Raw genomic sequence first — 55,600 nt, 5'->3', positions numbered from 1 at the left:
GCTCGGCGCCTGCGGCAACAACGAGCCGGCCGCCACGACGCCGGCGGAATCGACCGCCATGGCTCCGGCCGACGGCGCCGCCATGGCCCCCGCGACCGACCCGATGGTGGGCGGCGCGGCCATGAGCCCGAACGAGACTATCGTCGCCAACGCCTCCAAAGCCTCCAATCTGACCACCCTGGTCGCCGCCGTGAAGGCCGCCGGCCTTGTCGACACCCTGCAGGGCGCGGGTCCGTTCACGGTCTTCGCCCCTGACAATGCCGCATTCGAGAAGATCCCCGAGGCGACGCGCACCAGCCTGATGCAGCCGGCGATGAAGGCTGATCTGACCAAGATCCTGACCTACCACGTGGTCGCCGGTCGTCTGACGGCCGCCGATATCGCAGCCCAGGCCGAGGCCAACGGCGGCACCGCCACGCTGAAGACGGTTCAGGGTGAAGAACTGAAGGTTTCGGCCGGCCCGAACAACACCTGGGTCATCACCGACGCCAAGGGCGGCAAGTCCACGATCACCCAGGCCGACGTGGGCCAATCGAACGGCGTCGTCCACGTCGTCGACACGGTTCTGATGCCGTAAAAAATATTTGGTTTCAGGCGGCGACGCCTGAAACCAAATCTCGGCCCTGGTGTTCTTCAGGAGCGCGAGACGCACAGTACGCCGGGTGAGACATCCCCCCAACGTCCCCGGCAAGAAGAAAGGGCCGCACTTTCCCCCGGGTGCGGCCCTTTCGAATTCTCAGATCAGTCCAAAGACCGAAGCGATTACTCGCCGGCGCGAATCTGCTCACGAGCGATCGAGGCCAGTTCGTCGATCTTGGAGCGAATCTCGCCCTCCGACACCGACAGGCCCGAGGCCTTGAAGTCGCCGGCGACCTTGCGGAACACGTCCTCGTCTCCCGGCTGTTCGAAATCGGCACGCACCACGGCGGCGGCGTACTGGTCCGCGCTTTCGCTCGACAGGCCCATCTTTTCCGCAGCCCAAAGGCCCAGCATCCGGTTGCGCCGGGCGATGGCCTTGAACTCCTGCTCCTGATCGAGGGCGTATTTGGCTTCGAAGGCCTTTTCCCGATCGTCGAAGGTCGTCATTTCGCTCAGCAAAGCTCCGTCCACCCCGCTAACGTCGGGGCAAGCGCCGTCTATAGACCGCCCGCCCGCGAACGCAACATGACTTCCGTCGCATGGACATCCTGTCCCCAATGATTGCAGCGCCGGCCATCCTCATTTGTATCGAGGGCCGCCTTCGGCTAAGGAGATCCCGAACGAGATTGACTGCCCGAACGATTCCGAAACGCGCCGCCAGGACCGGGTCTTCCCCCTCCACATATGGCCGCGCGATTTTTGTTTCTGGAGGGCGCCCGTAAGCCGGGACCGGACCATGAACAGCAAGCGCAAGAAGATCTACGAAGGCAAGGCCAAGATCCTGTATGAAGGACCCGAGCCCGGCACCCTGATCCAGTATTTCAAGGACGACGCCACCGCCTTCAACGCTCAGAAGAAGGCCGTTCTCGAAGGCAAGGGCGTGGTAAACAACCAGATCAGCGAGTTCATCATGTCGCGCCTGAACGGCATCGGCGTGACCAACCATTTCATCAAGCGTCTGAACCTGCGCGAGCAGCTGATCCGCGAAGTCGAGATCATTCCGCTGGAAGTCGTGTGCCGCAACATCGTCGCCGGCTCGATGAGCCAGCGCCTGGGCATCGAGGAAGGCACGCCCCTGCCCCGCTCGATCATCGAGTTCTATTACAAGAAGGATGAGCTCAACGACCCGATGGTCACCGAAGAGCACATCACCGCCTTCAACTGGGCCTCGACCCAGGAGCTGGACGACATGCTGGCGATGACGGTGCGGGTGAACGACTATCTTTCCGGCATGTTCAGCGCCGTCGGCATCACCCTGGTGGACTTCAAGATCGAGTTCGGCCGGGTGTGGGAAAACGACTTCAGCCGCGTCCTGCTGGCCGACGAGATCAGCCCCGACAGCTGCCGCCTGTGGGACGCCTCGACCGGCGAGAAGCTGGACAAGGACCGTTTCCGCCGCGACCTGGGCAATGTCATTGAAAGCTATACCGAAGTCGCGCGTCGCCTGGGCATCATGAAGGGCATGCCGACGGTGATTCAGGGAGGACTGCACTGATGGCCCCAACCGCTTCAAGCAAGGTCAAGGTTCACGTCTTCCTCAAGCCGGGCGTCCTGGATGTGCAGGGCAAGGCCGTCGAAGGCGCATTGCAAGGCCTGGGTTGGTCGGGCGTTTCCAACGCCCGCGTCGGCAAGCTGATCGAGTTCGACCTCGCCGGCGCCGAAGACCCGCAAGGCGAAGCCAAGAAGATGTGCGAGCAGCTGCTCGCCAACACGGTGATCGAAAGCTACCGCATCGAGGCGGCGTAAAGCCTGCTGTCTCCTCTCCCATGTCGCGGGAAGGAGACGGTTGCATCCTTCGGCATCGACGCCAGTTTAGCAGACGGCTTGATTGACGGAGCGCCCATGACCTTCACCCTTACCTCCACCGATATCCAGGACGGCGGCGTGCTGCCGGACGCCCAGGTTCATGCGAAGGGCAACACCTCGCCGCAGCTCTCCTGGTCCGGCGCGCCGGAAGGGACCAAGAGCTATGCGATCACCTGCTATGATCCCGATGCGCCGACCGGCTCGGGTTTCTGGCATTGGACGGTGGCCAATATTCCCGCGGATGTGACCGAGTTACCGGCCGGCGCCGGCTCGCCAGGCGGGCATCTGCCCCACAGCGCCATCCAGGGCCGCACCGATTATGGTCAGCCCGGTTTCGGCGGCGCCGCACCGCCTCCCGGCCATGGTCCGCACCGCTACATCTTCACCGTCTTCGCCGTTGATGTTGAGAGCCTGGACGTCACCGCCGACAACTCCGGCGCCGTGTTCGGCTTCAACCTGCACTTCCACACCTTGGCCAAGGCGTCGATCACGTCGACCTACGAAAACAAAGCGTGATCGGCGCCGGGCGGTGTCGCCCTTGTGGCGTCATGAACGCTGATTAGTTTGCAGCGCAACATGACCGACGCCGCCCTCGACACTTCCCTTCCCGTCCGCTCGCGCGGGGCGGTGGCCCTCGTGCTGATCGCCTTGGCCATGGGCGGGTTCGCGATCGGCGTGACCGAGTTCGCAGCCATGAGCATCTTGCCGGACTTCGCCGCCGGGCTCGGCGTCGATGCGCCGACCGCCGGCCATGTCATCAGCGCCTATGCCGCCGGCGTCGTGGTCGGCGCGCCGATCCTGGCCGTGCTAGGCGCGCGCTACCCCCGCTGGCTGCTGCTGATCGCCTTCATGGCCCTGTTCGCCATCGGCAATGTGGCCAGCGCCCTGGCACCGACCTATCACTGGATGCTGGTCTTTCGCTTCCTCAGCGGCCTGCCGCACGGAGCCTATTTCGGCGTGGCGGCTCTGGTCGCGGCCTCGATCGTGCCGCTGCATTTCCGCACGCGCGCGGTCTCGACCATTTTGATGGGGCTGACGGTCGGGACCGTTCTGGGCGTGCCCGTCGTCAACATCATCAGCCATGCCCACGGCTGGCGCTGGACCTTCGCCATCGTCGGCGTGCTGGCGGTTCTGACCATGGCCCTAGTCGCCCTGTTCGCACCGCGCGATCCGGCCCATCCCGACGCCAGCCCCTGGCGCGAGTTGGGCGCGTTGAAGCGCAGCCAGGTCTGGCTGACGCTGGGCGTGGGCGCCATTGGCTTTGGCGGCATGTTCGCGGTCTACGCCTATCTCGCCTCGACGCTTGAGGCGGTGACGGGCGCCGGCCCCGACGTCCTGCCCTGGGTCTTCGCCGTGTTCGGGGTCGGCATGTTCCTGGGCAATATCCTGGGGGCCTGGGCGGCGGATCACCTGGGGTTCAAGGCGGCGGGCGGCCTGTTGCTCTGGAGCGCAGCGGCGCTGGCGCTTTATCCGCTCGCGGCGCCTCACCTGTGGGCCGTGATGGTCGTGGTCTTCCTGATCGGCGGCGGAGGCGGCCTGGGTTCGATCCTCCAGACGCGGCTGATGGACGTCGCCGGCGACGCCCAGACCCTGGCGGCGGCGCTCAACCATTCGGCGTTCAACACGGCCAACGCCATCGGCCCGCTGCTGGGCGGGATGGCGATCGCGGCGGGCTATGGCTGGGCCTCGACCGGCTGGGTCGGCATGGGCCTGTCCCTGGGCGGCTTTGTCATCTTCCTGATCGCCTGGCTGACCGGTCGGGCGCGCGCGACGGCCTGACAAGGCGAAAGAACCCTGCTAAAGGCCCGCGCCATGAGCGCAGCCGTCATCGTCTTCCCCGGTTCCAACTGTGATCGCGACTGCAAGGTCGCCGTCGAACGCTCCACCGGCGAGCCGGTCTCCATGGTGTGGCACGCCGAGACCGAACTGCCCCAGGGCCTGGACCTGATCGTCATTCCCGGCGGCTTCTCCTACGGCGACTATCTGCGCTGCGGCGCCATGGCGGCCCAGTCGCCGGTGATGCAGGCGGTCAAGAAGGCCGCGGACGACGGCGTCGCCGTGGTCGGCATCTGCAACGGCTTCCAAATCCTGTGCGAGGCCGGAATGCTGCCCGGCGCCCTGCTGCGCAACAAGGGTCTGAAATACGTCTGCAAACCCATCGCATTGACCGTCGCCAACGGCCAGACGCGCTTCACCGCCGGCTATCAGGGCCAGCGCGAAGTGACGATGACCCAGGGCAACGGCGACGGAAACTTCTTCGCCGACGCCGAAACCCTGGCTCGGATCGAGGGCGAAGGTCAGGTCGTCTTCCGCTACGTCGACAACCCCAACGGCTCGGTCAACGATATCGCCGGCATCCAGAACGCGCGCGGCAACGTCCTGGGCATGATGCCCCACCCGGACCGCGCCTTCGAAGCCGAACTGGGCTCGTCCGACGGCGCGACTTTGTTCCAGAGCATCTACGCGGCCGCTTGACGGCAATCGCAAGTTGGTGCGGATTGGGTCGATGCACAATTGTCTCCGATTCATCTTCGCCTTCGCCGCCCTCGCCGCCGGCGCACCCGTTATGGCTCAGGAAAGCGCTCCGCAGAGCGAGGACTGGACGCTAACGTCCGTGCCCGAGCGCAAGGCCGTGCTGGCCACGATCGACTTTACGTCTGGTTTGGCTATCGCCGCGCGCTGCGTCGATGGAGCTTACGACGTCTTGATCTCGGGACTGCCGGAGGCGCCCCGTCGCGATATGTCGCGTGAGTTGGGCATTCAGGCCGGCGACCAGGAAGAGCCCTACATGTCCGTCTGGACGGTGGGGACGCAGCGCAACACCGCATTCAGCCGCATACCCGCAGTCGTGGCGCGCGATCTGGCGAAAGGCGGCAAGCTTCAGGTCATCGTTCCATCCACGTCCGGCGGTCCGCGAACGCGATATGTTATGGATCTGGATCCATCCAGCACCGCGATCGAGCAGACATTGACTGCCTGTGGCCGACCGATGGTCGACCCACGCGAGGCGCGGGCTAAGGAGATTGACGGCAACGGCCAAGATGGGCTGCCTGACACCGTACAATGGCAGACGATGCCGCGTCCGGTTTTCCCAGCATCGGTGAATGGTCGAAGCCCATTGGAGGGCTATGTGGTTTTGTCCTGCGTCCTCACGGACGCCGGTCAGATGACTGAATGCCAGACAGAGAGCGAGCAGCCAGCGGGTTACAACCTGTGGCGGTCAGTTGAACGGTCGCTGCCGCGAGCGCGCCTCAAACTGTCCGAACAGGCCGCAGCGGCCGGTCTCTCGCTTGCCGGCCGAATGGTCCGTTTCTCGGTCACCTTCAAAATGGAGCCCTGACGGCCGTCAGATGTCCTTGATCTGAGCGCGACCGTCCGACAGGTCGGCAGCTTCATCGTCTTCGGCCCGATCGTCGTCGAACAACTTTTCTCCGGCCTCGCGTTGAGCAGCCAGTTCGCGGGCGCCGACGCCCAGGCCCTGTTCGATCGCGAGATTGGCCTCGACCTCTTCGGTCAGGTTCAGGTCTTCGTTGTCTGGGTCGGCCATGCGAGCATCCTTTTGAGGGTTTCCCGCGAACAACCGCCCGTGGGCGCCTTCGGTTCCTAACGGCCGAAGAAGGGGTCCAGGCTGGCGCGGGACAGCGGACGGAAGATCAGGAACTGACCGTCCACCGTCACCGTGACCTCGTGCGCCTGAGGGCGCTGTAGCAAGGCAGGGTCGTCGAGCGACACGGCGCGACCTGAGGCGATATCGCGCGCATCCAGCGCCGGCGTCGTCGGCCGTCCGTTCTCGTTGGCGAGAGCCGACAGGAAGCCCCGCACCTCATTGGCCTGCTGCTGAGGCGTCAGGGCCGCGCGGACCCGAGACCAGGCGGTCTGGATCGAGGCCGGCAGAGGCGCTCCGCTCGTCTGGGCGGACGTCTGGCCCGCTGCCACGACGATCGCGATCAACAGAGCCGGCAGGGAGGCTTTGAGCGTCATGTCGGGCAGGATGAAGCCGCCGGCCGCCAATGCAAGCTTCACTTTTCTGCCGGCCGCGGTGAACCTTCTGGCGTGGCGAGGCGTAAAGGCGGGAACACGCGTCGCACTGGAAATCGAATGTCCTCCATAATCCGTCCCACGCCCCGCCAACGCACCCGTCGTCTGGTCGTCCTGGCCGCCGCCCTGTTCGCCATCATCGTGCCCCTGGTTCAGAACCTGGCGGGCCTGGGCCTGAACCAGGCCGAGTTCGCCGCCGACGGCAACAGCACCCTGCGCGTTGCGGGCTACGCCTTCTCGATCTGGGGCCTGATCTATATCGGCATTCTGGCCTATGCGATCCGTCAGGCCCTGCCGCAGACGGGCGAAAGCCCGCTGCTGGGCCGAATGGGTCTGCCGTCCGCCGTCGCCTTCTTCGGCATCGGTTTCTGGATCATCGTCGCGGCTATGAACCTGAAGGCCGCCAGCGTGGGCGTGATCTTCGCCTCGCTGATCGCGCTGCTGCTGCCGATGCTGGCCGTATCCGGCCACATCCGCGCGCTGCGGATGTTGGATCGCGAGCGCATCCTGCTGGTCTGGCCGCTGGCGGCCTTGGCGGGCTGGCTGACGGTTGCCGCGCCGCTGAACCTGATCACGACGGCGACCGCGTTCAACGCCCTGCCCGCCGCCCTGTCGCCTGACCTGTGGGCCATCGTCGCCATCGTCGCCGTCACGGTCGTCGGCCTGGCGGTGACGGCGGTACTGCGGAGCCTCGCCTATCCGCTGCCGACGGCCTGGGGCCTTCTGGGTGCGTTCGTCGCCGAACAGGCGGACAAGCCGACCGTCGCCTTCACGGCCCTGGCCGGCGCGATCGTCCTGCTGATCGGCGGCCTGCTGCTGACCTTCCGCCTGCGACCGGGCGTCGAACGCGCTCGCTAAGCCTCAGGGTTTGTCGGTGACCGCGTCGTCCTGAGGCGCATGGTCATCGGCGCCCACGTCGAAGGCGCCGGTTTCATCGAAGCCGACGCTGCCGACCCCGACGGCCGAACCGGTCAGCAGCTGACGCCGGCTGGCCAGAGCCGCTTCAGGCGCTGCGGCGTCCATCTCTGCCGTGGTTTCTGGATCATTGGAACGATCCATCTGCTGACCCGAGGCCGGGACGATGCGGTCGGTGTGGGGCTTGCTCACGCCTCGTCCTCCTCTGCATCGTCGGCCTGTTTCTGAGCCCGCTCGGCCAGGGCGGAGGCGCCGGCGTCGTCGGCGGCGATCTCGGGCAGATCGTCGTCTTCGGGCGTGGCGGCGGGGTCGATGGGCGTGTCGGTCATGGCGGCTCCTTTGGCTGTCGACGAAATCAACCACCTGCGATGGACGATGTTCCCCGTTCTTGCGCCGCGCGGGCTGACATTCGGCCCATCTGCGGCTAGAAGCGCCGCCCATGAGCGCTCCGCAAAAGACCCCCCAGAAGTCGATGGCTGAACTGGCCGCCGAATACGGCCTCGCCCCCAATGAATATCAAGTCGTCCTCGACCGACTGGGGCGCGAGCCCAACCATGTCGAGCTGGGCGTCTTCTCGGTCATGTGGTCCGAGCACTGCTCCTACAAGTCGTCCAAGATCCACCTGGGCAAGTTCCCGACGACCGGCGAACGCGTCATCTGCGGGCCGGGCGAGAACGCCGGCGTGATCGACATCGACGACGGCGACGCCTGCATCTTCAAGATGGAAAGCCACAACCACCCGTCCTACATCGAACCCTACCAGGGTGCGGCGACGGGCGTGGGCGGCATCATGCGCGACGTCTTCACCATGGGCGCGCGGCCGGTGGCCCTGCTGAACGCCCTGCGCTTCGGCGATCCGTCGCATGAAAAGACCAAACGCCTGGTCAAGGGTGTCGTCTCGGGCATCGGCGGCTATGGCAACTGCGTCGGCGTGCCCACGGTCGCGGGCGAGACCAACTTCCATAAGGGTTACAACGGCAACATCCTGGTCAACGCCATGTGCGTCGGCCTGGCCCGCGCCGACGAAATATATTATTCGGCCGCGCCGGAGGCGGGCCATGACGTCGTCTATTTCGGGTCCAAGACCGGTCGCGACGGCATCCACGGCGCCACCATGTCCTCGACCGAGTTCGACGACGAGTCGGAGGCCAAACGTCCCACGGTTCAGGTCGGCGACCCCTTCGCCGAAAAACTGCTGATCGAGGCGACGCTGGAGCTGATGGCGTCCGGCGCCGTCGCTGCCATTCAGGACATGGGCGCGGCGGGCCTGACCTCCTCCTCTGTCGAAATGGCGGGCAAGGGCGGCGTCGGCATCGAACTGAACCTCGATAAGGTGCCCCAGCGCGAAACCGGCATGACGGCCTATGAGATGATGCTGTCGGAAAGCCAGGAGCGGATGCTGGCGGTGCTGAAGCCCGGCTATGAAGACGTCGGCTATCGCATCTTCCAGAAGTGGGGCCTGGACTTCGCCATCATCGGCGTGACCACCGACACCGGCCATCTGGTGCTGAAGCATCACGGCGAGACCGTCTGCGACGTGCCGCTGGCGCCCCTGTTCGACGACGCGCCCCTGTACGACCGCCCGTGGGTCCAGCCGGAGCTTCAGCCCAAGCTGAACCACTCGGACATTCCTGCGCCCGAGAACTGGGCCGATGCGGTGATGAAGGTCGTCGCCTGCCCCGACATGGCCTCCAAGCGCTGGATCTGGGAACAGTACGACCGCCACGTCATGGCCGACACGCTTCAAGACTCTTCGACCGGCGCCGACGCCGGCGTGGTGCGCGTGCATGGCACGGACAAGGGTCTGGCCGTCACCTCGGACTGCACCCCCCGCTACGTCCAGAACGACCCCTATGAGGGCGGCAAGCAGGCGGTGGCCGAGGCCTGGCGCAACCTGACCGCCGTCGGCAGCCGTCCGATCGCCATCACCGACAACCTGAACTTTGGCAATCCGCAGCGCCCGGAGATCATGGGCCAGATCGTGCGCGCCATCGACGGCATGGCCGAGGCCTGCCGCGAACTGGTGTTCCCGGTCGTGAGCGGAAACGTGTCGCTCTATAACGAGACCAACGGCGTCGCCATTCCGCCGACCCCGACCGTCGGCGCCGTCGGCCTGCTGCCCAACTACGACGTGGTGACCGGCTTCTCGACCATGGCCGAGGGCGATGCGCTGGTCCTGATCGGCCAGACTCAGGGTGAACTGGGCGCGTCCATCTATCTGCGCGAGGTCCTGGGCCGTGAGGACGGCGCTCCGCCGCCCGTGGACCTAAAGCTCGAAAAGAAGACCGGTGATTTCGTGCGCGACCGGATCGAGGCGGGCGAGCTGACCGTGGTTCACGACCTCTCGGACGGCGGCCTGATCGGCGCCGCCGCCGATCTGGTGCTGGCCTCCGACGTCGGCGTGACCCTGGACGCCTCCAGCGCGGCCCACGCCCACATCTTCCTCTTCGCCGAGGATCAGGCCCGTTACTTGGTCGCCGTCCCCGACGCCGACGCCGACGCCATCATCGCCAAGGCGCGCGAGGCGGGTCTGCACGCTTCGGTCGTCGGCCATGCGGGTGGCGCCGCCTTCGCCTCCAAGGGCGACAAGGGCGAACTGTTCAGCATCCCTATCGCCCACCTGCGCGAATGGCACGAAGGCTGGATGCCGGGTTGGCTGGGCGACGCCGCATGATCCGCGTCCTGACGCCGCTCGCCCTGCTCGGCCTGCTGAGCGCCTGCGATGGCGGCGGCGATCCGGTGCAGCAGGCGCTTCGGGATACCTCGGCCGCCAACCAGGCTGCGGCGGCGCGCACGACGGAACAGATGGAAGCCGCGGTTCATGCCGGTCACGACATGGGCGGCTCTACCCCCGGAGACAAAGCCTTCGCCGCCTCCGAGGCCGAGATGCACCGCAAGATGGCCGCCGCCTCGGGCCAGACGATCGATCAGGCCTATGTCGCCAAGATGATCGCGCACCACGAAGGCGCCGTCGCCATGGCCAAGGTCGCTCTGCGCGACAGCCGCGACCCCGAAATCCGACGCATGGCCCAGAGCGTCGTCGACACGCAGACGCGCGAGATCGCCGAGATGAAGGCCTGGGCGCCGACCGCCCCTCCGGCGAACTGAGATTGGCCAAGGGACCCTATCGCGGCGGCGGAAAGCCAGCGGCGCCCACCCGCACCAAGGCTCCGTCGACTGGGCGCCCGTCGTCCAAGCCTTCGCAGATCACCAGAGACGAGCTGAGGCATTTCGCCTTTCGTGATCGCTCCAAAGAGGCATTTCTGGACGAGCTCGACCCCCTGCTCCGCGCCTGTTTCAAAAGCGGCTTCACCCGGCCTAACGAGGTCGCCGGCCTGCTGAACAAGGCAGGAAAGAGCACCGCCTGCGGCCAGCCGTGGACGCCTCACCTGGTCTGGGGTCTTCAACGCTTCCTTTTCGAAAGGCGCGAAAAGAAGAGAGCGGCTCAAGCCGCGGCCCCCGCAGCGACGATTTCAAAACCCGCCGTGTCCAGCCAGCGCGCGAAAGATCTGGCTGCTGAAGATATGACGCGCTTGCTCGCCGCGATCGGCAGGGCGCGCCCGTCGCGTTGACTTCGCATTGATCCCGCATGAACGCAGGAGCCGGATGGCGCGTTTCAGAAGCGATGCGCCTGGCTGAACCGGCGACTTGAACAGGGAGCGTCTGATGGACGCGACGACCGCCGACACCATTTTCCGCCCTGCCATACCGCCCCGGCGCGCGGGCAAACCGCTGTCGCTGCTGCCCTTCCTGTGGATCAGCTGGCGCGATCCGATCCAGATGTGGTCCGAGCGGCATTTCACCGAGCCGCAACTGCATGGATCTTCGGCCTTTGGCGAAATCCTGGTTGTCAGCCATCCCGAGGGCGTGCGGCATGTCCTGACCGAGAACGCCGCCAACTATGTGAAGGGCGATCTGCAACGGCGTGTGCTGGGGCCGATGCTGGCCGAGGGCCTGCTGCTGACCGAGGGCGAGGTCTGGCGTCGCGCCCGGCGTATCCTCGCGCCCCTGTTCACCCCCGCCAAGATGGCGACGCTGAACGCCCGGATGGCCGAGGTCTGTCACACGCGCGTGGCCGCCTGGTCGCTGTCGGCGCGCGGGCGGGTGCTGGATATCGACAGCGAAATGTCGGGCCTGACCTTCGACATCCTGTCCGCGACCATGTTCTCGGACGAGCTGGGCGGTGAGGCGCGCGGTTTCGAGCGGGCGTTGAACCAGTTCTTGGCCAACGGCGCGCGCATCGATCCGCTGGACGTGCTGGGCGCGCCGGACTGGGCGCCGCGCTTGGGCCGGCTGGCCAGTTTCCGCTCGGCCCGCTTCTTCGAGCAGCGCGTCACGAAGCTGGTCGAGGCCCGACGCGCCCGGATCGAGCGTGGCGTCGAAACGGGCGATGCGCCGCCGGCCGATCTGCTCAGCGCGCTTCTGCTGGCGCGGGATGAGAACGGCGGTCCGGGTCTGACCGACGAAGAGGTCGCGGCCAACATTCTGACCTTCATCCTGGCGGGGCACGAGACGACGGCCCGCGCCCTGGGCTGGACCCTGCATCTGCTGTCGCGCCAGCCGGAGTATTTGGCGCGGCTCCAGGCCGAGGCCGACGCCTTCGACGTCTCCGATCCCAAATGGGCCGAGGCCCTGCCCTGGACCCGGGCCGTGCTGGAGGAGACGATGCGCCTGTTTCCGCCCGCCCCGACCATGGCCCGCAAGGCCCTGGCCGACGACGAGATCGGCGGACAGACGATCAAGGCCGGCGCCACCGTCATCATCTCGCCGTGGATCCTCCAGCGTCACCAGCTGTTGTGGGACGACCCAGACGCCTTCAAGCCCGAGCGGTTCCTGCCTGAGAACCGCAAGGCCATTGATCGCTACGCCTACATCCCATTCAGCGCCGGACCTCGCGTCTGCATCGGTGCCGCCTTCGCTCTGCAGGAGGCGATGATCGCCTTGGCCGCCATCCTGCGCATCGCCGATGTCGAGGCCCTGACCACGGTGGAACCCCGTCCGGTCCACCAGATCACCCTGCGCAGCCGCCAGCCCATGCGATTGCGGCTGAGGGCGAGGCGCAAGGGCTGATCCAGCCCAAACTTGGCCGCAAATCCGGCGCGTCGTGGGCCGTCGAAACCGGATCGCCACGATGAGCACCACGCCCGCTGAACCGTCTATCGCCGGCACGGTGGACAAGGTGGCGAAGGTCACATTGGCCTTCTGGTTGATGAAGATTTGCGCGACGACGGTCGGCGAGACCGGCGGCGATCTGGTGTCGATGACGCTGAAGGTCGGTTATGCCGTCAGTTCGCTGATCCTGCTGGGCTTCTTCGTCATCACCCTGATCGCTCAGTTGCGGTCAAAGCGGTTTAATCCCGCCCTCTATTGGCTGGTGATCCTGTCCACCAGCACGGCGGGAACGACCCTGTCCGACTTCATGGATCGCAGCCTCGGCCTGGGTTACGCCACGGGTGCGACGATCATCGCCGGCGTCCTGATTGCCGTTCTGGCGGCCTGGCGGCTGACCTATGGCTCGTTGAAGGTCGATCATATTCGCGAGCCGGGGGTGGAGACCTTCTACTGGCTGGCCATCCTGGCGTCGAACACGCTGGGTACGGCCCTGGGCGACTTTCTGGCCGACACCTCGGGCCTGGGGTATCTGTGGAGCAACGCCCTGATCTCGGGCGGCATCGTCCTGACGATCCTGGCCTGGAAATTCACCCGCATCTCGCCCACCGTCCTGTTCTGGATCGCCTTCGTCCTGACCCGCCCCTTCGGAGCCACCATGGGTGACCTGCTGACGAAATCGCACGCCAAGGGCGGACTGGACCTGGGCACCATCGGATCGACGGCGGCGTTGCTAGGCCTGCTGGTCGTGCTGCTGATCGCCACCACGGCCAACTATCGCAAATGGTTTACGGGAGCGCGCCCCGCGTGATCCGCCGGCTCTCACCCTTGAAGCTCGTGCTGATCTCGGCCGCCGTCAGTCTCGTCTGCCTGATCGCCTACATCATCGGCGTCGCCCTGAGCGGCAATGTCCACACCGTCATCACCGGAGAGATTTATCGGGCCGGTCAGCCGCGCCCCGGCCTGCTGGACCGGATGGAGCGCCAGTACGGCATCCGCACCGTGCTGAACCTGCGGGGCCACAACCCCGGCTCACCCTGGTATGACGACGAGGTCGCCGAAAGTCGTCGCCTGGGCATCCAGCACATCAACTTTCGCATGTCGGCCAAGGAAGAGCTGACGCCGCAGGAGGTCCGCACCCTGATCGCCATCATGCGCGATGCACCAAAACCCCTTTTGATCCATTGCGCCGGCGGATCGGATCGCACCGGGCTGGCGTCGGCCTTCTACGTCGCGGCGGTATCGAAGGGCGGAGAGTCCGCCGCAGAGGACCAGTTGTCGCTGCGCTTCGGCCATATCGCCCTGCCTAATCTGGACGCCTACGCCATGAACCGCACCTTCGAGAGGATGGAGCCGGAACTGGGCTACCCGAACAGCTAAGGCGCCGTCGCCGTTCCGCCACGAACCGTCTATAGGTCGCGCCGACCTTCCTACTGGAGGCGACCTTGCGCACCGCCATCCTGCTCCCTCCGGGATGCCTGTTTTCCAAAGCCCAACCGAACTCGATGGAGACGGTGGTGCGGACGATGGCGGGTGTCGATCAGGGCGGCGAGACGCGCATCTTCTGTTGTCAGGGCGCGGACGACGGCGTTTCAGCAAGCGTGGACGCCCTGCCGGCGGGGCGTAGCCGCATGCCGACACTTATCGAACGGCTGCGCGCCTTTCGACCTGATGTGATCGAACATCATCAGCAGGTGAAACAGGCGCTGGCCGTGCAGCAGGCCCTGCCCGAGACGCCCCACCTTCTCTATCGCCACAACGCCCTGCGCCCGCCGCGCCACCCCATCGACCGATGGCGTTATCGGGCGCGTTATGAGCGGCTGGACGGCCTGGTCTTCGTCAGCATCGCCGAACGCGACGCCTTCGTGCGCACCTTCCCCGATCTGAATGACCGGGCGTTCGCGGTGCCCAACCCCATCGACGCCGGCGCCTGGCTGGCCTCGCCCGAGGATCGAGAGCCGGTGATCGCCTTCGCCGGGCGCGCCATGCCCGAAAAGGGCGTCGATGTGTTGTGCGCGGCTTTGCCCGGCGTTCTGGACGCCCATCCTGACTGGCGCGCCGTGCTGATGCTGAACGACTGGGACGATCATGCGCGCTGGGCGGCCCGACATGTCGCGCCGCTGGAAAAGTATGGCGACCGGGTCGAGGTGCTGAAGTCCGCGCCTTTGGGCGAGGTGCGGCGGCGGATGCAGACGGTCGCCATCGCCCTGACGCCTTCGGTCTGGGACGAGCCGTTCGGTCTGACGGCGATCGAGGCCCATGCGGCGGGCGCGGCCCTGATCTCGTCCGGGCGCGGCGGCCTGCGTGAAGCCAGCGGGCCGCACGCCCTTTACGTCGATGCAGTGACGCCGAAGACATTGGCGGCGGCGATGGACCGGCTGATCTCGTCACCCGAGGAACGATTGGCGCTCGCGCAATCCGCCCAGGCCCATGTGCTGGCGACCCATACGCCGCAACGTCGTGCAGCCGAGCTGATGGCCGTCCGCCAGACGGTGATCGACCGTCGCCGGGCGCGTTAGACGACCGGGATCGCCTGAGACAACCGTCCGCCGACCCGGATCGGCTCGACCCGCTTGGCCAGACCCGTCCGGTCGTCCGTCTCAACGAAGACCCCGCATACCGTCGCTGGTCCGGAGGCCGGCATGTAGCGACCGCCAGAAATCCGGGTGGTGAAGCGGCGCAGCGGCTCTTCCTTTTCGTTGCCGATCACGCTGTCATAGTCGCAGCAGCCCCCGGCGTCGGTCTGATAGGCCGTGCCGCCGGGCAGGATCTGGCAGTCGGCGGTGGGAACATGGGTGTGGGTGCCGACCACCAGCGACGCGCGCCCGTCGCAGAAATGGCCCATCGCCATCTTCTCGGACGTGACCTCTGCGTGCATGTCCACGATAACGGCGTCCGCCACCGCGCCCAGCGGCGCCGCCGCCAGTTCGCGCTCCACCGCTCCGAACGGATCGTCCATCGGGTCCATATGCACCCGGCCCAGCACGTTCATGACCAGGACCGTCCGGCCCGAATGGGTCTCGAACAGATTGGCCCCGGCGCCTGGCGCATCCATCAGGCGCGGATAGTTGGCCGGCCGGATCAGGCGCGGCTCGCGCACGATATAGGTCAGGGCCTCGCGTTGGTCCCAGCTGTGGTTGCCCAGCGTCAGGCAGTCGGCGCCCGCCATGAACAGTTCGCGCGCCGTGTTCTCGGTAATGCCGAAGCCGCCCGCGGCGTTCTCCGCATTCACGACCACGAAGTCGAGCTTCAGGTCCCGCTTCAGGCCCGGAAGATGATCGCTGATGCCGTCACGGCCGGACTTGCCGATGACGTCGCCGAAAAATGCCAGTCTCATTTGAAAGCCGTATAGCCGGTCTCGGTCAGAACGCCATGCAGTCGAATGTCGTGAGGCTCCAGCGCCAGCCGTTCGACCCTTTGGCCGGCATAGGCGAAACCGATGCGGATGGCGTCGGGTCGGGCGGCGAACGTCCGGTCGTAATAGCCCCCGCCTTGCCCCAGGCGGCCGCCCTGATCGTCAAAGGCCAGCAGCGGCGTCAGGATCAGGTCCGGCATGACGACCTCGGCCAGCGGCAGCGGCGCGGGGCATCCGGCGGCGTCCATCTCCAGCGGCTCGCCGGGCGACCAGGCGCGGAACGCCATCGGCGCGTCGCGCTGGACCACGACCGGCAGGCACAACCGGCGGCCCGCCGCCTCCAGCGCCGCGGCCAGGGCGTCGGTGTCCAACTCCGACCCCATGGCGCGATAGAGCGCGACGATCTGAGCGGCAGGAAGGGCATCGGCATAGTCCGCCGCCCGGCTGGCGGCCAGCGGATCGGTCTCGGCCAGACGCTTGCGCAAGGCGCGGGCAGCCGATCGAAGTTCGTGCTTGTTCTGGATCATCGAACCGCCCCTACGAACGCGTGCTCATGCAAAGAGCCGCCTCGCGGCGAGCGATAGCACACTCACAAAGAGAGGAAGGTGGCGGCGCCGCGCGAACCGTGAAGAACGTTTAAATCCTCTCGACCTGGGTAGCCAGGTGGGCTCCGTATGCCCAAGCCCTCGAGCCCGGACAGGGACAGATCCCTATGAGTGAATTAAGGTCAGAAGGATATGTTGTCTTCGACGTGAGCCGCAGCAAGACCCGCCGTCGATCAAGATAGGCCTTCGCCGGCCCCGACGCCAGCATCCGCAGACGAATAATCGACTAGAGGTTTTGGGCGATCTTTTCGATCCGTGCGGCGACGGCGTTTAACGCCTCGGCGACCCCGTCCGTCGAGGCCGGAGCCGGGGCTGTCGCTGACGAAGGCCCCGCCTTGCCGGCGTTCAGCCGCGCCTCGTGCAGTTCGTCGGCCAGGATCAGCGCGGACATCAGAAACAGCCGCAGATCGCCGACATGGCCCACGTCGCCTGCGACCTGGCGCACCTGATTGTCGAACTGTTTGGCCAGGATGCGGACCCGCTCTTCCTGCCCGTCGGCGCAGCCCACCGCGTAGGGGCGACCGTTGACCTCGACCGTCACCGTCGCCATCAGCCGGCCTCGCTTTCGGCCATTACTTCGCGCACGGCCTGGGCGGCGCGGCCCAGCGCCTCGGACGCCTCGCGCCCGGCGGCCTCCAATTCGGCCACGCGCTGATCTGTGGCGCGCGGGGCGAACAGATCGTCGTCCGCGATCGGGGGCGCCGAGGCGGGCCGCGCCTTCAGCTCCAGAATCTTGCGTTCCAGTTCGGCCAGGGCGCGGTCGATACGCGCCCGTGCGGCCGTGGTGGCGTCTGCCATCGGTCGCTCCTTTAGATTCCGTATAGAAGCCGAGGACGCGCCGGGGTAAAGGGGCGCGCCCCCTTTTTCCGCCTTCCCAACAGAGGTCTCCACAGTGACCGACGCCAAAACCGCACCAAAGGCCACGCCTGAGCAGATGGCGAACGCCATTCGCGTCCTCGCCATGGACGGCGTCGAGAAGGCCAAGTCGGGCCACCCCGGCATGCCCATGGGCATGGCCGACGTCGCCACGGTGCTGTTTTCTCGCTTCCTGAAGTTCGACGCCTCGCGCCCCGACTGGGCCGACCGCGATCGCTTCATCCTGTCGGCCGGCCACGGCTCGATGCTGATCTACGCCCTGCTGCACCTGACCGGCTACAAGGGCGCGACGAAGGAAGAACTGTCCAACTTCCGTCAGTGGGGCTCCAAGACCGCAGGCCACCCCGAATACGGCCATATGCCGGGCGTCGAGGTCACCACCGGACCGCTGGGTCAGGGTCTGGCCACCTCGGTCGGTTTCGCCATGGCCGAGCGCCATCTGGCGGCGAAGTATGGCGATGATCTGGTCGATCACCGCACCTGGGTCATCGCCGGCGACGGCTGCCTGATGGAAGGCGTGTCGCAGGAAGCCATTGCTCTTGCCGGCCGCTACAAGCTGAACAAGCTGCACGTCCTGTGGGACGACAATGAGATCACCATCGACGGCAAGGTCTCTCTGTCGGACACCACCGATCAGAAGGCTCGCTTCAAGGCCGCCGGTTGGGCGGTCAAGGCCATCGACGGCCACGACATGAACGCCATCAAGGGCGCGATGAAGTGGGCCATGCGTCAGGACAAGCCCACCCTGATCGCCTGCAAGACCAAGATCGGCAGGGGCGCCGCCACGATGGAAGGCAGCCACAAGACCCATGGCGCGGCCCTGGGCGCCGCCGAGATCGCCGCCACGCGCCTCGGCCTGGCCTGGGATCACGATCCCTTCGAAATGCCCCGGACCATCGCCGACGCCTGGAAGAAGGTCGGCCGTCGCGGCGCCAAGGACCGCAAGAAGTGGGAGGCGCGCCTCGCCGCCTCGGCCCAGGCCGCCGACTTCACCCGCGCCATGAAGGGCGACCTGCCCGAGGCCGCCTTCGACGCGCTGAACGCCAAGATCGCCGAACTGGTCGAGACACAGCCGGCCCAGGCGACGCGCCAGTCGTCGGGCTCCGCGCTGGACGAACTGTTCGCCGCCATTCCTGAATTGGTCGGCGGCTCGGCCGACCTGACCGGCTCGAACAACACCTTCGTCAAGGGCACGCCGATCCTGGACGCGCCGACCTATGAAGGACGCTACGTCAACTGGGGCATCCGCGAGTTCGGCATGGCCGCGGCCATGAACGGCCTGGCCTTGCACGGCGGGGTCATTCCTTACGGCGGCACCTTCATGGTGTTTTCGGACTATAGCCGCCCGGCCATCCGCCTGGGCGCCCTGATGGGCGTGCGCGCCATCCACGTCCTGACGCACGATTCGATCGGCCTTGGCGAAGACGGCCCGACGCACCAGCCGGTCGAACATCTGGCGGCTCTGCGCGCCATTCCGAACCTGTTGGTCTTCCGCCCCGCCGACACCATCGAGGCGATGGAGTGCTGGCAGATCGCCCTGCAGACCAAGACCGCCCCGTCGGCCCTGGCCCTGTCGCGCCAGAAGACCCCGGCCGTCCGCACCGTCGCCGCGACCGAAAACCTGTCCGCCAAGGGCGCCTATGAGATCAAGGCCGCCAATGGCGAGGCCAAGGCCACCCTGTTCGGCACGGGCACCGAACTGGCCCTGGCGTTGAAGGCCGCCGAGATGCTGGAAGCCGAGGGCGTGGCGACCCGTGTTGTCTCGGTCCCCTCGTTCGAACTGTTCGAAAAGCAGGACGCCGCCTACCAAGCCTCGGTCATCGGCCGCGGCACGGTCCGCGTCGCCGTGGAAGCCGCGATCAAGCAAGGCTGGGAACGTTTCATCGGCGAAGACGGCGCCTTCATCGGCATGACCGGCTTCGGCGCCTCCGCCCCCGCCGAAGTCCTCTACGACAAGTTTGGCATCACCGCCGACGCCGTCGTCGCGGCGGTCAAGGCCCGGCTCTAACCCCTCTCACCTCCCTCTCCCCCTGCGGGAGAGGGAGACCGCGCACGGCGGCGAAGCCGTCGTCCTGGCGCGGTCGGGCGAGGGGTCACACCGATCTCGACGCCTACCATCAACCGACCCCTCATCCGGCCCTCCGGGCCACCTTCTCCCTCAAGGGGAGAAGGGACGTTGGAGCAGACGATGAAACCCGGCGTCCTCGGCCTTCTTCTGACCCTAGCCCTGACGGCGGCGCCCGTCGCCCACGCCCAAACCCCCGCCCCCATCGCCGAAACCCCCATCGTCATCGGCCGGTCCTACGTCCTGCCCTCTGCGATTATGGGCGCGACGCGTGAGATCAACATCTGGCTGCCGCCTGGTTATGCCGACAGCGGCCGGGCCTATCCCGTCCTTTATGTCCTCGACGGCGGCCAGGATCAGGACTTTCACCACATCTCGGGCCTCGCCCAGTTGGGGACCATCGTCGGCACGACGCGCGACGTGATCGTGGTCGGCATCGCCTCGGAGGATCGCCGCAACGAACTGGCCCTGCCCACCACCGATCCTGACCTGATCGCCCGCTGTCCGACCCAGGGCCATTCGAACCGTTTCCGCCGTTTCCTGGCCAAAGAGGTCCAGCCCTTCGTCGAGACCCGCTTCCGCACCAGCGGCGAAACCGCCCTGATGGGCGAGTCCCTCGCCGGCCTGTTCGTGGTCGAAACCTTCCTGAAGGAACCGCAGATGTTCGACGCCTATGTCGCCGTCAGCCCCAGTCTATGGTGGGACGGCGGTGAACTGGCGCGTCAGGCGGGGGCCCGTCTGCGCGACCAGTCGAATGATCCGCGGACCCTGATCCTGACCCTGGGCGACGAGGGCCCCGAAATGCAGGCGCCGATGGACGTCCTGACGGCCAATCTGCGCGACCACGCCCTGCCCGGCCTGAGCTGGAGCTTCACGCCCCGCCCAACCGAGAGCCACGCCACCATCTATCACGGCGCGGCCCTGGACGCCTTTCGCCAGCTCTATGCGGAGCCCGCGAAATGAGCCGCATAGGCGCGATCAGCCTGCTTGTTCACGACTATGACGCGGCCATCGCCTTCTATGTCGGCAAGCTGGGTTTCGACCTCAGCGAGGATACCGACATGGGCGGCGGCAAACGCTGGGTGCGGATCACGCCCAAAGGTGGCGAGACCAGCCTGTTGTTGGCGCGCGCCACGACCGACGCCCAAAAGGCTCAGGTCGGAAACCAGGCCGGTGGCCGGGTCTGGCTGTTTCTGAACACCGACGACCTGATACGCGACCATGCCGCCTGGCTTGCCGCCGGCGTCCACTTCCGCGAAACACCGCGACATGAGACCTATGGCAAGGTGGTGGTCTTCGAAGACCTCTACGGCAACGCCTGGGACCTGATCGAACCCGCTACCGGAGCCTGACGCCCATGAAACTCGGCACCCCGCTTTCCGACACCGCCGTCCGCGTCATGCTGCTGGGCTCGGGCGAACTGGGCAAGGAGGTCGCCATCGAGCTTCAGCGGCTCGGCGTCGAGGTGATCGCCGTGGACCGCTATCCCAACGCCCCGGCCATGCAGGTCGCGCACCGCAGTCACGTCATCCCGATGACCGATCCCCAGGTGCTGAACGGCGTCATCCTGGCCGAGGCCCCGCACTTCATCGTGCCCGAGATCGAGGCCATCGCCACCGAGGTTCTGGCCGATATCGAGGCCGCCGGCATGGCGACGGTCATCCCGACGGCTCGCGCCGTGCAACTGACGATGAACCGCGAGGGCATCCGCAAACTGGCCGCCGAAGAGCTGGGTCTTACCACCAGCCCCTACGCCTTCGCGGGCTCGGCCGAGGAACTGGCCGCCGGCGCAGAGGCCGTCGGCTATCCCAACTTCGTCAAGCCGGTCATGTCGTCATCCGGTAAGGGGCAATCCTTCGTCGAAGGCGCCGATGAAATCGCCGACGCCTGGACCTACGCCCAGGACAGCGGCCGGGTCGCCAGCGCCCGCGTCATCGTCGAGGGACGCATCGACTTCGACTTCGAGATCACCCTGCTAACCGTCCGCTCGCGCGACGCCGACGGCTCGATCCGCACCGATTTCTGCGCGCCCATCGGCCACCGCCAAGTCAAGGGCGACTACGTCGAAAGCTGGCAGCCGCAGCCCATGACGCCCGCTGCGCTGGCCGCCTCCCAGGACATCGCCGCCAAGGTCACCGAGGCGCTGGGCGGTTACGGCGTCTTCGGCGTCGAACTGTTCGTCAAGGGCGACCAGGTCTGGTTCTCCGAGGTTGCGCCCCGTCCGCACGACACCGGCCTGGTCACCCTGGCCAGCCAGACCATGAGTGAGTTTGCGCTGCACGCCCGCGCCATCCTGGGCCTGCCCGTCGACGTGAGCCAACGTGAACCCGCTGCCAGCGCCGTCATCTATGGCGGCATGGACGCGCAAGGGATCGCCTTCGAGGGCGTCTCGGAGGCCCTGTCGGTCCCGACCGCCGATCTGCGTCTGTTCGGAAAGCCCGAAGCCTTCGAGCGCCGCCGCATGGGCGTGGCTGTCGCCCGCGGCGCCGACGTCGAACAGGCCCGCGACCGCGCGCGCGAAGCCGCAGGCTGTGTGAAGGTGGTTCGGGGCTGATTTCCTTTCGTCATCCTCCGACGAGCGCAGCGAGATCGGGGGACCCAGCGGCGCCATAGGCGATGCATCAGCCACGAGACTCTGACGGCAGATGATGCGGCAGGTTCGCGCTCTCGCGCGCCGCTGGGTTCCCCGGTCTGCGCCGCAAGCGGCTTGCCGGAGAATGACGACAGCGGAGCCATTTCTACGACTTTAGTCGATTGGCCTTGTCCCGCATTGTGGTGCAAACCAAGGGCGAGGGTCGCAGTCAGCCGGCCGGGAGGGATCTGTCGTGGGCAAACTCAGCACACCCATAATCTTCGGCGCCATCGCCATCCTGGGGGCGGTGTCCCTCGGCATCATCGCCCTGCATCAGGGCGAAAGCATCAGCGCGGTCTGGATGGTGGTCGCCGCCGTCTGCACCTATGCGATCGCCTATCGGTTCTACAGCCGCTACCTGGCCAACAAGGTCATGCAGTTGAACCCCGCGCGCCTGACCCCGGCGATGCGCCGCAACGATGGGCTGGACTATGTGCCGACGCCCAAGAACGTCCTGTTCGGCCACCACTTCGCCGCCATCGCCGGCGCAGGCCCGCTGGTCGGGCCGGTTCTGGCCGCCCAGATGGGCTATCTGCCGGGCGTCCTGTGGATTCTGGTCGGCGCCGTACTGGCCGGGGCGGTTCAGGACATGATGGTCCTGTTCATGTCCACGCGTCGCGACGGCAAGTCGCTGGGCGACATGATCCGCACCGAAATGGGCAACATCCCCGGCATCATCGCCCAGGTCGGCGTCCTGATGATCATGGTCATCATACTGGCGGTTCTGGCCCTGGTCGTCGTCAAGGCCCTGGCCGAAAGCCCGTGGGGCACCTTCACCGTCGCCGCCACCATCCCCATCGCCATCTTCATGGGCCTGTACACCCGCTTCCTGCGGCCGGGCCGTGTGGGCGAGGTGTCGGTGATCGGCGTCGTCCTGCTGATCCTGGCCATCATCGGCGGCGGCCATATCGCGGCCGATCCGTTCTGGGGCCCGGCCTTCACCCTGACTGGCCCGACCCTGGCGATCCTGATGATGATCTATGGCTTCATCGCCTCGGTCATCCCGGTGTGGCTGCTCCTGGCGCCGCGCGACTATCTGTCGACCTTCCTGAAGATCGGCGCGATCGTGGCCCTGGCCGTCGGCATTCTGATCGTGCGCCCGCATCTGCAGATGCCGGCCATCACCCCCTTCATCGACGGCACCGGCCCGGTCTTCGCCGGCGCCCTGTTCCCCTTCCTGTTCATCACCATCGCCTGCGGCGCGGTGTCGGGCTTCCACGCGCTGATCTCCTCGGGCACCACGCCCAAGCTGCTGGAGAACGAAGCCCAGATCCCGATGATCGGCTATGGCGCCATGCTGTGCGAAAGCTTCGTCGCCGTCATGGCCCTGATCGCCGCCACGGTTCTGGACCCGGCCGTCTATTTCGCCATGAACAGCCCGGTCGCCGTCATCGGCAAGGATGCCGCCTCCGCCGCAGCCGCCGTGGCCCAGTGGGGCTTCCACATCACGCCCGGAGAGCTTGAACAGCTGGCGCGCGATGTGGGCGAACATTCCATCCTGTCGCGCGCAGGCGGCGCCCCAACCCTGGCAGTCGGCATGGCGCACATCCTGTCCGGCGTGATCGGCGGTAAGGCCATGATGGCCTTCTGGTATCACTTCGCCATCCTGTTCGAGGCCCTGTTCATCCTGACCACGGTCGACGCCGGCACGCGCGTCTGCCGCTTCATGATCCAGGACCTACTGGGCGTCGCCGTGCCCAAGATGCGCGAAACGAAGTCGTGGGGCGCCAACGTCGTCGCCACGGCCCTGACGGTCGGTCTGTGGGGCTATTTCCTTTACACTGGCGTGGTCGATCCGCTGGGCGGCATCAACAGCCTGTGGCCCCTGTTCGGCATCGCCAACCAGATGCTGGCCGCCGTCGCCCTGATCCTGGGCACCGTCGTGCTGTTCAAGATGAAGCGCGAGAAGTTCGCCTGGGTCATGGTCGTTCCCGCGACCTGGCTGCTGATCTGCACCCTGACGGCGGGCTTCCAGAAGCTGTTCCACCCGGACGTCCGTATCGGCTTCCTGTCCCACGCCCGCAAATATCAGGAGGCGCTGGGCGCCGGCGAACTGATCGCCCCGGCCAAGAGCATCGGCGACATGCACCGCATCGTCGTCAACGACTACGTCAACTCGACCCTGACGGCGGGCTTCCTGTTCGTGGTCGTCACCATGGTCGTCTATGGCGTCCTGGCGTGCCGCAAGGCCTATGCGAACAACCGCCCGACGGTCCGCGAGTATCCGGAAAGCCACCAACTGACGGCGGCCGACGAGGCGGCGGATGCGGCCCGTGCCTGACGTTCAGGACGACCTGCTGTGCCTGTGTCGCGACACCGCCCTGCGGTGGGGTCGCGGCGTTCGGCGCACGGCCGGCGCCATGATCGGTCAGCCGGATTATCAGGCCTATGTCGATCACGCGGCGACGACCCATCCCGACCAGCCGCCGCTGGACAAGACCGCCTTCTTCCGCCTGCACGAGCAGCGCCGCTTCGGCGGCGCCGGAGGGTTCAAATGCTGCTGATCTAGAGGCCGCTGGCGGGGGTGTGGGCCCTGGCGCGATCCTCGGCCTGAAGGGCGGCGATCGCCGTCTCCAGTGTCGGATCGTCGCCCGCGCGGCGCTGGGCCACGGTGCGGGGTGCGGCGATGTCAGGCGTGACCCCCCGCTTCTCCAGCCGAATCCCGCCCGAAGTCACGAAGTCCGCCCGGCTGAGCGTCAGCCGCCCGCCGTCCGGCAGATTGGTCTCCTGGGCGATCAGGACCGATCCCCCTGTTTTCTCGCCCACCACGATGCCGCGCCGCGCCTCCTGCAAGGCGGCCGGCGTCAGTTCGGCGGCGCTGCGGCTGGCCTGGTCCACCAGAACCGCGACATCATTGGCTAGAGGATCGCGCCGATCGCCGCAGTCGCCCGCCGCCCTCAGAACCACCGGCCGGCCGCTGCGTCCCGTCCGCGTCGCCCAGACCTGATCGCGCGGCAGGAAACAGGTCAGGACCGATTCCGCCTCCATCAGCCGCCCACCGGGATTGCCGCGCAGGTCCAACACCACATCGACGTCCGGCGGCAGACCTTCCAGCTCACTACCCATCCAAGCGCCCAGGCCTTTGTCGAACTGCTCGACACGCAGCACCAGCACCCCCGGTCGCGACTTGTCGGCGGTGAACGGCTCGATGGCCTCCATCACCCGCGGCGTCAGGGTGGTCTCGCGCCGCTGTCCCGCATCGTCGGTCAGGACCAACTGCACCGGAACCCCGTCATAGGTCTCGACATCCGGTCCCCAGGGCTTCCCATCGACCGAGTTCAGGGTCCAGCCCATCTGCACGCCCGCCGCCTCGGCCGGCGAGCCCGGCCGGACACGCTCGACGGTCCAATCGTCCGGCGTCTCGCCCCGCATCAGTGTCAGGCCCATCACGGCGCGCCGGGCGAACTGCGCCTCCTGACGCCGCACCGCCGCCGGCGGACTGGCCGCCGCATGACCGTCGTCCAGCAGATCCAGCATCGCATTGATGACGCGGTACAGCCCCCGCTCGTCGCTCGCCGCCAGGGCCTGGGGCCGGAACGTCGCCCGCGCGGCGTTCCAATCCACGTCGTGCAGGGTCGGATCGTAATAGCCCCGCCGCACCTCGCTCCACACCCGGTCGAACACCCGCTGATTCAGCCGCGCGCGGTCACGCGAGGGCGCTGCGGCGACCACCGGATCGACAACCGGCGAATCTGCCGGTTGGGCCACGGCCGGAACGCTCAGCGGCAGGCCGAGCAACATGAGGCTGAAAAGCCGGGCGGAAACGCTCAGACGCATGAGCGCCATCTGACGTCAGTCGGCCGTCTCGCTCAAGTCACGACTGCGCGCTATTCCGGCACACGCACCCCGTCCCAGGCGAAGACGCCGCCGCTGTCGGCCGGGGTCAGGTTCGACAGCACGGACAGCAGCCGCTCGGCGGAATAGTCCGCCGTGAACAGCTTGCCCTCCGCCACCCCTTTCTGGAACGGCGCGCTGAGGTCCGTCGCCACCGTGCCGGGATGTAGACCGGCGATCACCGCCTGCGGATGGCTGCGCGCCATCTCGACCGACAGATTGCGCAGGATCATATTCAGCGCCGCCTTGGACGCCCGATAGGCGTGCCAGCCGCCCAGCCGATTGTCGGCGATCGACCCCACCCGCGCCGACAGGGCCGCGAACACCGCGCGTCGATCGCGCGGCATCAGCGGCAGCAGATGTTTCGCCGCCAGCGCCGGCCCCATCGCATTGACGCGGTAGTCCCGCAACAGGTGTTCCGCATCCAACTGACGAAACGACCGTTCCGGCTGGAGCCCGTCGTGCAGCACCCCGGTCGCCACGACGATCAGGGTTGGGACTGGCCCCTGACCGATCCTTTCGGCGGCGGACGCCAGGCTGGCCTCATCCTCAAGATCGCCGGCCAAACCTAGGGCGCCCGCAACATCCTCGCCGGACCGCGAAACGGCCCACACCGTCTCGAACGCGCCGTCCGCCACGATCCGCTCGACCATCGCCCGGCCGATGCCGCCCGTCGCCCCGATCACCACCGCCGATCCGTTCATCCCATCTCCCTTCCGCGTTCGTCCCATGATAGGGGCCGCGGCATGAGCATCACCACGGTCGGCCTCGATGCCGACGACACCCTCTGGCACAACGAGACGATCTTCCGCCTGACCCATGCGCGGTTCGTCGATCTTCTGGCCGACCACGGCGACGAGGCGACCATCGAGGCGCGCCTGGCCGAAACCGAGCAACGCAACCTGCGGCTCTATGGCTACGGCATCAAGGGCTTCACCCTGTCGATGATCGAGACGGCGATGGAACTGACGAACGGCGAGGCTCCGCCCCATGTCGTGCGCGAGATCCTGGCCGCCGGTCGCGAGATGCTGGCCCACCCGGTCGAGACCCTGCCCGGCGTAGACGCGGTCGTCGCCGAACTGTCGGAAAAGTACCGGCTGGTCCTGATCACCAAGGGCGACCTGCTGGATCAGGAGCGCAAACTGGCCGCCTCAGGCCTGGGCGACCTGTTCAGCGCCGTCGAGATCGTCTCCGAAAAGGATCGCGCCACCTACGAGCGGGTCTTCACTCGCCACGGCACCGGCCCCGCCGAGGCCGTCATGGCCGGCAACTCCATGAAGTCCGACGTCCTGCCCGCCATCGCCGCCGGCGCCTTCGGTGTCCACATCCCCTATCACGTCACTTGGGCCCACGAACTGGCCGACGCCCCGGTTGACGAGCCCCGCTATACTTCATTGTTCAACATTGCCGGCTTAAAAGAGGCAATCGATGGTTGGTATACTGATTAGATTTTCCTTTGTACCAAGTCAGCATCAGCTCAATAATCGGACGAATTTCCGCTCATTTCTGGACTCGGAATAAGAATTTGACTGAAAATCAATGCGACAAATTGGGCGTTGCATAGAGACCACATTATCTCAATACCGACGTTATATTGACACGAACGCAAAGGCGACGCTTGACCGATTGAGATGTGTCCGGTCTGTGGCACGCCTGCGGCAGTTCAGCGACGGCTCTACTAGCACTCCTGATCCCCCCTGCTGCGATCATTGGAGAGTAAATGCGCAATTTCCTTCTGACTTCGACGGTCCTTGCGGGCGCCTTGGCGGCGTCTAGCGCCTTCGCCCAGACTGCAGATCAACCCATCAGCACCGCACCCGCTGCTGACAGCCAACAGGCCGCCGAGCTTGGTGAAATCGTGGTGACCGGGTCGCGTATCCGTCGCGACGCAACCAACGCCCCCACCCCCCTGATCCAGGTATCGCGCGACGAACTGCTGTCGACCGGCCAGACCACGGTCATCGACTATCTGGCGACCATTCCCGCCCTGTCGAACTCGGTCGTTCCGTCGGATACGACGGGCTCGGGCCTAGGCGACGGCGGCCTTTCGCTGCCGAACCTGCGTTCGCTGGGCTCCAACCGCACGCTGACCTTGGTCGACGGACGTCGCCACGTCGGTTCGTCGGGCGGTTCGCTTTCGGTCGATATCGACACCATTCCGCGCCTGCTGATCCAGAACATTGAGATCGTCACGGGCGGCGCGTCGTCGGTGTATGGCGCAGACGCTGTATCCGGCGTGCTTAACTTCATCCTGCGCAAGGACTTCGAAGGCCTGGAAATCGACGCCAACTACGGCCAGATCAACCAGGACGGCGAAGCCAACCAGCGTGTCTCGGCCCTGATCGGCAAGAACTTTTTCGACAATCGCCTGAACGTCTATGCGCACGCCGAATATGAGAAGGTCGACGAAGTCACGTCGATGGACATCGACTGGATCCGTCGCGCGCCGGTCCGCATCGGCGTCGACGCCGATCCGACCACGGCGCCGTTCGATGGTCGTCAGGACGCCTTCCTGTTCACCGGTGTTCGTCGCCTAGACATCCCGCGCTGGGGCCAGACCACCCTGGCCAACGTGCAGCAGCCGAGCGACCTGACGAATCCGAATGTCCCGTACGCAAACTGCTTCCCGGGCGGCAACACCGCTGGCAATTTCAGCTATAGCGCCAACTGCTTTGGCGTGACGCCGGGTAGGACATATTGGTACGACGGCACCACCGCCCGCCTGGCCAACTTTGGCGAGCGTGTCGGCAACACCGGCATCAACCGCCCGTACAACATTGGCGGGGATGGCGAAAACCCGGCCGACTTCTCGACCGGCTCGCGCGTTCCAAGCTCGGAGTCGCAACGCTATCAAGTTGGCAGCACCTTCAAGGTGACAAGCGCGATTGAAGCCTACGCAGAAGCCAAATACGTCAAGGAGAACACCTTTGACTTGGCTCAGCCGACTTTCTTCGACATCGACCTTGTGAACTCGTACGGCGCGAGCGAGGTCAACCCGATCTACGCCGTGAACAACTTTGACCTGCGCTGGTCAGACAACGCCTTCCTGCCGCAAAACGTCAAGGATGCGATCCGCACGAACGTGGTCACACCTTACGCACCGCCGACCGCGACCACCCCAGGCGCCGCCCAACCGGGCGTCCTGCTTCAGAATGCGCGCCACACCCTGTTTGGCCCAGACCGTACGCAAGACAACACACGTGAGTTGCAGCGTTACGTCTTGGGGCTCCGCGGCAACCACGACCAGATTTCATTCGTCAAGGACGTGAGCTGGGATATCGGCTACACCTACGGCAAGGTCCAGATCGAGAACCGTGAACGCGCGGTCGATGGTCAACGCTTTGCGCTTGCAGCGGATGCGGTTGTGGACACCTTGGGTGTTGTAAATGGCCGAGCCGGTGAGATTGTCTGCCGGTCGCAACTGTTGCTGAAGCAGGGCGCCGCCCTAGACGACTATCAGCGTGGCGGAGATCTGCGTGATACGCAGTATGGTCGCGACTCGGTGGCGCAATGCGCGCCGCTAAACGTGTTTGGCAAGGGCAACCAGAGCGCCGCAGCGCTTGACTATGTCGGCGCCGAAATCGGCATCACTGAGCAGAACGAGCAGCAGCAGGCGATCGCCTCGGTCTCAGGTAGCCTGTGGGACTTCTGGGGCGCCGGTCCCATTGGCGTCGCTCTGGGTGGTGAGTATCGCAAGGAAACGACGGAAGCCACGGGTCGCGACCGCGATACCGACGGTCGTCTGCTGTTCCTCAACTCTGGCCCTGACTTCCCCGAAGCCAGCTATGAGTCCAAGGAAGTCTTCACGGAAGTCTCGCTACCGCTCTTCCGCGACAGCATGCTCGGTGAATACGCTGAACTCAGCGGCTCTTATCGTTACGCGGACTATTCGACGGTCGGAAACGTCGATGTTTACGGCGTAAACCTGGTCTATCGTCCGATCCGGGACATCACCTTCAAGACCAGCTACAACACCTCGGTTCGCGTTCCCGATTTGGCCGAAAACTTCGCCCCGAACAGCGAAACCTTCCTGAACTCGTTCACCGATCCCTGCACGACCGCAGCAATCGCGGCAGTAAATGACAGCGAAACGAGGGCCAACCGCATCAGAAACTGCACGGCCTTGGCCGCTCAGCAAGGTCTGACCTTCGACTTCGCCGGCGCGACCCCGCAAAACACCGACGACTTCAACCCGACCTACACCTCGGGCATCTCGGGCGTCTCCGGCGGCAACCCAAACCTTCAGCCTGAAGAGTCGAACAGCTTCACCTTCTCGACGGTGCTGCGTCCGCGCTTCATGCCCAACTTCAGCCTTGCGCTCGACTACTACGAGATCAAGATTGACCGCGTCATTGCGGCTGTCACCGCCGACACGGCGGCGGCGAACTGCGTGAACGGCGCGGAGTTGAACGTCGATGCCTGCTCGACCATCTTCCGCAACAATCCGAACATCCTGTTCGGCATTGGCGCGCCGGCTGGCGATCCGATCGGCGGCTTTATCGAGCGTTCCTTCAACTATGCGTCGCTGGAAACCCGCGGTCTGGACTTCACGGGCCGTTATCGCCTCGACACCAGCGACAGCTTCGGCCGTAACTGGGGTGTGTTCGATTACTCGCTCGCCGGCTCGTGGCTGATCGAACAGAAGCAGTTCCTGAATGAAGCCGATCCCGGCGACTTCGATGAACTGGCCAGCACGCTGCAATACCCGCGCGTTCGCTTCACCTCCTCGTTGACCTGGACCCCCAACGAAACCTGGAGTGTGAACTGGACGGCGGACTGGCAATCGGCTCAGAACATCGTCTTCCGCCGCGACTTCGTGAACAACGCGGACGGCCGTTCGGCCGATCAGCTGGACACGGGTAACTTCGTGCGCAACGACTTCACCGTCCGCTACAACGTCAACCAAGATCTGACGCTGCGCGCCGGCGTCGTGAACGCCTTCGATTCGGAACAGGCGCCGTACCTGGGCACGACGCTATATTCGAACTTCGATCCCTATGGCCGCCGCTTCTTCATCGGCCTGAACTACAAGGTGTTCTAAGACTCACAGATCCTGTGATCTTGAAACGAGGGGCGACCGGCAACGGTCGCCCCTTTCCTTTTGCCCAATCCGGACCGGGACCGAACACTCGGAATTCCGCTTTCCATCTTGCCCCCTCGCCCCACCCTCTCTAAACGGGCCGCTTAACCGACAAGCAGACGTGAGCGTCGCAGGGCCAGGCTCTGCGGGGGGGCTTCTCGCGCGCGTAGAGAACGAAGGACGACGCACTCCCTTGGACGCCTCGGACATCCGTCATGACGAACGCGACGCCATGGTGCGCGCGGCGCTGGCCGAACAGGGCGACAGCGGTGTGACGCCGCGCCATACGTTGTTCTACTTCTATGGCGAGGGGGACCACGGCGACCTGAACGAGGTCGCCCGGCGCGCCGGCTTTCTGACGCGCGGTGCCGACGACATGACGGTGCTCGAAACGACCATGGCGGTGGACGAGGCGTCTTTCGCGGCGACCTCGGCCATGATGCAGACCTGGGCCGCGGCCTTCCAGCTGGAGTATGACGGCTGGGAATGCGCGGTCGTGACCCACTAGCGTTCAATAAGAAGAAGAGCTGGCGATGCCCAAGCGCACAGACATCAAGTCCATCCTCATCATCGGCGCCGGCCCGATCGTCATCGGTCAGGCGTGCGAGTTCGACTATTCCGGGGTTCAGGCCTGCAAGGCGCTGAAGGCGGAAGGCTATCGGGTCATCCTTGTCAACTCGAACCCCGCCACCATCATGACCGACCCGGAGGTGGCCGACGCCACGTATATCGAGCCGATCACGCCCGAGATGGTCGAGAAGATCATCATCAAGGAAAAGCCCGACGCCCTGCTGCCGACCATGGGCGGCCAGACCGCGCTGAACACCGCCCTGGCCCTGCATGAATCCGGCGCGCTGGCCAAGCACGGCGTCGAGATGATCGGCGCCAAGGCCGAGGTGATCGACAAGGCCGAGGACCGCCAGAAGTTCCGCGACGCGATGGACAAGCTGGGTCTGGAGAGCCCCCGCTCCAAGGCCGCCCATTCGATGGAAGAGGCGCTGGAGGGGCTGGAGTTCGTCGGCCTGCCCGCCGTCATCCGCCCGTCCTTCACCCTGGCCGGCACCGGCGGCGGCATCGCCTTCAACCGCGAGGAGTTCGAGGAGATCGTCCTGCGCGGCCTGGACCTGTCGCCGACGACCGAGGTCCTGATCGAGGAATCGGTCCTGGGCTGGAAGGAATACGAGATGGAGGTCGTCCGCGACACGGCGGACAACTGCATCATCATCTGCTCGATCGAGAATGTCGATCCGATGGGGGTCCATACGGGCGACTCCATCACCGTCGCCCCCGCCCTGACGCTGACCGACAAGGAGTATCAGCGGATGCGGACGGGCTCGATCAATGTGCTGCGCGAGATCGGCGTCGAGACGGGCGGATCGAACGTGCAGTGGGCCATCAACCCCGCCGACGGCCGCATGGTCGTGATCGAGATGAACCCGCGCGTGTCGCGCTCGTCTGCGCTGGCGTCCAAGGCCACAGGCTTCCCCATTGCCAAGGTCGCGGCGCGTCTGGCGGTTGGCTACACCCTGGACGAACTGACCAACGACATCACCCAGGTCACGCCGGCCAGCTTCGAGCCGTCGATCGACTATGTCGTCACCAAGATCCCGCGCTTCGCCTTCGAGAAATATCCGGGATCCGAGCCCCTGCTGGGCACCTCGATGAAGTCGGTGGGCGAGGTGATGGCCATCGGCCGCACCTTCCAGGAATCGATGCAGAAGGCCCTGCGCGGGCTGGAGACCGGCCTGTCGGGCTTCGACGAGATCGAGATCGAAGGGGTGGCCGGCGCCGAAGACGACGCCACGGCCCGCGGCGCCGTCGTCCGCGCCCTGGGCGTTCCGACCCCCGACCGCATCCGCGTCATCGCCCAGGCCTTCCGCCACGGCCTGACGGTCGAAGAAGTCAACGCCGCCTGTTCGTATGAGCCTTGGTTCCTGCGCCAGATCGCCGACATCGTGCGCGAAGAAGGCCATGTGCGGGTCAAGGGCCTGCCGACCGACCCGACCGAGTTCCGCCGCCTGAAAGCCAAGGGCTTTTCCGACGCCCGTCTGGCGCAACTGACCGGCCAGAGCGAAAAATCCGTCCGGACCGCCCGTCGCGGCCTGAACGTGCGCCCGGTGTTCAAGCGCATCGACACCTGCGCCGCCGAGTTCGCCAGCGCCACCGCCTATATGTATTCGACCTATGAGACCGGCGCTCTGGGCCAAGTCCCCGAATGCGAGTCGGAGCCGACGAACAAGAAGAAGGCCATCATCCTGGGCGGCGGTCCCAACCGGATCGGCCAGGGGATCGAGTTCGACTACTGCTGCTGTCACGCAGCCTTCGCCTTCGACCAGATCGGCGTCGAAAGCATCATGGTCAACTGCAACCCCGAGACCGTCTCGACCGACTACGACACCTCCGACCGCCTATATTTCGAGCCGCTCACGGCCGAGGACGTGCTGGAGCTGATCGAGGTCGAGCGTTCGAACGGCGAGCTGATCGGCTGCGTCGTCCAGTTCGGTGGCCAGACCCCGCTGAAACTGGCCCACGCGCTGCAGGAGGACAATATCCCCGTCCTGGGCACCAGCGTCGACTCCATCGACCTGGCTGAGGATCGCGAACGCTTCCAGCAGATGCTGGAGGGCATCGGCCTGCGCCAGCCGCCCAATGGCCTGGCCCGTTCGGCCGAGGAAGCGGCGCAGAAGGCCGAAGAGGTCGGCTATCCCGTCGTCCTGCGCCCCTCTTACGTCCTCGGCGGTCGCGGCATGATGATCGTCCACGACCGCGAGCAACTGGACCGCTACGTCCACGAGGCCATGCGCGTCTCAGGCGACGATCCCGTCCTGATCGACCACTATCTGAACCGCGCCACCGAGGTGGACGTCGACGCCCTGTGCGACGACGAGACGGTCTTTGTCGCTGGCGTCCTGGAACATATCGAGGAAGCCGGCGTCCACTCGGGCGACAGCGCCTGCTCCATGCCGCCTTTCTCGCTGCGGGCCGAGATCGTGGACGAGTTGAAGCGCCAAACCACCGAAATGGCCAAGGCCTTGAAGGTGCGCGGCCTGATGAACGTGCAGTTCGCCATCGAGGAGCCGCACAGCGAAAACCCGCGCATCTTCGTGCTGGAAGTCAATCCGCGCGCCAGCCGCACGGCGCCCTTCGTGGCCAAGACCATCGGCCAGCCCATCGCCTCCATCGCCGCCAAGGTCATGGCCGGCATGCCGCTGAAATCCTTCGGTCTGACGGACAAGCCCTACGACCATATCGCGGTTAAGGAAGCGGTCTTCCCGTTCGCCCGTTTCGCCGGGGTGGACACCGTCCTGGGCCCGGAAATGCGCTCGACCGGCGAGGTCATGGGGCTGGACTTCAAGCGGCCGGGAGAAGCCGACATGGCCCCCGCCTTCGCCCGCGCCTTCGCCAAGTCCCAGATCGGCGGCGGCACGACCCTGCCGACCTCGGGCTGCGCCTTCATTTCGGTCAAGGACGAGGACAAGCCCTTCATCGTCGATGCCGCCAGAACGCTGGTGGCCGAAGGCTTCAGCCTGATGGCCACCGGCGGCACCCACGCCTATCTGGTCGAACAGGGGCTGGAGGTGAAGCTGGTCAAGAAGGTGCTGGAAGGCCGCCCGCACATCGTGGACGCGATGAAGAACGGCGAGGTCCAGCTGGTCTTCAACACCACATCGGGCAAGCAGTCGCTGCAGGACAGCTTCAGCCTGCGCCGCACCGCCCTGATGATGAAGATGCCCTACTACACCACCACAGCCGGCGCCCTGGCGGCGGCCCAGGCCATCGGCGCCATCAAGGCCGGCGACCTGGATGTGCGGGCGATCCAGGATTACGCCTGACGTTGACGAAATCTCCGGTTTTCGGCCGCACGCTGCAAGGCTGTAGCGGCCGAACGCCGGAGATACGCCGATGTCCAATCTCGACCTCGCCCTGATCGCCATCCTGTGCGGCGAAATGCTGGGGTTTCTCGCCTTCGCCAGGGACAAGCGGCGCGCCAGGGCCGGCCTGTGGCGCACGCCGGAATCCATGCTCTTGCTGTTCGGCCTGATCGGCGGGCTGGGCGCCTGGATGGGTCAGCACATCCTGCGCCACAAGACCCGCAAGGAGCCGTTCAGGACCCAGTTCGGCTTCGTCGTCCTGCTTCACCTGATCCTGCTGGCGGGCGGCGCCGCCTGGATCATTCTGTAGCGCGACCGTCTTCGCCAGCGCCATCTTCGCCCGCCACGATCCGGGTTGCGGCCAGGTCGGCGGTGACATTGCCGACGGTGCGGAAGATGTCGGGGATGACCTCGACCGCCAGCAGCAGCGGCAGCACGCCAAGCGGCAGGCCCATGGCCAGACAGATGGGGCCGATGGCGGCGAAGAAGCTGACCTGGCCCGGCAGACCGACCGAGGCGATGGACACGGCGATGGCTGTCAGTCCACCGGCGATCAGCACGCCGAGCCCCAACTCCACCCCGTGCAACTGCGCCACATAGAGGCAGACCGCCAGGTTTGCGACCGGGCTGGTGATGCGGAACACCGCCACCGCCAGCGGCAGAACGAGGCCGGCGGAGGTCTGGGGCACGCCCAGCCAGTCGCGCGCGCGCTCGATCATGACCGGCAGGCTGGCCAGCGACGACTGGGTCGAGACGGCGACCACCTGGGCCGGGGCCACGGCGCGCGCGAAACGGGCCAGCGAAATCCGACCCCACACGATCGCCACGACATAGATGATCAGGATCAGGCCGATCTGGCTGAGGCAGACGATGGCGACATAGTGGGCCAGCGTCCCCGCCACCCCCAGGCCCGCGCGCAAACCCACGCCCAGCGCCAGGGCGAACACGCCGAACGGCGCGGCCAGCAGCACCCAGTGCACGATGACCACCATGGTCTCGGCCACCGCCTCGAAGAAGCCGGCTAGGGGCCGACGCAGCTCGGCCTTGATCCGCGTTGCGGCGAAGCCGAAGGCGACGGCGAAGACCACCACCGCCAGCACCCCGTCGTCGGACGCCGCCTTGATGACGTTGGCTGGCGCCAGACTGGCCAGGAAGGCGCGCAGCCCGTCGGTGCGCGCCGCTTCACCCACGGTCGCCAGCGATTCGGCGCTGACGCCCGCCAGCAGTCCACGCCCCGCCTCCGGATCGATCGGCCAGACCGCCAGCAGGCCCAGCCCCGCCAGGATCGCATAGATCGTCGCCCCGACCAGCAGCACCGCGAACACCACCAACGACCGCACCGCGATACGGCCCGTCGCCGCCGCATCGGCGATGGAGACGATGCCGGTCACCAGCAGGCTGAACACCAGGGGAATGACGGTCATGCGCAGGGCGTTCAGCCACACCTGGCCCAGGCTCTCGACCACGCCCAAGGCGCCGGTCAGCAAGGCCGCCTGCGACCCTTGCGCCAGAGCGCCGACGACGACGCCGGCGACCAGGGCGGCGATGACGAAAAAGCTCAGAGAGGTGAAGAAGGCGGCGATGCGGGATTGGCTCATGCCCTAGCGCTAGCACCGCTCGGCGTATCGCGCGCGGCAAACCTTCTACTGGTCGCTGACAGTTCATGTCGTCGCAGGGCGAACCCCGATCGCGCACGGCGCGTTGGGACGACGAAAGGAACTCAATCATGTCCCGTCTGAACAAACTCGTCCCGCTGATCGGCAGCCTGCTGCTCTCCAAGGGCGGCCGCCGCGTCGCCGGTCGTCACGCCGGTAAACTGGCCCTGGCGACCCTGGCCTATGAGGTTTGGCGCAACCGCCGCGAGGGCGCCAAGCCCAAGGTCGCGCCGCAACCGCGCGGACGCTGGAGCGGCCGCCGCCCGCGCTGAGGCCGCAATCGCCGCTCGACTTCTCGGGCGGCGTTGCGAATAGTCACGCCTCGCCGCCCGGAGCCGACCCATGATAAAAGTCCACCATCTGAACGATAGCCGCTCGCAACGCGTCCTGTGGCTGCTCGAAGAGCTGGGCCTGGACTATGAGGTCGTGCGCTACGAACGAAACCCCGGCAACCGGCTGGCGCCGCCCGAACTGCTGGCGATCCATCCCCTGGGCAAGTCGCCGGTCATCGAGGACGGCGCGGTCAAGGTCGCAGAGACCGGAGCCATCGTCGAATATCTGCTCGATACCTATGGCCAGGGTCGGCTGCGTCCGGCGGCGGGAACCGAGGACGGCCGTCGGTTCACCTATTGGCTCCACTATGCCGAGGGGTCGGCCATGCCCCCTTTGCTGCTGAAGCTGGTCTTCAGCATGCTGCCACGCCGCGCGCCCGCCCTGCTGAAACCCATCGTTAATGGCGTCGCCAACAAGGCGATCACCAGTTTCGTCGACCCGCAACTGCGCACCCACGTCGGGTTCTGGGAGGACGAACTGGGCCGCTCGGAATGGTTCGCGGGCGATCAGTTCACCGCCGCCGACATCATGATGAGCTTTCCGGTCGAGGCCGGCGCCGACCGCGCGTTCAATGCCGAGACCAAACCTCGTCTGAAGGCCTTCTTGAACCGCATCCATGCGCGGCCTGCCTATCAACGCGCGCTCGAGCGCGGCGGTCCCTACAGCTACGCGTGATCGGATCGTGATCGCGGCGGCGCAACCCGCCGTGGTCGAGGGCGTTAAGGTCTCATGCGCCTTCAAACCATTCAGATCGTCGCCGGACTGGCTGCGGCCGTCGCCTTCGTCCTCGCCTTCATGGCGGCAGGAGCCGCCCTAATTTCCGGCGTCTTCATGCTCGCTGGCCTCGCCGCCGTCGGTTGGCTGGCCTACAGCCTCATAAAGGGCGTCCTGCGCCGCGATCACAATCCCGAACCGCCGGCCCGCGCCTGAGCGGTCAACCGGCGCGGGCGTTGCGCTCTTGAATTCGTGAGCGAGAAACCCTAGTCTTGATGCCCGGCCGCGCCCGCCCCGCGGCCTTTTGTGTGCTTATCTCGCGTCTTTCCAGTCTCCGGGCGAACCAGAAAAATCACGACACAAATGGAAAAAGTGCCGATGACGGGCGAGGGCTACCGTGCCCTCGACGATCAACTGAAGCAATTGAAGTCGGTCGAAAGGCCGAGCGTGATCGCCGCCATTTCCGAGGCGCGTGAGCACGGCGATCTGTCCGAAAACGCTGAATACCATGCCGCCAAGGAGCGTCAGGGCTGGATCGAAGGCCAGATCGCCGAGATCGAGGATAAGATCAGCCGCGCCCAGGTTATCGACGTGTCCAAACTGTCGGGCAGCCAGGTCAAGTTCGGCGCCACGGTCACTGTGGTGGACGAGGACACCGAGGAAGAGGCCACCTATCAGATCGTCGGCGAACACGAAGCCGATGTGAAGAAGGGCAAGATCTCGATCGCCTCGCCGATCGCGCGCGCCATGATTTTCAAGGAGGTCGGCGACGTCGTGGAGGTCAACACCCCCGGCGGCGTGAAGGCCTACGAAATCCTCAAGGTCGAGTGGAAGTAGCAGCGGTGGCGGGGGCAGCGTCCGCGCAGCCCCTCTCTCCCAATCCTTTGGCCATCTGGGTCGTCTCCGACGGCCGCGCCGGCATCGAGAATCAGGCGCTGGGTCTCGCCGAGGCCGTACAGCGCCTGACCCCGGCCGAGGTTACGATCAAACACATCCGCTGGCGGCCGATCTTCGACCGCCTGCCGTCGGCGTTGAAGAGCCCGGCCATGCTGGCGTCCGCGCCGCTGACCGCACCCTGGCCCGACCTATGGATCGCCACGGGTCGTGCGACCCTGCCGCTGTCGACCCGCGTCAAGGCCTGGAGCGGCGGCAAGACCTTCGTTGTTCAGACCCAGGACCCCCGATGGGCCAACGACCGCTACGACCTGATCGTCGCCCCCGCCCATGACGGTCTGTCGGGCGACAATGTCTTTGAAATCACCGGCTCGCCGCACCGCATCACGCCCCAGCGCATCGCCCAGGCCGCACCCGCCTTCGCCGACCGGATCGCATCCCTGCCCAATCCGCGCGTCGCCGTGTTGATCGGCGGCAAGTCCAAGGCTTTCGACCTGACCCCCGCCCATGCGGCCGACCTGGCCGACCAGATCGCCGACGCCGTACGAGCATCCGGCGGCGCACTGATGCTGACCTTCTCACGCCGGACGCCCGATGCGGCTAAGGCCGTCATGACCGCTCGCCTTTCGGATTTACCGGGCTGGATCTGGGATGGGACAGGCGAAAATCCCCTGTTCGGCTTCCTGCATTTCGCCGACCACATCTTGGTCACCGAGGACAGCGCCAATATGGCGGCCGAGGCCGCCTCCACCGGCAAGCCGGTCCATGTCCTGCCGATGATCCCGCTGAAGGCGGGCGACAAGTTCGCTCGCCTGCACGACGACCTGCAATCGCGCGGCGCCACCCGCCCGTTCGACGGCGCGCTGGACGACTGGACCTACGAGCCACTGGCCGAGACCGACCGCGCCGCGCGCGCCGTTCTGGAAGCGATGCAGACGCGATAGCGAGACCGACGTCCGTTCCTGACGCCGTCACGCCCCATGGTGAAGACCGTCATTAGGCGGCTTTCTAAGAGCGGTTCGCAAAAATCTGCACGAAAGTGCACTGAAAGATTCTGGAGTGGCCTTTTCAGTCGCCGCCACCCCCGCCGCCGCCGTCACAGCCGCTGTCCCCGCTGCAGTCAGAGCCGCTGGGCTGGGACGTATCTGATGACGGCATGACGGCGCCGCCGTCTGATCCGCCGCCCTTCCGGGCCTTTGCGTTCGCGGCCCCCATCAAGGCCACGCCAAAGCCCGATCCGATGGCCGTGCCCAGCGCGAGACCTAGGCCGACATTGTCCAGCGCCACGCCCAGCGCCACGCCGATCGACAGGCCCATGCCGATCCCGATCGGCAGGAAGGCCGCGTTCTTGTTCGTCATCCCCATACTCCCCTGCGTGTCAGGCGAGACTAGCATCGCGCAAACGGGAATCACCGCCTAAATAGGGGCCATGACCCAAGCTCGTACTGTTCGCGTCGCCATCATCGGCTCCGGCCCCGCTGGCTGGACCGCCGCCATCTACGCCGCCCGCGCCTCGCTGAACCCCGTCATCATCGCCGGCATCCAGCCTGGCGGCCAGCTGACCATCACCACCGACGTCGAGAACTATCCCGGCTTCGCCGACACCATCCAGGGCCCCTGGCTGATGGAGCAGATGCAGGCCCAGGCCCTGCATGTCGGGACCGAGGTCATCCACGACATCGTCGTCTCCGCCGACCTGTCGCAACGCCCGTTCCGCCTGAAGCTGGACAGCGGCGAAGAGATGCTGGCCGAGACCGTCATTATCTCCACCGGCGCCCAGGCGAAGTGGCTGGGGCTTGAGAGCGAGGCCGCCTATCAGGGCTTCGGCGTCTCGGCCTGCGCGACCTGCGACGGCTTCTTCTACCGCGGCAAGGAGGTCGTGGTCGTCGGCGGCGGCAACACCGCCGTCGAAGAGGCGCTGTTCCTGACCAACTTCGCCTCCAAGGTCACGGTCGTTCACCGTCGCGACGAGTTTCGCGCCGAGAAGATCCTGCAGGACCGGCTGTTCGCCCACCCCAAGGTCGAGGTGATCTGGAACTCGGCGATCGAGGAGATTGTCGGCGTCGTGGACGGCATGGCCAAAAATGTCACCGGCGTTCGGCTGAAGAATGTCCAGGACGGCTCGACCCGGGAAATTCCCGCCGACGGCGTCTTCATCGCCATCGGCCACGCCCCGTCGTCGGAACTGTTCAAGGGCCAGTTGGAGACAAACGCCGGCGGCTATCTGCGGGTCAAGCCCGGCACGGCCTCGACCGAGATCGAAGGCGTCTGGGCCGCCGGCGACGTGACCGACGACGTCTATCGCCAAGCCGTCACCGCCGCCGGCATGGGCTGCATGGCCGCCCTGGAAGTCAGCCGCTTCCTCGCCGAGGAAGACCACGCCAAGGCCCACCATCCCATCAGCCACGCCGAGGCGGAGAAGATCGGGGTCTGGTGACCCCGATCCTGCGCGATCAATAGGCGCTCGCCTCCATCAGTTCCGCCCCGTCCTCGTCCGACAGCATCAGGGTCGCCGCCTTCAGCGTGTCGGCCAGCTGTTCGGTCGAGGTCGCGCTTACAATCGGGGCCGTCACGCCCGGCTGGGCCAGCAGCCAGGCCAAGGCGACCTGGGCGGAGGTGGCCTCATTCTTCTGGGCCACGACGTCCAGAACCGTCAGGATACGCACGCCGCGCTCGTCGAACTTGTCCTTCAGCATTCCCTCGCGTTTGGTCCCGGCGATCTGATCGACGGTCTTGTATTTGCCGGTCAGGAAGCCGCTCTCCAGACTGAAATAGGTGATGACGCCCAGCCCCTTCTTGACGGCCAGGTCCTGCAACCCGCCCTCGAAGGTGTCGCGGCTGTAGAGGTTGTAATGCGGCTGGATCGTCGCATAGGCGGCCAAACTCTCGCGCTGCGAGATGTCCAGAGCTTCGGACACCTGTTCGGCCGAATGGTTGGAGGTGCCGATGGCGCGCACCTTGCCGGCCTGCACCAGCTTATCCAGCGCGCGCAGCGTCTCTTCTTGCGGCGTCTTCGGGTCGGGCCAGTGGGTCTGATACAGGTCGATATAGTCGGTCTGGAGCCGGCGCAGCGACGCCTCGACCGCCGTCTCTATCCAGGCCGGTGACAGGTCGTTGTGGCCCTGCCCCATATCCGATCCGACCTTGGTCAGGATCTTGACGTGGTCGCGCCGGCCGCGCGCCTTCAGCCACTTGCCGATGATCGTCTCGCTTTCGCCGCCGGAATGGCCCGGAACCCAGCGCGAATAGGCGTCGGCTGTGTCGACGGCGTCGAAACCGGCCTCGACGAAGGCGTCCAGCAGGGCGAATGAGGTCGCCTCGTCCGCCGTCCAGCCGAAGACGTTGCCGCCGAACACCAGGGGGGCGATGTCCAGGCCGCTGGAGCCGAGCTTGCGTTTGGAAAGGGTGGTCATGCGGAGATCTCCTCTTGGGGAGACCTCGACATATGCCGCATCATTGCGACCGCAACCGCCTCGGCTGCGGTCAGCCGAACAGTTGAAGACCCGGAGGCGCGTAGTCGACTGGCTGTCCCTGGCGACGGCGCAGGGCGTAATCCACAGCCGTCTGGACCGCATGTTCGTCTGTCGGTTTGGACAAGACGCCGATGGTGCCGGCGACGCCGTCGCGCACCATGCCGGGGTTGGCCGTCATGAACAGGACGGAGACGCCCATGTCCTGACCCAGTTCGCGGCCCAGATTGATTCCTGTGGGACCGTCGGACAGGTGGATATCGACCAGCGCCAGATCGACATCGTTCTCGCGCACCAGATCGCGCGCGGCCTGTGCGGTCGCGGCGACGCCCAGAACCTCGTGGCCGAGGTCCTCCAGGACGAACCTGAGCTCCATCGCAACGAGAGCTTCGTCTTCGATGATGAGGATACGCGCAGTCATGGGTTCAATCAGTGCTCGGGACCGTACGTAACGTCAGTGTGAGGGATAGGTTTCAATAGAAGACTAATTTGAGTATCCGCCTGCCGCGCGGCGCCTGGACAGGGCCGTCGCCGGCAGGTCCACGATGACCTGGAGCCCCTCTGGCCGCCATTCGCGCGACAAACGCCCGCCGAGCTGTCCCTCAACCGACAGGCTGGCCAGGGACGAACCGAAGCCGGTGCGTTGCGGCATGCCCTGGATGGCCGGACCGCCCGTTTCCGACCAGGTCAGGACGAAGCGATCCTCCTTTCGTTCTGTGTCGAGCGTCACGACGCCCCCACGCTCGGAAAGCGCGCCGTATTTGGCGGCGTTGGTCGCCAGTTCGTGGAACAGCAAGGCCACGGAGGTCGCCGCTTGATCGTCGAAGACGGCGTCCTCACCCTGAATGACGACGCGCGCCCCACCCGTCTCGTCCGCATAGGCCTTGAACAGATCGGACAGGAAGGAATGCAGGGTTGTCGCCCCGATCGTGGTCTTGGACGTCTCGGTGTGCGGCCGCACGAACTCATGCGCCCGGGCCAGGGCGGCGATGCGTGTGCGGAGAGAGGCCGAAAACGCCTTGGCTTCCGGATACTGGCGCGCCGAAAGGGCGACCAGGGCGGTGACGACGGCGAAGATGTTCTTGATCCGGTGGCTCAGCTCCTGGCTGACCAGCTCGCGGCCCTGCTCCAGCCGCTTCAACTCGTCGATGTCGGTGCATGTGCCGAACCAGCGCGTGATCTGGTCGTCTTCATCACGGATCGCCACCGCGCGTCCCAGCGTCCAGCGATAGACGCCGCTATTATGCTTCAGGCGGTATTCGATTTCGTAGGGTTCTCCCGTCTCAAGCGAATGCCGCCAAGCCGCCCAGGCTCGCTCCTGATCATCCTTATGGAACATGTCGTTCCAGCCTTCGCCGTCGGTAGAGCCGACCGGCACGCCGGTGAACTCATACCAACGCGCATTGTAGTAGTCATGGAAACCGTCGGGCTGTGTGGACCAGACCATCTGCGGCATGGCATCGGCCAGAACCCGGAACCGGGTCTCGCTCTCGCTGAGAGCACGAGCGGTTTCGGCGAGGTCTGTCTCGATGGTCTTGCGTTCGGTGATGTCCACCGCGACGCCGGGAAAGCGGATCGGCGCGCCCTCGGCGTCGAAATAGACCTGACCGCGCGCCAGAACCCAACGCACGTCATCGCCTTGGCCCAGACGATATTCGCTGACGAAGGCGCCGTCGCCCGTCATGGCCCGGTCGATCTCGTCGGTGACGCGTTGGGCGTCGTCGGGATGGACGCTGGAGGTGAAAACCTCGATAGCCGCGCCCTCGCGCGCGGCTTCGGGATCCACGCCATACATCCGCGCAAAGCGTTCGTCGGCGATCACGCGGTTTTCGGGAATGTCCCAGTCCCAGGCCCCGACATAGGCCGAGGCCTCCATCGCCAACCGCGCGGTGCGGTCGCTGAGGTCCCGCTCCAACAAGGCGCGCCGCAGCTCCAATTGCGTCATCACCTGTTGCGCCAGGGTCTTGAGCGCGATCAGCTGAAGCTCGGTCAGCCCTTGCGGGCGCGGCGTGTCGTCCAGCACGCACAGGGCGCCCAGCGGCACGCCGTCGGGCGTCCTCAGCGGATAGCCGGCATAGAAGCGGATGTGCGGCGCGCCCGTCACCAGGTCATTGTCGATGAAGCGGTCGTCCTGCATCGCGTCGGGGATGACCATGACGTCGTCGCCCAGCATGGCGTGGGCGCAGAACGACAGCGGGCGCGGCGTTTCGCGCACGCCCAGACCGACCTCGGACTTGAACCACTGACGCTGGGAATCGACCAGACTGACGGCGGCCATCGGCGCCTCACAGATGCGCGCGGCGAGCGACGCCAGATCGTCGAACGACCCTTCGGGCGTCGTGTCCAGGACGCCGTAACTTGTCAGGGCCTTCAGACGGTCGCCTTCGTCCCACCTCGGACAATCGACTTCGGGGTGGGTCAAGCAGGCGTCCTCGCTGGGCCGGTCAGGTCCGGCCATCGACATCAATGCTCGGAGTGGCGAAGCGTTGCAATGCAGGATGTCAGTTCGCGGGGCGACCGACTTCCTCCACATCCATTGTCGTGACGCCCGCGGGCGCCGGAGCGGCGGGTTTGATCGACGATGCGGGCCGCTCCAGGGCGTTCAGGCGCGCGTTGATGGCGGCGACTTCGTCACGCGTGGGCAGGCGGCGACCGCCCAGGCTGACCACGCCGACGACCCGCTGCTGACCATCGATCTCGACCGTCTTCAGAGGCGCGTCTTTCAGCGGAGCGTCGGGATCGGCGCCGCCGGTTGCAGATCCGGCGGCGATCGTCATGCGCGGACGCGAGAAACGCGCCTCGTCGATCGCCGGCTCGCGCCCATTGTAGGTTTTGCGGAAGGCGGCCGTTTCGCCATAGACGCCCTTCCAACGATAGAAGATGTGCGCGCCGATCTGCGTCACCTTGGCCACCGTCGGCGCCCACCAGGGATGCACATAGTCGGCGTGATAGTGGGTGGCTGTGCCGACTTCCTGAGCCACGGCGCCGTTCAGCGCGCGCTCCGCCACCTTGCGCGCCCGCTCCCACGCCCAGCCGACCGGCGACTGGCCTAGCGAGCCGTCGCAGGTGAAGCTGAACTGACATCCCGTGACGCGTTCGGCGCCCTCGAACACCACGCCGCAGACGGTGTTGGCGTAGTTCGGATCGCGCACGCGGTTCAGGACCACCTGGGCCACGCCCGCCTGGCCGTTGTCCGGCTCCAGCGCCGCCTCATAATAAACCGCCTGGGTCAGACAGCGCAAAGCCCGCCTGCGATCCTCGGCGCTGCCCTTGAACACGAACGGCAAGGCGGGACGCAGCGCGCCGGACGCGGGCGCCATGGCTGCGTTCAGACGTTGGGCCTCGAGGCCGCTCTTGCCCGATTCCAGACCTGGCTTGCCGGCCAGCGTCAAGCTCTCCCAGCCCGGCGTCAGTCCGTAGAGAGCCGGCTGCAGAAGGTTGGGATCATGCCGCATGGCGACGGCCAGCTGCGACGACGTCAATCGCCCCTTGATCGCGGCCAACCCGCCCGCGCCGAGGTCGCCGCCGGTGATGCGCGAGACAGCCTCTGCCGTCCGATCCATATCGGGTCGCACGCTGGACCCCGCCGCCATGGCGACGCCCAGCACCGCGCCGGCCGCGGGCAAGGCCGCCGCCGAGCGCCGCAGCGCCTTCCACATCGTCTTCCAGGGCAACCGGGTCATTCAGGGTCCAATAGGCGCGATCGGCGCACCGGCCTTTCGCTGAGATCGCGCGTCTAGTCCGACTTATAGGCCATTTTCCGGCGTCACGACGACCGCCGTTATCAAACCCCTCTGCGCGTCAGGGGTGGTCGCCCCAAACGCAAGGTGTAAAACTATGTTCCAGCGGGGCAAACGCGTCGCTGGTGGGGCGAACCGACGATATGAGCGCAGGCGGATCGAAACGGCGGATCGCGGTCATGGATCGCTGGCTGATCGGCCTGGCGCGCCTGTCGACGGCCTCGCCGACGCATCGCCTTTTGATCGGGATCGGCATCGCCCTCGCGGGTCTGGCGATCCGGGCGGCGGCGGCGCCGCTGTATGGCGAGGTCACCGGCTTTACCATCCTGTTGCCGGCGGTGACCCTGGCCGCTCTGGCGGCCGGCTGGACCGGAGCCTTGACGGCGCTTTTGGTCTGCACCTGCGGCGGCTGGGCGATCGTCGCGCTGACGGCAACCGGCCGGGATGGCGTGCTTCACGCCATCGGTGGTGCGGCGACCTGGAATTTCGTTCTCGTCGGCCTGTTCATCGCGGCGGTGGGGGCGTCGCTCCGCAAGGCCCTGTCGCGGCTGAGTGAAAGCGAGACCCGGTTCCGCGAACTCGCCGATACCGCCCCCTCGCCGATCTGGCTGCTGGACGCCAAGGGCGAGTTCGAGTTCGTCAACGCCGCCGTCTTCACCCTGCATGGACTGGACATCGAGGCGTTGCGCGAGGGCGGCTGGAAGACAGCCGTTCACCCCGACGATCTGAAGACCGTAAAGGCGGCCGAGAAGGCCGGCGCCGCTGATCGCAAGCCCTTCCAGATGGAGGCGCGCGTTCAGGGGCAGGACGGCGTCTGGCGCTGGATGCGGGCCGTCGTGCGTCCGCGCTTCGATGGGCAAGGCGCCTTCGTCGGCTATGCCGGCATTTCGTTCGATGTGACCGAAACCCGTGAGGCGCTGGATGCGGCGGCGCGCGCCGCGCGACGTCAGGCGTTCCTGCTGGACCTCAGCGACCGGCTCCGCGACCTGACCGATCCCGAAGACATCATGGCCGATGTGGAGAGCACGCTGGGGGCACTGCTGGATGTCGAGCGGGTGGGCTATGGCGAGGTCGATCAGGCGGCGGGCGTTGTCTCTATGAGCCGTGACTGGACCGCCGGCGTCGAAAGCGCTCAGGGTCAGTTCAGCCTGAACGCCTTTGGCGAAGGTCTGATCGCGGACTTGAACGAAGGCCGCACCATCCAGATTTCAGATGTGCGCGACGACCCTCGCACGGCGGCGGTCGCCGACGCCTTCGACGCCATCCAGACCCGCGCCCTGGTGCGCGCACCGCTGATCCGCACCGGACGTTTGCGCGCGTTTCTCTATGTCCATTCGGCGACGCCGCGCGACTGGACCGAAGCCGAGGTCAGCCTGGTCGAAGAAGTCGCGGCGCGCACCTGGGCCGAGGTCGAACGCGCCCGCGCGGAAAACGAGACCCGTGAGAGCGAGCAGCGATTCCGCGCCATCGCCGACACCGCGCCGGTGCTGATCTGGGTCACCAAACAGGATCGGAAACGCGCTTTCGTGAACCGCGCCTATGTCGACTTCCACGGATCGGACTATCAGACCGTCCTCAACCTGGATTGGCGAAGCGCGCTGCATCCCGAGGATCAGGAGCGCATCCTGGCGGAATCGATTAACGGGGAAGCGACGCGCGAGCCCTTTTCGATGGAGGCGCGCTATCGCCGTCACGATGGCGAATGGCGCTGGCTGAAGTCCTTCTCCCGTCCCCGGCTGGCGGGCCAGGAGGTCGTCGGCTTCGTGGGCGTGGCGTTCGACGTGACGGACATGCGCACGGCCCAGGCGCGCCTAGAGGAATCCGAGAACCGCTTCCGCACCGTCGCCGACAGCGCGCCCGCCCTGATCTGGATGAGCGACGACGCCGCCCAGATGGTGTTCGCCAACAGGCGTTACCGCACCTTCTTCGACGTGGAGGCGGACGCGCATCTGCCCGACAGTTGGAGGCGACTGATCCATCCGGACGACGAGGGGGTCTTCGCCGCCGCCTTCATGCGCGCCTTCGAGGCCCGGGATCGGTTCGAGGCGCTGACGCGGATCAATCATCCAACGCTCGGCCCGCGCTGGCTGCGGACTGAAGGCGTGCCGCGCTTCGACGCCTCGGGCCTATTCCAGGGTTATGTCGGTGCCTGTCTGGATGTGACCGACGCCAAGCGGGCCGAAGACGACCTGAAACGCATCAATGAACTGCTGGAAGAAAGGGTCGACGAGGCCCTGATCGAAAAGGCCCAGGCCGAGGCGCAACTGGTCCATGCTCAGCGGATGGAGGCGGTCGGGCGGCTGACCGGCGGGGTCGCGCATGACTTCAACAACCTGCTGACCGTCGTGATCGGGGCCTTGGACATCATCCTGCGCAGCGAGGACGCGTCCAAGCGCAAGAAGCTGGGCGAGGCGGCGTTGGCGGCGGCGCGACGGGGCGAGAGCCTGACGCACCAGTTGCTGGCCTTCTCGCGTCGTCAGGCTCTGCGGCCCGAGCCGATCGATCTGAACGCCCTGATCCGCGAGAGCGAACCGCTGCTGCGCCGGGCCGTCGGCGAGGCCGTGGACTTCAAGGTCAAGCTGAAGCGCGGCGGCGCGCCCGCCAATGTCGATCCGGCCCAGTTCGAAGCCGCGCTGCTGAACCTGATCGTCAATGCGCGCGACGCTCTGGGTGATGTGACCGGGGCCAGGGGCCGCCAGGCCCGCATCACCGTGCAGACGCGGGCCTGCACCGTCGAGGCCGGACAGATCGCCGAACTGGCGGCGGGCGACTATGTCTGCGTCAGCGTCGCCGACAACGGCGAAGGCATGTCGCCGGACATCCGCGACCGAGTGTTCGAACCGTTCTTCACCACCAAGGGCGTCGGCAAAGGGACGGGCCTGGGGCTGAGCCAGGTCTATGGGTTCGCACGCCAGTCAGGCGGCGGCGTCCAGATCATCTCCGAGCCGGGACTTGGGGCCGAGATATGCATCTTCCTGCCGCCCCTGTCGGCAGAGGACGCCGCGATGACGTCGAACCTGGTCGCCGCCGATGGCGCCCCCTTGGTCGAGGGCGGGCGGATGTTGCTGGTGGAGGACGACGCCGGCGTCGCCGCCATCGCGCTCGAAATCTTGGAAGGTTTCGGGCTGGAGGTCGACTGGGCCGAGACGGGCGACGATGCGCTGAAGTTCCTTCAAGCCGACGACTTCGATCTGATGCTGACCGACGTGGTGATGCCCGGCGGCATGAGCGGCATCGATTTGGCGCGCGAGGCGGCGGCGCGCTGGCCGAATCTGCGGATCGCCTTGACCTCAGGCTACGTCGGCGAGGACGTGGATGCGGTGCTGGCCGACACGATCTGGCCCCTGCTGCGCAAACCCTATTCGTCGGACCAGTTGCGCGCCCTGCTGGAACGCCTCAGCGCCGCGACGACGAACTAACGAAGCGGGGACCTGACGGCCAAAGAAAAACGCGCCGCACCGATGCGACGCGTCGATCTGTTTGGAGCCGCAACTGGATTTAGCGGCGGGCCTTGCGGGCGGCGTAACGCGCGTCGCGCTTGGCCTTCTGCTCTTCCTTGGTCAGTTGCTTGCGCGCCTTGCGGTCGGCGCGCTTTTCCGCGTCGATCTCTTCCTGGGCGGCGAGTTCGGCGGCCAGACGCGCGGCTTCCTTTTCAGCCTTTTCACGACGCTGCTCGGCCTTGGCCAGCTCGTGCTGCTGACGCAGGGCCTCTTTTTCGGCGGCGCGCTTTTCAGCCAGACGCTCGAACTCGGGATCGGGCGCGGCGGCCTTTGGCTTGAATTTGGCGAGCAGGGCCTTCTTGGCCTCTTGCTGGGCGGTAATGCGGTCGGAGAATCCGGTCTTCAGATCTTTCATGCGAAAGCGTCAGGGTTCCTTGTGAGCGACCAGGGCGGTCGTCGGGGGTCAGGCTGCGCCACGCACGGCCCGAAGCGGGGCGCACAAAGCCGATAAGCGCGCGAAAATCAAGGTTCGCAGCCCGCAAATCGGCCCGATGCGTCATTTGGAGCGTAGCGGCGGCGTGGCCGCAACACTTCGATCAGATAGGCGCCGCAGGCCTGATCGCAAGCGCGGCGATAAGAGCGTGCGTCGACCGAGGCGGTCTTAGTTCGGCTTTTGCGCTTGGCCGACAGCCGTCCCGGCAGCACCGCTGGCGGCCTTCTGTTCGATGGTCGCGCCGCAGGCGGACAGGGCGAGCGCCGCCGCAGCGGCTGCGCTCAAGGTGATCATTTTAGTCATGGGCTTCTCTCCAAAGGCCACGCTTCAACGCGAACGCGTCATAGCGGTTCCTGGCTTGGGCTCTAGTTGCGCCGACAACCACCGCCATAATTCTAAACAGCTTTGTTCGCTCCAGTTAGCTTGCTGCGATGCAGCATATTTAGATATGACAAGTTCAACTGTTGATGGATACAGTATTCGGCCTATAGATTTATCCAGTCTTGCCGTTTTGCAGCCACACGGGTCGCCGCGACTGAAAAATACCTACCGAATCCGATGCGTTAACCATCGGATTGCGAATCGAACACATTGAGGCCATAAAAGGCTGGCTAAAGGCCCGTCCTCGACGCCCGGGCCACTGAGCCGAGCGCCGGAATTTGCAGGCTGGACCGCGACCGCAATGGGTCGCCTCGCCGGCAAGACTACCCCGGGGGCCGCGTTTCTCGCCCTGCTGAACAGGACTACCTCGTTGTCGCATTCTTCGCAGACGCGCGCCATTTTGCGCGCCGATCGTGTGGCCAAGATCAAGCCCATGACGGCTGCTGCAGCCTTTGGCGGTCTGTTGGGACTGGCGATCGGATGCGCCTATCTGGGCGGCACGACGGCGCGCGCGACGACGCTGCGCGCCCAGGCCGAACGGATTCAAGGCGCCACCGCCGCCGGTTTCACGGAAGAAGCCCTGGCCGCCGCCGCCGGCGGCCTCGACGCCAGCGCCCTGACCATTGCGCGTCGTCATGATCCCTACACCAGCGCGGGCTCGGCCCAGCGCGACCGTCAGGCCGAACTGCTGGCCGCCCGTCTTGAACAACTCCGTGCGCCCGGCGATCCCAACCTTCGCCGCGCCAGCCTGACAGCACCGACCGCCGCGCCCGCCTTCCGCGTGGCCAACGCCCTGGACGCCAGCCGCGATCTCGATTGCCTGACCCGGGCCGTCTATTATGAAGCCCGTGGCGAGGGCGCCGACGGCATGAAGGCCGTGGCCCAGGTCGTTCTGAACCGCGTGCGCCACCCCGCCTTCCCCAAGACGGTCTGCGGCGTCGTCTTCCAAGGGGCGGCGCGCAGCACCGGTTGCCAGTTCTCCTTCACCTGCTCCGGCGCGATGCGCGGCCGCGTTAACCAGGCCGCCTGGAACCGCGCCAGGGCCGTGGCCTCGAACGCCATGTCGGGGTCGGTCTTCTCGCGCGTCGGCAATGCGACCCACTTCCACACCACCGCCGTGACGCCGGGGTGGCGTTCGTCGCTGGTGCAGGTCAGCCAGGTCGGCAGCCATCTGTTCTATCGCTTCGGCGGCCGTTCGAGCACCGGCGGTACCTTCACCTACGCCGCCCGTCGCGCGGCGCCGGCGGACCAGCCGCGCCTGATCCAGGCCGGCCTCAACCCGGTCGAAACTGCGCGTCAGGCCGGACAGGCGGTCGCCTATTCGATGGTGCTGGCGCAGGAAGGTCGCGCCCTGCCCGCGCCGACGGCGCAATCGACGACGCCTTCACCCGCCGCCACGCGCGCCGCCGCGCCACAACCGGCTTCTCGCCCCGCGCGGTCGAACGAAACCTCGGCCAAGACCGAAGTCGCCGAAACGGCCTCCAGCCCCGCTTGATCGGCGGAGGCCTGGAAGCGATCAGAGCGCGTCCAGGCCAATATCGAGAACGGGCGCCGAATGGGTCAGGGCGCCGACCGAGATGACATCCACGCCCGTCTCGGCGATGCCGCGCACCGTCGTCAGATCGACCCCGCCCGAGGCCTCAAGCACGATCCGCCCAGCGACGCGCGCCACGGCGGCGCGCAGGTCGTCGAGGCTGAAGTTGTCCAGCATGATGACGTCGGGCGCCGCGCCCTCGTCGATCAGGGCCAATACGGCGTCCAGCTGATCCAGCCCATCGACCTCGACCTCGACCTTCATCAAATGCGGGGCGAAGGCTTTGGCCCGTCGCACCGCCTCGGCGACGCCGCCACAGACAGCGACATGGTTGTCCTTGATCAGGATGGCGTCATCCAGACCGAAGCGATGATTGATACCGCCGCCGCAGGCCACGGCGTGCTTTTCCAACGCGCGCAGCCCGGGCGTGGTCTTGCGCGTATCCGCGATCCGCGCCTTGGTCCCGGCGACGGCTTGAACATAAGTGCGCGTCAAGGTCGCCACGCCGCTGAGCCGTCCGACCAGATTAAGCGCCGTCCGCTCGGCCGAGAGGAAGGCGCGCGCGTCGGCCTCGACAACCACCAGCACTGCGCCCGCGTCAAAGGCGTCGCCGTCTCTCAATCTCAAATCGACCGAGGCCCTGGGGTCCATGGCCAGCACGGCCAGACGCACGCAGTCGATGCCCACCAGCACGCCAGCCTTCCTCGCCGCAAAGGCCGCCTTCATCCGCGCACCCTCAGGGATGCAGGCCATGGCGGTCACGTCGCCCGCCCGGCCCAGATCCTCGGCCAGGGCCATACGGACGACGGGTTCGATCAGGACATCGGGAAGTCGTCTCATTCCGCCGCCTCCAACGCCACCGGGTGGGGGATCCGCACTCGCGTATGCACAGCGACACCGTCCGTCTGCGGATAGTCCGACCGGTAGTGCCCGCCCCGGCTCTCGCGCCGGTTCAGAGCCGCTTGGGCGATCAGCCTTGCCGCCAACAGGACGGCGGCTGGCCCGTGCTGACTTTCCAGGCGATCAATCAGGGCGATCAGGCCCGACAGCCCCTCTGCATCACGCACCACACCCGCATGCGCCGTCATGGCGGTCCGCAGTTCGGCCATCGCTGCATCCGGCAGGTCAGGCGAAATATCAGCCGTCAAAGCGCGGCCGCCGCCGAGTTCCTCGGCCGCCGACCGGCCCGCGCGCCGACCGAAGGCCGCCGCTTCCAGCAGGGAGTTGGACGCCAGCCGGTTGGCGCCGTGCACGCCGGTCGCCGCGCATTCTCCGACCGCATAAAGGCCCGCAACCGTCGTGCGGCCGTCCGCGTCGGCGGCGATCCCGCCCATGTGATAGTGGCAGGCCGCCATCACCGGGATTGGGCTGACGCGCGGGTCCAGCCCAGCGCGCATGCAGGCGGCGAAGACGGCGGGAAACGCATGGGGAAACTCGTCCCCGATCGCCGTGCGCGCATCCAGAAAGGCCCCTCGCCCGTCCGCGCGCGCCGCATGGACCGCTCGCGCCACCACGTCGCGCGGTTTCAGATCGGCGTCGGCCTCGTCGCCCAATAGAAAGCGCCCCTGACCATCGATCAGCCGCGCGCCCTCGCCCCTTAGAGCCTCGGTCGCCAGCGGCGCGGGGTCCAGTCCCACGTCGATGGCGGTGGGGTGGAATTGCACGAACTCGGGATCGAGAATTTCCGCCCCGGCTCGCGCGGCCAACGCCATCCCCTCGCCCTTCAACACCGCTGGCGTCGTGGTCGCCGCGAACAGACCACCCGCCCCGCCTGTGGCCAGCACCACCGCCGTCACCGTGATCTCGACCAGGCGGTCGCCACGCATCACCACCGCCCCGACTACTCGGCCGTCGGCGTCCTGAAGCAAAGCCTTCAGCCGCGCGTCGTCCCAGACCTCGATCAGCTTTTCAGCCCGCACCGCGGCAACGACGGCCGACAGGATGGCCCGGCCCGCCCCGTCGCCGCCGACCCGGGCCACGCGCGGAACGGAATGGGCCGCCTCCAGGCTGACGACGAAGCCGCCGTCCGCATCCTGATCGAACGGCGCGCCCAGGGCCGCCAGCCACTCCACCGTCTCACGCCCGGCGTCGGTCAGGGCGCGCGCCGCGACCGGCTCGACCAGACCCGCGCCCGCCGCCTCCGTATCCTTGGCGTGCAATGCGGCCGAATCCTGCGCCGTCAGCGCCGCCGCCATCCCGCCCTGCGCCCAGGCGGACGAACAGGCGTTCAGCAAGGGCTCGGGCGTCACGACGAGAACCTTCGCGCCGGTCTTGGCCCCCTCCAGCGCGGCCGACAGCCCCGCCAGGCCCGCCCCGACGATCAGAGGTCCGTCATGCCGCATTCGGTTCATCGTCCAAAGCCCAAGTAGTTGAGGCCCAACTGCACCGCGCCGGCCGGATCACCCCCCGTCATCGGCATCAGCGCGCCGACGGCCGCCGCCGCGCACACCGCCAGGGTCAGCAGATAGAGCGCCAGACTCTTGCCCGCCTCGGACCAGCTCAGCGTGCCCCAAGCCGCGCGCCACACGCCGCGCTTCAGATGGCTGAACACCGACAGGGCCAGGAAGGCGGCCAGGATGAACCGCCCGGTCGTCAGCCCCCACCAGACCACCGCCACGCCGATGACCAGCAGCACGATCTGCTCCAGACGCGGATGCACGCGCGTCAGCACCGGGCCAAGAGCCTTGGATCCATCCAGAGGCGGCGCGGGGACCAGGTTCACCAGATTGAGCATAGCGATGAAGAAGGCGCCCATCAGCCACTCGCCCTGACCGAGCATCATCCAGACCCCGACGAAGGGGATCATGGCCAGCAGGCCGAACGCCGGCCCGGCCAGCGACACCAGCACGCCGTCCCACTCGCTCTTGGACTCACGCCGCGCCTTGGCCAGGCCGCCTAGGAAGGGGATGATGTAGATACGGGCCGGTCCCATGCCGAGCTTGTTCATCGCCAGGGCGTGGCCCGCCTCATGGACGAACAGGCCGATCAGCACCGCGCCCGCCACGATGGCGCTGCCCGTGATCCACCACAGGAAGCCGCCCATCAACGCCGTGGACAGCATCGCCCACACCAGGCTCTGGTCCTTCTCGACCGGCGCTTCGGCTGCCGGCGTCGGCGCGGTTTCACGCGCCGATGTCGCTTCGGGCCTGGCGTCCCAAGGTCCCGGCGTACGGCCAGGCGTCTGATCTGTGGTGTCTGTGTTGCTCATGGCGTCCAGATGGGCGCGGACGACCGTCCCGTCGCCGGGACCGATCGCCGCGTCACGCTCAGATCAGCTCCACATCGACGTGGTGGCGCGCCTTGACCAGATCGTAGCGCGCGGGAATGGCGGGCGGCGGCAGGTCGATCATTCGCTGCACCGCCAGGCGTCCACGTTCGATCATGTCAGAGGGCACGATCACCTCGAACTGCATGTGCAGCAGGCAGTCATGGATGTTCTGAAGCGTGATCCGCTTCATGTGCGGGCACAGGTTGCACGGGCCGATGAACTGCACGCCCGGCACGTCGCCAGCGACGTTCGAGGCCATCGAACATTCGGTGATCATCACCACCTGTTTGGGCCGGCGCGCCTCGACATAGTCGGTCATCGCCGCCGTCGAGCCGGCGAAGTCCGCCGCCGCCAGCACGTCCTCAGGGCATTCGGGGTGGGCCAGGATCTCGGCCCCCGGATAGGCGGCGCGCATCTCGGCGATATCGGCGACCGTGAACCGCTCGTGCACCTCGCAGCGACCTTTCCAGGCGATGATGCCGACCGTCGTCTGGGACGCGACATTGCGCGCCAGGAACTCGTCCGGGATCAGGATGACCCGATCCACGCCCCATTCCTTGGCCGCCCATTCGACCACCTGAACAGCATTGGCGCTGGTGCAGCAGATGTCGGTCTCGGCCTTCACATCGGCGGTGGTGTTCACATAGGTCACGACCGGCAGACCGGGGTAGCGCTGCTTGATCAGCCGCACATCCGCCCCGGTGATCGATGAAGCCAGCGAGCACCCGGCGCGTAGGTCGGGGATAAGCACGGTCTTCTCGGGCGACAGGATCTTGGACGTCTCGGCCATGAAGTGGACGCCCGCCTGGACGATCACCTTGGCGTCCGACCGCGCGGCCTCCTTGGCCAGGC

General features: G+C 66.4%; 57 protein-coding genes and 1 other RNA gene (2 of these 58 only partly in view). 34 read left to right on the top strand and 24 right to left on the bottom strand.

Going from position 1 to position 55,600, the window contains the following annotated elements; all coding sequences use genetic code 11:
• On the top strand, positions 1–577 hold the 3' portion of the coding sequence (locus AC3WRC_RS01405; RefSeq protein WP_055752966.1) for a fasciclin domain-containing protein. Its footprint begins 56 nt before the window's first position; the window shows 577 of its 633 coding nt (coding positions 57–633); its start codon lies beyond the left edge, outside the window; it ends in the stop codon at positions 575–577.
• A gap of 185 nt (positions 578–762) precedes the next feature.
• On the opposite strand, the gene AC3WRC_RS01400 is transcribed toward AC3WRC_RS01405, so the two are convergent.
• Positions 763–1,086 carry a DUF1476 domain-containing protein gene (locus AC3WRC_RS01400; protein WP_039244540.1) on the bottom strand — a complete coding sequence of 108 codons (324 nt, stop codon included), beginning with the start codon at positions 1,084–1,086 and terminating at the stop codon, positions 763–765.
• A 289-nt stretch (positions 1,087–1,375) separates the two neighbouring features.
• On the opposite strand from AC3WRC_RS01400, the gene purC reads away from it, so the two are divergent.
• From purC to AC3WRC_RS01370, 6 genes are all read left to right on the top strand, one after another.
• Positions 1,376–2,134: a phosphoribosylaminoimidazolesuccinocarboxamide synthase gene (purC, locus tag AC3WRC_RS01395; protein WP_055752965.1), complete on the top strand. Its 759-nt coding sequence runs from the start codon at positions 1,376–1,378 to the stop codon at positions 2,132–2,134.
• Positions 2,134–2,385, top strand: a complete 252-nt coding sequence (gene purS, locus AC3WRC_RS01390) for a phosphoribosylformylglycinamidine synthase subunit PurS (protein ID WP_055805975.1) — start codon at positions 2,134–2,136, stop codon at positions 2,383–2,385. The genes purC and purS overlap by 1 nt, the downstream gene beginning before the upstream one ends.
• 96 nt (positions 2,386–2,481) lie before the next feature.
• Positions 2,482–2,961, top strand: a complete 480-nt coding sequence (locus AC3WRC_RS01385) for a YbhB/YbcL family Raf kinase inhibitor-like protein (protein ID WP_492302591.1) — start codon at positions 2,482–2,484, stop codon at positions 2,959–2,961.
• 60 nt (positions 2,962–3,021) lie between these two features.
• Positions 3,022–4,224, top strand: a complete 1,203-nt coding sequence (locus AC3WRC_RS01380) for an MFS transporter (protein ID WP_055805983.1) — start codon at positions 3,022–3,024, stop codon at positions 4,222–4,224.
• A 33-nt stretch (positions 4,225–4,257) separates the two neighbouring features.
• Positions 4,258–4,920 (top strand): phosphoribosylformylglycinamidine synthase subunit PurQ, encoded by a 663-nt coding sequence (gene purQ, locus AC3WRC_RS01375; RefSeq protein ID WP_492302590.1) that lies wholly within the window; start codon positions 4,258–4,260, stop codon positions 4,918–4,920.
• Between the two features lie 31 nt (positions 4,921–4,951).
• Entirely contained in the window at positions 4,952–5,785 is an 834-nt protein-coding gene (locus AC3WRC_RS01370) for a hypothetical protein (RefSeq protein ID WP_492302589.1), read from the top strand.
• 6 nt (positions 5,786–5,791) lie between these two features.
• Here AC3WRC_RS01370 and AC3WRC_RS01365 read toward each other — a convergent pair whose 3' ends face one another.
• Positions 5,792–5,992, bottom strand: coding sequence for a hypothetical protein (locus tag AC3WRC_RS01365; RefSeq protein WP_055752960.1), 201 nt, complete (start codon positions 5,990–5,992; stop codon positions 5,792–5,794).
• 56 nt (positions 5,993–6,048) lie between these two features.
• Complete coding sequence (locus AC3WRC_RS01360; protein WP_492302587.1) at positions 6,049–6,468, bottom strand: hypothetical protein; 420 nt, start codon at positions 6,466–6,468, stop codon at positions 6,049–6,051.
• 75 nt (positions 6,469–6,543) lie between these two features.
• Here AC3WRC_RS01360 and AC3WRC_RS01355 point away from each other — a divergent pair, with 75 nt between their 5' ends.
• The gene (locus AC3WRC_RS01355; RefSeq protein ID WP_492302585.1) at positions 6,544–7,341 is read left to right on the top strand and encodes a TspO-related membrane protein; all 798 of its coding nucleotides are present in this window, start codon (positions 6,544–6,546) and stop codon (positions 7,339–7,341) included.
• A 3-nt stretch (positions 7,342–7,344) separates the two neighbouring features.
• Here the strand turns inward: AC3WRC_RS01355 and AC3WRC_RS01350 are convergent, their stop codons facing one another.
• The gene (locus tag AC3WRC_RS01350) at positions 7,345–7,590 is read right to left on the bottom strand and encodes a Tat pathway signal protein (RefSeq protein ID WP_492302584.1); all 246 of its coding nucleotides are present in this window, start codon (positions 7,588–7,590) and stop codon (positions 7,345–7,347) included.
• A complete protein-coding gene (locus AC3WRC_RS01345) occupies positions 7,587–7,727 on the bottom strand; it encodes a hypothetical protein (protein ID WP_153922446.1) in 141 nt (46 codons plus the stop codon). Before AC3WRC_RS01345 ends, AC3WRC_RS01350 begins: the two co-directional genes overlap by 4 nt.
• Positions 7,728–7,837: 110 nt before the next feature.
• Between AC3WRC_RS01345 and purL the strand changes: the two genes are divergently transcribed.
• The 7 genes from purL to AC3WRC_RS01310 all read left to right on the top strand — a co-directional run bounded on the left by purL (position 7,838) and on the right by AC3WRC_RS01310 (position 15,026).
• Entirely contained in the window at positions 7,838–10,072 is a 2,235-nt protein-coding gene (purL, locus tag AC3WRC_RS01340) for a phosphoribosylformylglycinamidine synthase subunit PurL (protein WP_492302582.1), read from the top strand.
• The gene (locus AC3WRC_RS01335) at positions 10,069–10,506 is read left to right on the top strand and encodes a DUF305 domain-containing protein (protein ID WP_492302580.1); all 438 of its coding nucleotides are present in this window, start codon (positions 10,069–10,071) and stop codon (positions 10,504–10,506) included. Before purL ends, AC3WRC_RS01335 begins: the two co-directional genes overlap by 4 nt.
• A 2-nt stretch (positions 10,507–10,508) precedes the next feature.
• The gene (locus AC3WRC_RS01330) at positions 10,509–10,970 is read left to right on the top strand and encodes a hypothetical protein (RefSeq protein WP_066549995.1); all 462 of its coding nucleotides are present in this window, start codon (positions 10,509–10,511) and stop codon (positions 10,968–10,970) included.
• Between the two features lie 94 nt (positions 10,971–11,064).
• A complete protein-coding gene (locus tag AC3WRC_RS01325) occupies positions 11,065–12,468 on the top strand; it encodes a cytochrome P450 (protein ID WP_492302578.1) in 1,404 nt (467 codons plus the stop codon).
• A gap of 61 nt (positions 12,469–12,529) precedes the next feature.
• Entirely contained in the window at positions 12,530–13,318 is a 789-nt protein-coding gene (locus AC3WRC_RS01320) for a COG4705 family protein (RefSeq protein ID WP_492302577.1), read from the top strand.
• 26 nt (positions 13,319–13,344) lie between these two features.
• Positions 13,345–13,887, top strand: a complete 543-nt coding sequence (locus tag AC3WRC_RS01315; protein WP_492302988.1) for a tyrosine-protein phosphatase — start codon at positions 13,345–13,347, stop codon at positions 13,885–13,887.
• 65 nt (positions 13,888–13,952) lie between these two features.
• Complete coding sequence (locus tag AC3WRC_RS01310) at positions 13,953–15,026, top strand: glycosyltransferase family 4 protein (RefSeq protein ID WP_492302576.1); 1,074 nt, start codon at positions 13,953–13,955, stop codon at positions 15,024–15,026.
• On the opposite strand, the gene AC3WRC_RS01305 is transcribed toward AC3WRC_RS01310, so the two are convergent.
• From AC3WRC_RS01305 to AC3WRC_RS01285, 5 genes are all read right to left on the bottom strand, one after another.
• Positions 15,023–15,844: a TIGR00282 family metallophosphoesterase gene (locus AC3WRC_RS01305; RefSeq protein WP_055752952.1), complete on the bottom strand. Its 822-nt coding sequence runs from the start codon at positions 15,842–15,844 to the stop codon at positions 15,023–15,025. The two genes, AC3WRC_RS01310 and AC3WRC_RS01305, sit on opposite strands and share 4 nt — an antisense overlap.
• A complete protein-coding gene (locus tag AC3WRC_RS01300; protein ID WP_492302574.1) occupies positions 15,841–16,389 on the bottom strand; it encodes a 5-formyltetrahydrofolate cyclo-ligase in 549 nt (182 codons plus the stop codon). Before AC3WRC_RS01300 ends, AC3WRC_RS01305 begins: the two co-directional genes overlap by 4 nt.
• An 80-nt stretch (positions 16,390–16,469) precedes the next feature.
• A non-coding RNA gene (gene ssrS, locus AC3WRC_RS01295) (6S RNA) lies at positions 16,470–16,630 on the bottom strand.
• Between the two features lie 63 nt (positions 16,631–16,693).
• Entirely contained in the window at positions 16,694–17,017 is a 324-nt protein-coding gene (locus AC3WRC_RS01290) for a cell division protein ZapA (RefSeq protein ID WP_055752950.1), read from the bottom strand.
• Entirely contained in the window at positions 17,017–17,265 is a 249-nt protein-coding gene (locus AC3WRC_RS01285) for a hypothetical protein (RefSeq protein WP_492302572.1), read from the bottom strand. Before AC3WRC_RS01285 ends, AC3WRC_RS01290 begins: the two co-directional genes overlap by 1 nt.
• Before the next feature lie 94 nt (positions 17,266–17,359).
• Here AC3WRC_RS01285 and tkt point away from each other — a divergent pair, with 94 nt between their 5' ends.
• From tkt to AC3WRC_RS01255, 6 genes are all read left to right on the top strand, one after another.
• Positions 17,360–19,351: a transketolase gene (tkt, locus tag AC3WRC_RS01280; protein ID WP_492302571.1), complete on the top strand. Its 1,992-nt coding sequence runs from the start codon at positions 17,360–17,362 to the stop codon at positions 19,349–19,351.
• Between the two features lie 180 nt (positions 19,352–19,531).
• Positions 19,532–20,371: an alpha/beta hydrolase gene (locus AC3WRC_RS01275; protein WP_492302569.1), complete on the top strand. Its 840-nt coding sequence runs from the start codon at positions 19,532–19,534 to the stop codon at positions 20,369–20,371.
• The gene (locus AC3WRC_RS01270; RefSeq protein ID WP_492302568.1) at positions 20,368–20,760 is read left to right on the top strand and encodes a VOC family protein; all 393 of its coding nucleotides are present in this window, start codon (positions 20,368–20,370) and stop codon (positions 20,758–20,760) included. The genes AC3WRC_RS01275 and AC3WRC_RS01270 overlap by 4 nt, the downstream gene beginning before the upstream one ends.
• 5 nt (positions 20,761–20,765) lie before the next feature.
• Entirely contained in the window at positions 20,766–21,962 is a 1,197-nt protein-coding gene (gene purT, locus AC3WRC_RS01265; RefSeq protein WP_492302566.1) for a formate-dependent phosphoribosylglycinamide formyltransferase, read from the top strand.
• Positions 21,963–22,233: 271 nt separating this feature from the next.
• A complete protein-coding gene (locus AC3WRC_RS01260; protein ID WP_295192085.1) occupies positions 22,234–24,321 on the top strand; it encodes a carbon starvation CstA family protein in 2,088 nt (695 codons plus the stop codon).
• Positions 24,314–24,544, top strand: a complete 231-nt coding sequence (locus AC3WRC_RS01255) for a YbdD/YjiX family protein (RefSeq protein ID WP_369814622.1) — start codon at positions 24,314–24,316, stop codon at positions 24,542–24,544. The genes AC3WRC_RS01260 and AC3WRC_RS01255 overlap by 8 nt, the downstream gene beginning before the upstream one ends.
• Position 24,545: 1 nt before the next feature.
• On the opposite strand, the gene AC3WRC_RS01250 is transcribed toward AC3WRC_RS01255, so the two are convergent.
• Together AC3WRC_RS01250 and AC3WRC_RS01245 are read right to left on the bottom strand one after the other, a co-directional pair.
• Positions 24,546–25,817, bottom strand: coding sequence for a S41 family peptidase (locus AC3WRC_RS01250; protein ID WP_492302563.1), 1,272 nt, complete (start codon positions 25,815–25,817; stop codon positions 24,546–24,548).
• A 50-nt stretch (positions 25,818–25,867) separates the two neighbouring features.
• Complete coding sequence (locus AC3WRC_RS01245; RefSeq protein ID WP_492302562.1) at positions 25,868–26,578, bottom strand: SDR family NAD(P)-dependent oxidoreductase; 711 nt, start codon at positions 26,576–26,578, stop codon at positions 25,868–25,870.
• Between the two features lie 42 nt (positions 26,579–26,620).
• On the opposite strand from AC3WRC_RS01245, the gene AC3WRC_RS01240 reads away from it, so the two are divergent.
• The 5 genes from AC3WRC_RS01240 to AC3WRC_RS01220 all read left to right on the top strand — a co-directional run bounded on the left by AC3WRC_RS01240 (position 26,621) and on the right by AC3WRC_RS01220 (position 35,136).
• Complete coding sequence (locus tag AC3WRC_RS01240) at positions 26,621–27,322, top strand: HAD family hydrolase (RefSeq protein ID WP_492302561.1); 702 nt, start codon at positions 26,621–26,623, stop codon at positions 27,320–27,322.
• 272 nt (positions 27,323–27,594) lie between these two features.
• On the top strand, positions 27,595–30,915 hold the full coding sequence (locus AC3WRC_RS01235) for a TonB-dependent receptor domain-containing protein (protein ID WP_492302559.1): 3,321 nt from the start codon (positions 27,595–27,597) through the stop codon (positions 30,913–30,915).
• A 232-nt stretch (positions 30,916–31,147) separates the two neighbouring features.
• Entirely contained in the window at positions 31,148–31,462 is a 315-nt protein-coding gene (locus AC3WRC_RS01230) for a ribonuclease E inhibitor RraB (RefSeq protein ID WP_038293704.1), read from the top strand.
• A gap of 25 nt (positions 31,463–31,487) precedes the next feature.
• Positions 31,488–34,787, top strand: coding sequence for a carbamoyl-phosphate synthase large subunit (gene carB / locus AC3WRC_RS01225; RefSeq protein WP_492302557.1), 3,300 nt, complete (start codon positions 31,488–31,490; stop codon positions 34,785–34,787).
• Between the two features lie 70 nt (positions 34,788–34,857).
• Positions 34,858–35,136, top strand: coding sequence for a DUF1294 domain-containing protein (locus AC3WRC_RS01220; RefSeq protein WP_492302555.1), 279 nt, complete (start codon positions 34,858–34,860; stop codon positions 35,134–35,136).
• Here AC3WRC_RS01220 and AC3WRC_RS01215 read toward each other — a convergent pair.
• Positions 35,126–36,424, bottom strand: a complete 1,299-nt coding sequence (locus tag AC3WRC_RS01215) for a dicarboxylate/amino acid:cation symporter (RefSeq protein WP_492302553.1) — start codon at positions 36,422–36,424, stop codon at positions 35,126–35,128. The two genes, AC3WRC_RS01220 and AC3WRC_RS01215, sit on opposite strands and share 11 nt — an antisense overlap.
• A 128-nt stretch (positions 36,425–36,552) precedes the next feature.
• On the opposite strand from AC3WRC_RS01215, the gene AC3WRC_RS01210 reads away from it, so the two are divergent.
• The 5 genes from AC3WRC_RS01210 (at position 36,553) to AC3WRC_RS01190 (ending at position 39,366) form a co-directional block, all read left to right on the top strand.
• Positions 36,553–36,753, top strand: coding sequence for a hypothetical protein (locus AC3WRC_RS01210; RefSeq protein WP_055752936.1), 201 nt, complete (start codon positions 36,553–36,555; stop codon positions 36,751–36,753).
• Positions 36,754–36,823: 70 nt separating this feature from the next.
• On the top strand, positions 36,824–37,489 hold the full coding sequence (locus AC3WRC_RS01205) for a glutathione S-transferase family protein (RefSeq protein WP_055752935.1): 666 nt from the start codon (positions 36,824–36,826) through the stop codon (positions 37,487–37,489).
• A 54-nt stretch (positions 37,490–37,543) separates the two neighbouring features.
• The gene (locus tag AC3WRC_RS01200) at positions 37,544–37,744 is read left to right on the top strand and encodes a hypothetical protein (protein WP_492302552.1); all 201 of its coding nucleotides are present in this window, start codon (positions 37,544–37,546) and stop codon (positions 37,742–37,744) included.
• A gap of 147 nt (positions 37,745–37,891) precedes the next feature.
• On the top strand, positions 37,892–38,365 hold the full coding sequence (greA, locus tag AC3WRC_RS01195; protein ID WP_492302551.1) for a transcription elongation factor GreA: 474 nt from the start codon (positions 37,892–37,894) through the stop codon (positions 38,363–38,365).
• 47 nt (positions 38,366–38,412) lie between these two features.
• Positions 38,413–39,366 carry a mitochondrial fission ELM1 family protein gene (locus AC3WRC_RS01190; RefSeq protein ID WP_492302549.1) on the top strand — a complete coding sequence of 318 codons (954 nt, stop codon included), beginning with the start codon at positions 38,413–38,415 and terminating at the stop codon, positions 39,364–39,366.
• A gap of 124 nt (positions 39,367–39,490) precedes the next feature.
• On the opposite strand, the gene AC3WRC_RS01185 is transcribed toward AC3WRC_RS01190, so the two are convergent.
• Entirely contained in the window at positions 39,491–39,781 is a 291-nt protein-coding gene (locus AC3WRC_RS01185) for a glycine zipper domain-containing protein (protein WP_492302548.1), read from the bottom strand.
• 70 nt (positions 39,782–39,851) lie between these two features.
• Between AC3WRC_RS01185 and trxB the strand changes: the two genes are divergently transcribed.
• Positions 39,852–40,859 carry a thioredoxin-disulfide reductase gene (gene trxB, locus AC3WRC_RS01180; protein ID WP_492302546.1) on the top strand — a complete coding sequence of 336 codons (1,008 nt, stop codon included), beginning with the start codon at positions 39,852–39,854 and terminating at the stop codon, positions 40,857–40,859.
• Positions 40,860–40,875: 16 nt separating this feature from the next.
• Here trxB and AC3WRC_RS01175 read toward each other — a convergent pair whose 3' ends face one another.
• The 4 genes from AC3WRC_RS01175 to AC3WRC_RS01160 form a co-directional block, all read right to left on the bottom strand.
• Positions 40,876–41,835: an aldo/keto reductase gene (locus AC3WRC_RS01175; protein WP_492302545.1), complete on the bottom strand. Its 960-nt coding sequence runs from the start codon at positions 41,833–41,835 to the stop codon at positions 40,876–40,878.
• A 70-nt stretch (positions 41,836–41,905) separates the two neighbouring features.
• Entirely contained in the window at positions 41,906–42,313 is a 408-nt protein-coding gene (locus AC3WRC_RS01170) for a response regulator (protein WP_055752929.1), read from the bottom strand.
• Between the two features lie 63 nt (positions 42,314–42,376).
• On the bottom strand, positions 42,377–44,314 hold the full coding sequence (locus tag AC3WRC_RS01165) for a PAS domain-containing protein (RefSeq protein ID WP_492302543.1): 1,938 nt from the start codon (positions 44,312–44,314) through the stop codon (positions 42,377–42,379).
• A 79-nt stretch (positions 44,315–44,393) separates the two neighbouring features.
• Entirely contained in the window at positions 44,394–45,575 is a 1,182-nt protein-coding gene (locus AC3WRC_RS01160) for a cell wall hydrolase (RefSeq protein WP_492302541.1), read from the bottom strand.
• A 200-nt stretch (positions 45,576–45,775) separates the two neighbouring features.
• Here AC3WRC_RS01160 and AC3WRC_RS01155 point away from each other — a divergent pair, with 200 nt between their 5' ends.
• Complete coding sequence (locus AC3WRC_RS01155) at positions 45,776–49,051, top strand: PAS domain S-box protein (protein ID WP_492302540.1); 3,276 nt, start codon at positions 45,776–45,778, stop codon at positions 49,049–49,051.
• A gap of 79 nt (positions 49,052–49,130) precedes the next feature.
• Here the strand turns inward: AC3WRC_RS01155 and AC3WRC_RS01150 are convergent, their stop codons facing one another.
• Both AC3WRC_RS01150 and AC3WRC_RS01145 read right to left on the bottom strand, forming a co-directional pair.
• A complete protein-coding gene (locus tag AC3WRC_RS01150) occupies positions 49,131–49,487 on the bottom strand; it encodes a DUF6481 family protein (protein WP_055752926.1) in 357 nt (118 codons plus the stop codon).
• Between the two features lie 246 nt (positions 49,488–49,733).
• Positions 49,734–49,868: a hypothetical protein gene (locus tag AC3WRC_RS01145; RefSeq protein WP_492302538.1), complete on the bottom strand. Its 135-nt coding sequence runs from the start codon at positions 49,866–49,868 to the stop codon at positions 49,734–49,736.
• 448 nt (positions 49,869–50,316) lie between these two features.
• Between AC3WRC_RS01145 and AC3WRC_RS01140 the strand changes: the two genes are divergently transcribed.
• The gene (locus tag AC3WRC_RS01140) at positions 50,317–51,441 is read left to right on the top strand and encodes a cell wall hydrolase (RefSeq protein WP_492302537.1); all 1,125 of its coding nucleotides are present in this window, start codon (positions 50,317–50,319) and stop codon (positions 51,439–51,441) included.
• A 21-nt stretch (positions 51,442–51,462) separates the two neighbouring features.
• Here AC3WRC_RS01140 and nadC read toward each other — a convergent pair whose 3' ends face one another.
• The 4 genes in view from nadC to nadA are tightly spaced (at most 58 nt apart) and all read right to left on the bottom strand, a layout consistent with a single transcriptional unit that may run on beyond the window.
• Positions 51,463–52,320, bottom strand: coding sequence for a carboxylating nicotinate-nucleotide diphosphorylase (gene nadC / locus AC3WRC_RS01135; RefSeq protein WP_055752924.1), 858 nt, complete (start codon positions 52,318–52,320; stop codon positions 51,463–51,465).
• Positions 52,317–53,831, bottom strand: a complete 1,515-nt coding sequence (locus AC3WRC_RS01130) for an L-aspartate oxidase (protein WP_492302535.1) — start codon at positions 53,829–53,831, stop codon at positions 52,317–52,319. The genes nadC and AC3WRC_RS01130 overlap by 4 nt, the downstream gene beginning before the upstream one ends.
• Positions 53,828–54,688 (bottom strand): metalloprotease, encoded by an 861-nt coding sequence (locus tag AC3WRC_RS01125; protein WP_492302534.1) that lies wholly within the window; start codon positions 54,686–54,688, stop codon positions 53,828–53,830. Before AC3WRC_RS01125 ends, AC3WRC_RS01130 begins: the two co-directional genes overlap by 4 nt.
• A 58-nt stretch (positions 54,689–54,746) precedes the next feature.
• Positions 54,747–55,600: the 3' portion of a quinolinate synthase NadA gene (gene nadA, locus AC3WRC_RS01120; RefSeq protein ID WP_492302533.1), read on the bottom strand. The gene runs 226 nt beyond the window's last position; only the last 854 of its 1,080 coding nucleotides appear in the window; its start codon lies beyond the right edge, outside the window; its stop codon occupies positions 54,747–54,749.

The organism is Brevundimonas sp. EU05-FHT14B07 (assembly GCF_058790795.1).
This window is presented reverse-complemented; position numbering and strand designations above follow the sequence as displayed.

What these genes read in the sequence shown, in the direction of transcription:
- AC3WRC_RS01400 (WP_039244540.1), bottom strand. Translation starts at nt 1,086, where the DNA reads ATGACGACCTTCGACGATCGGGAAAAGGCCTTCGAAGCCAAATACGCC.
- purC (WP_055752965.1), top strand. Translation starts at nt 1,376, where the DNA reads ATGAACAGCAAGCGCAAGAAGATCTACGAAGGCAAGGCCAAGATCCTG.
- purS (WP_055805975.1), top strand. Translation starts at nt 2,134, where the DNA reads ATGGCCCCAACCGCTTCAAGCAAGGTCAAGGTTCACGTCTTCCTCAAG.
- AC3WRC_RS01385 (WP_492302591.1), top strand. Translation starts at nt 2,482, where the DNA reads ATGACCTTCACCCTTACCTCCACCGATATCCAGGACGGCGGCGTGCTG.
- AC3WRC_RS01380 (WP_055805983.1), top strand. Translation starts at nt 3,022, where the DNA reads ATGACCGACGCCGCCCTCGACACTTCCCTTCCCGTCCGCTCGCGCGGG.
- purQ (WP_492302590.1), top strand. Translation starts at nt 4,258, where the DNA reads ATGAGCGCAGCCGTCATCGTCTTCCCCGGTTCCAACTGTGATCGCGAC.
- AC3WRC_RS01370 (WP_492302589.1), top strand. Translation starts at nt 4,952, where the DNA reads ATGCACAATTGTCTCCGATTCATCTTCGCCTTCGCCGCCCTCGCCGCC.
- AC3WRC_RS01365 (WP_055752960.1), bottom strand. Translation starts at nt 5,992, where the DNA reads ATGGCCGACCCAGACAACGAAGACCTGAACCTGACCGAAGAGGTCGAG.
- AC3WRC_RS01355 (WP_492302585.1), top strand. Translation starts at nt 6,544, where the DNA reads ATGTCCTCCATAATCCGTCCCACGCCCCGCCAACGCACCCGTCGTCTG.
- AC3WRC_RS01345 (WP_153922446.1), bottom strand. Translation starts at nt 7,727, where the DNA reads ATGACCGACACGCCCATCGACCCCGCCGCCACGCCCGAAGACGACGAT.
- purL (WP_492302582.1), top strand. Translation starts at nt 7,838, where the DNA reads ATGAGCGCTCCGCAAAAGACCCCCCAGAAGTCGATGGCTGAACTGGCC.
- AC3WRC_RS01335 (WP_492302580.1), top strand. Translation starts at nt 10,069, where the DNA reads ATGATCCGCGTCCTGACGCCGCTCGCCCTGCTCGGCCTGCTGAGCGCC.
- AC3WRC_RS01325 (WP_492302578.1), top strand. Translation starts at nt 11,065, where the DNA reads ATGGACGCGACGACCGCCGACACCATTTTCCGCCCTGCCATACCGCCC.
- AC3WRC_RS01320 (WP_492302577.1), top strand. Translation starts at nt 12,530, where the DNA reads ATGAGCACCACGCCCGCTGAACCGTCTATCGCCGGCACGGTGGACAAG.
- AC3WRC_RS01305 (WP_055752952.1), bottom strand. Translation starts at nt 15,844, where the DNA reads ATGAGACTGGCATTTTTCGGCGACGTCATCGGCAAGTCCGGCCGTGAC.
- AC3WRC_RS01300 (WP_492302574.1), bottom strand. Translation starts at nt 16,389, where the DNA reads ATGATCCAGAACAAGCACGAACTTCGATCGGCTGCCCGCGCCTTGCGC.
- AC3WRC_RS01290 (WP_055752950.1), bottom strand. Translation starts at nt 17,017, where the DNA reads ATGGCGACGGTGACGGTCGAGGTCAACGGTCGCCCCTACGCGGTGGGC.
- AC3WRC_RS01285 (WP_492302572.1), bottom strand. Translation starts at nt 17,265, where the DNA reads ATGGCAGACGCCACCACGGCCGCACGGGCGCGTATCGACCGCGCCCTG.
- AC3WRC_RS01275 (WP_492302569.1), top strand. Translation starts at nt 19,532, where the DNA reads ATGAAACCCGGCGTCCTCGGCCTTCTTCTGACCCTAGCCCTGACGGCG.
- AC3WRC_RS01270 (WP_492302568.1), top strand. Translation starts at nt 20,368, where the DNA reads ATGAGCCGCATAGGCGCGATCAGCCTGCTTGTTCACGACTATGACGCG.
- purT (WP_492302566.1), top strand. Translation starts at nt 20,766, where the DNA reads ATGAAACTCGGCACCCCGCTTTCCGACACCGCCGTCCGCGTCATGCTG.
- AC3WRC_RS01250 (WP_492302563.1), bottom strand. Translation starts at nt 25,817, where the DNA reads ATGCGTCTGAGCGTTTCCGCCCGGCTTTTCAGCCTCATGTTGCTCGGC.
- AC3WRC_RS01245 (WP_492302562.1), bottom strand. Translation starts at nt 26,578, where the DNA reads ATGAACGGATCGGCGGTGGTGATCGGGGCGACGGGCGGCATCGGCCGG.
- AC3WRC_RS01240 (WP_492302561.1), top strand. Translation starts at nt 26,621, where the DNA reads ATGAGCATCACCACGGTCGGCCTCGATGCCGACGACACCCTCTGGCAC.
- AC3WRC_RS01235 (WP_492302559.1), top strand. Translation starts at nt 27,595, where the DNA reads ATGCGCAATTTCCTTCTGACTTCGACGGTCCTTGCGGGCGCCTTGGCG.
- carB (WP_492302557.1), top strand. Translation starts at nt 31,488, where the DNA reads ATGCCCAAGCGCACAGACATCAAGTCCATCCTCATCATCGGCGCCGGC.
- AC3WRC_RS01220 (WP_492302555.1), top strand. Translation starts at nt 34,858, where the DNA reads ATGTCCAATCTCGACCTCGCCCTGATCGCCATCCTGTGCGGCGAAATG.
- AC3WRC_RS01215 (WP_492302553.1), bottom strand. Translation starts at nt 36,424, where the DNA reads ATGAGCCAATCCCGCATCGCCGCCTTCTTCACCTCTCTGAGCTTTTTC.
- AC3WRC_RS01210 (WP_055752936.1), top strand. Translation starts at nt 36,553, where the DNA reads ATGTCCCGTCTGAACAAACTCGTCCCGCTGATCGGCAGCCTGCTGCTC.
- AC3WRC_RS01205 (WP_055752935.1), top strand. Translation starts at nt 36,824, where the DNA reads ATGATAAAAGTCCACCATCTGAACGATAGCCGCTCGCAACGCGTCCTG.
- AC3WRC_RS01200 (WP_492302552.1), top strand. Translation starts at nt 37,544, where the DNA reads ATGCGCCTTCAAACCATTCAGATCGTCGCCGGACTGGCTGCGGCCGTC.
- greA (WP_492302551.1), top strand. Translation starts at nt 37,892, where the DNA reads ATGGAAAAAGTGCCGATGACGGGCGAGGGCTACCGTGCCCTCGACGAT.
- AC3WRC_RS01185 (WP_492302548.1), bottom strand. Translation starts at nt 39,781, where the DNA reads ATGACGAACAAGAACGCGGCCTTCCTGCCGATCGGGATCGGCATGGGC.
- trxB (WP_492302546.1), top strand. Translation starts at nt 39,852, where the DNA reads ATGACCCAAGCTCGTACTGTTCGCGTCGCCATCATCGGCTCCGGCCCC.
- AC3WRC_RS01175 (WP_492302545.1), bottom strand. Translation starts at nt 41,835, where the DNA reads ATGACCACCCTTTCCAAACGCAAGCTCGGCTCCAGCGGCCTGGACATC.
- AC3WRC_RS01170 (WP_055752929.1), bottom strand. Translation starts at nt 42,313, where the DNA reads ATGACTGCGCGTATCCTCATCATCGAAGACGAAGCTCTCGTTGCGATG.
- AC3WRC_RS01160 (WP_492302541.1), bottom strand. Translation starts at nt 45,575, where the DNA reads ATGACCCGGTTGCCCTGGAAGACGATGTGGAAGGCGCTGCGGCGCTCG.
- AC3WRC_RS01155 (WP_492302540.1), top strand. Translation starts at nt 45,776, where the DNA reads ATGAGCGCAGGCGGATCGAAACGGCGGATCGCGGTCATGGATCGCTGG.
- AC3WRC_RS01150 (WP_055752926.1), bottom strand. Translation starts at nt 49,487, where the DNA reads ATGAAAGATCTGAAGACCGGATTCTCCGACCGCATTACCGCCCAGCAA.
- AC3WRC_RS01145 (WP_492302538.1), bottom strand. Translation starts at nt 49,868, where the DNA reads ATGACTAAAATGATCACCTTGAGCGCAGCCGCTGCGGCGGCGCTCGCC.
- nadC (WP_055752924.1), bottom strand. Translation starts at nt 52,320, where the DNA reads ATGAGACGACTTCCCGATGTCCTGATCGAACCCGTCGTCCGTATGGCC.
- AC3WRC_RS01130 (WP_492302535.1), bottom strand. Translation starts at nt 53,831, where the DNA reads ATGAACCGAATGCGGCATGACGGACCTCTGATCGTCGGGGCGGGCCTG.
- AC3WRC_RS01125 (WP_492302534.1), bottom strand. Translation starts at nt 54,688, where the DNA reads ATGAGCAACACAGACACCACAGATCAGACGCCTGGCCGTACGCCGGGA.